The 57,671-nt window shown below is 43.1% G+C and carries 53 protein-coding genes (1 of these 53 only partly in view); 33 read left to right on the top strand and 20 right to left on the bottom strand.

The genetic code is table 11. The annotated features are described in order from the left end of the window. From JMY02_RS05750 to lpxC, 4 genes are all read left to right on the top strand, one after another. Positions 1–56, top strand: the final stretch of a protein-coding gene (locus tag JMY02_RS05750; protein ID WP_201596158.1) for a cell division protein FtsQ/DivIB. The gene continues 760 nt to the left of window position 1, outside the view; the window shows 56 of its 816 coding nt (coding positions 761–816); the start codon falls outside the window, past its left edge; its stop codon occupies positions 54–56. A gap of 143 nt (positions 57–199) precedes the next feature. Next, entirely contained in the window at positions 200–1,492 is a 1,293-nt protein-coding gene (gene ftsA / locus JMY02_RS05745) for a cell division protein FtsA (protein WP_201596151.1), read from the top strand. A 361-nt stretch (positions 1,493–1,853) separates the two neighbouring features. After that, entirely contained in the window at positions 1,854–3,053 is a 1,200-nt protein-coding gene (gene ftsZ / locus JMY02_RS05740; protein ID WP_201596149.1) for a cell division protein FtsZ, read from the top strand. Between the two features lie 241 nt (positions 3,054–3,294). Continuing rightward, positions 3,295–4,212, top strand: coding sequence for a UDP-3-O-acyl-N-acetylglucosamine deacetylase (gene lpxC, locus JMY02_RS05735; protein WP_201596147.1), 918 nt, complete (start codon positions 3,295–3,297; stop codon positions 4,210–4,212). A gap of 298 nt (positions 4,213–4,510) precedes the next feature. Here lpxC and JMY02_RS05730 read toward each other — a convergent pair whose 3' ends face one another. Beyond that, the gene (locus JMY02_RS05730) at positions 4,511–5,026 is read right to left on the bottom strand and encodes a hypothetical protein (protein WP_201596145.1); all 516 of its coding nucleotides are present in this window, start codon (positions 5,024–5,026) and stop codon (positions 4,511–4,513) included. A 213-nt stretch (positions 5,027–5,239) separates the two neighbouring features. Here JMY02_RS05730 and JMY02_RS05725 point away from each other — a divergent pair, with 213 nt between their 5' ends. Further along, entirely contained in the window at positions 5,240–5,968 is a 729-nt protein-coding gene (locus tag JMY02_RS05725; protein ID WP_201596143.1) for a CHAP domain-containing protein, read from the top strand. 177 nt (positions 5,969–6,145) lie between these two features. On the opposite strand, the gene JMY02_RS05720 is transcribed toward JMY02_RS05725, so the two are convergent. Beyond that, the gene (locus JMY02_RS05720) at positions 6,146–6,874 is read right to left on the bottom strand and encodes a DOMON domain-containing protein (RefSeq protein ID WP_201596141.1); all 729 of its coding nucleotides are present in this window, start codon (positions 6,872–6,874) and stop codon (positions 6,146–6,148) included. A 200-nt stretch (positions 6,875–7,074) separates the two neighbouring features. Beyond that, positions 7,075–7,386, bottom strand: a complete 312-nt coding sequence (locus JMY02_RS05715) for a YhbY family RNA-binding protein (protein ID WP_021813109.1) — start codon at positions 7,384–7,386, stop codon at positions 7,075–7,077. A 343-nt stretch (positions 7,387–7,729) separates the two neighbouring features. Between JMY02_RS05715 and JMY02_RS05710 the strand changes: the two genes are divergently transcribed. The 7 genes from JMY02_RS05710 (at position 7,730) to JMY02_RS05680 (ending at position 15,529) form a co-directional block, all read left to right on the top strand. Then, positions 7,730–8,362 carry an RlmE family RNA methyltransferase gene (locus JMY02_RS05710; protein WP_201596139.1) on the top strand — a complete coding sequence of 211 codons (633 nt, stop codon included), beginning with the start codon at positions 7,730–7,732 and terminating at the stop codon, positions 8,360–8,362. Positions 8,363–8,760: 398 nt separating this feature from the next. Beyond that, positions 8,761–10,656, top strand: a complete 1,896-nt coding sequence (gene ftsH / locus JMY02_RS05705) for an ATP-dependent zinc metalloprotease FtsH (RefSeq protein ID WP_040641647.1) — start codon at positions 8,761–8,763, stop codon at positions 10,654–10,656. Positions 10,657–10,819: 163 nt separating this feature from the next. Continuing rightward, positions 10,820–11,716, top strand: coding sequence for a dihydropteroate synthase (gene folP, locus JMY02_RS05700; protein ID WP_201596137.1), 897 nt, complete (start codon positions 10,820–10,822; stop codon positions 11,714–11,716). 311 nt (positions 11,717–12,027) lie between these two features. Further along, positions 12,028–12,309, top strand: coding sequence for an FAD assembly factor SdhE (locus tag JMY02_RS05695; protein WP_201596135.1), 282 nt, complete (start codon positions 12,028–12,030; stop codon positions 12,307–12,309). A 106-nt stretch (positions 12,310–12,415) separates the two neighbouring features. Continuing rightward, positions 12,416–12,874, top strand: coding sequence for a hypothetical protein (locus JMY02_RS05690; RefSeq protein WP_201596133.1), 459 nt, complete (start codon positions 12,416–12,418; stop codon positions 12,872–12,874). 251 nt (positions 12,875–13,125) lie between these two features. Next, on the top strand, positions 13,126–13,839 hold the full coding sequence (locus JMY02_RS05685) for a YidB family protein (RefSeq protein ID WP_201596131.1): 714 nt from the start codon (positions 13,126–13,128) through the stop codon (positions 13,837–13,839). Positions 13,840–14,071: 232 nt separating this feature from the next. Continuing rightward, positions 14,072–15,529: an anion permease gene (locus JMY02_RS05680; RefSeq protein WP_201596129.1), complete on the top strand. Its 1,458-nt coding sequence runs from the start codon at positions 14,072–14,074 to the stop codon at positions 15,527–15,529. A gap of 43 nt (positions 15,530–15,572) precedes the next feature. Here the strand turns inward: JMY02_RS05680 and JMY02_RS05675 are convergent, their stop codons facing one another. The 3 genes from JMY02_RS05675 to trmB form a co-directional block, all read right to left on the bottom strand. After that, positions 15,573–16,652, bottom strand: coding sequence for a regulatory protein RecX (locus JMY02_RS05675; RefSeq protein ID WP_201596127.1), 1,080 nt, complete (start codon positions 16,650–16,652; stop codon positions 15,573–15,575). Positions 16,653–16,692: 40 nt separating this feature from the next. After that, positions 16,693–17,751 carry a recombinase RecA gene (recA, locus tag JMY02_RS05670; protein WP_201596125.1) on the bottom strand — a complete coding sequence of 353 codons (1,059 nt, stop codon included), beginning with the start codon at positions 17,749–17,751 and terminating at the stop codon, positions 16,693–16,695. Between the two features lie 1,068 nt (positions 17,752–18,819). Further along, positions 18,820–19,671, bottom strand: coding sequence for a tRNA (guanosine(46)-N7)-methyltransferase TrmB (gene trmB, locus JMY02_RS05665; protein ID WP_201596123.1), 852 nt, complete (start codon positions 19,669–19,671; stop codon positions 18,820–18,822). A 272-nt stretch (positions 19,672–19,943) separates the two neighbouring features. On the opposite strand from trmB, the gene JMY02_RS05660 reads away from it, so the two are divergent. Continuing rightward, a complete protein-coding gene (locus JMY02_RS05660) occupies positions 19,944–20,870 on the top strand; it encodes a DUF2628 domain-containing protein (RefSeq protein WP_201596121.1) in 927 nt (308 codons plus the stop codon). Positions 20,871–20,873: 3 nt separating this feature from the next. Here JMY02_RS05660 and JMY02_RS05655 read toward each other — a convergent pair whose 3' ends face one another. The 8 genes from JMY02_RS05655 to gmk all read right to left on the bottom strand — a co-directional run bounded on the left by JMY02_RS05655 (position 20,874) and on the right by gmk (position 32,163). Continuing rightward, positions 20,874–22,766 carry a monovalent cation:proton antiporter-2 (CPA2) family protein gene (locus JMY02_RS05655; protein WP_201596119.1) on the bottom strand — a complete coding sequence of 631 codons (1,893 nt, stop codon included), beginning with the start codon at positions 22,764–22,766 and terminating at the stop codon, positions 20,874–20,876. Between the two features lie 91 nt (positions 22,767–22,857). Beyond that, positions 22,858–23,562 (bottom strand): hypothetical protein, encoded by a 705-nt coding sequence (locus tag JMY02_RS05650; protein ID WP_201596117.1) that lies wholly within the window; start codon positions 23,560–23,562, stop codon positions 22,858–22,860. Between the two features lie 402 nt (positions 23,563–23,964). Beyond that, the gene (locus JMY02_RS05645) at positions 23,965–25,137 is read right to left on the bottom strand and encodes a cation diffusion facilitator family transporter (RefSeq protein WP_201596115.1); all 1,173 of its coding nucleotides are present in this window, start codon (positions 25,135–25,137) and stop codon (positions 23,965–23,967) included. A gap of 228 nt (positions 25,138–25,365) precedes the next feature. Then, positions 25,366–27,663, bottom strand: a complete 2,298-nt coding sequence (locus JMY02_RS05640; protein ID WP_201596113.1) for a primosomal protein N' — start codon at positions 27,661–27,663, stop codon at positions 25,366–25,368. 270 nt (positions 27,664–27,933) lie between these two features. Then, positions 27,934–28,314, bottom strand: coding sequence for a RidA family protein (locus JMY02_RS05635; protein WP_021813093.1), 381 nt, complete (start codon positions 28,312–28,314; stop codon positions 27,934–27,936). A 225-nt stretch (positions 28,315–28,539) separates the two neighbouring features. Continuing rightward, positions 28,540–30,738, bottom strand: a complete 2,199-nt coding sequence (locus JMY02_RS05630; RefSeq protein WP_201596111.1) for a RelA/SpoT family protein — start codon at positions 30,736–30,738, stop codon at positions 28,540–28,542. 353 nt (positions 30,739–31,091) lie between these two features. Next, entirely contained in the window at positions 31,092–31,352 is a 261-nt protein-coding gene (gene rpoZ, locus JMY02_RS05625) for a DNA-directed RNA polymerase subunit omega (protein WP_021813091.1), read from the bottom strand. A gap of 184 nt (positions 31,353–31,536) precedes the next feature. Beyond that, a complete protein-coding gene (gene gmk, locus JMY02_RS05620) occupies positions 31,537–32,163 on the bottom strand; it encodes a guanylate kinase (RefSeq protein WP_201596109.1) in 627 nt (208 codons plus the stop codon). A 335-nt stretch (positions 32,164–32,498) separates the two neighbouring features. Between gmk and ispH the strand changes: the two genes are divergently transcribed. From ispH to JMY02_RS05565, 11 genes are all read left to right on the top strand, one after another. Then, the gene (ispH, locus tag JMY02_RS05615; RefSeq protein ID WP_201596107.1) at positions 32,499–33,455 is read left to right on the top strand and encodes a 4-hydroxy-3-methylbut-2-enyl diphosphate reductase; all 957 of its coding nucleotides are present in this window, start codon (positions 32,499–32,501) and stop codon (positions 33,453–33,455) included. A 46-nt stretch (positions 33,456–33,501) separates the two neighbouring features. Beyond that, entirely contained in the window at positions 33,502–33,750 is a 249-nt protein-coding gene (locus JMY02_RS05610) for a hypothetical protein (protein WP_201596105.1), read from the top strand. 22 nt (positions 33,751–33,772) lie between these two features. Further along, entirely contained in the window at positions 33,773–34,588 is an 816-nt protein-coding gene (locus JMY02_RS05605; protein WP_201596103.1) for a thioesterase family protein, read from the top strand. Positions 34,589–35,041: 453 nt separating this feature from the next. Next, a complete protein-coding gene (gene htpG / locus JMY02_RS05600; RefSeq protein ID WP_201596101.1) occupies positions 35,042–37,003 on the top strand; it encodes a molecular chaperone HtpG in 1,962 nt (653 codons plus the stop codon). A gap of 325 nt (positions 37,004–37,328) precedes the next feature. After that, positions 37,329–38,795, top strand: coding sequence for a C13 family peptidase (locus JMY02_RS05595; RefSeq protein ID WP_201596099.1), 1,467 nt, complete (start codon positions 37,329–37,331; stop codon positions 38,793–38,795). A 114-nt stretch (positions 38,796–38,909) separates the two neighbouring features. Then, on the top strand, positions 38,910–39,800 hold the full coding sequence (fghA, locus tag JMY02_RS05590; protein WP_201596097.1) for an S-formylglutathione hydrolase: 891 nt from the start codon (positions 38,910–38,912) through the stop codon (positions 39,798–39,800). 281 nt (positions 39,801–40,081) lie between these two features. Beyond that, on the top strand, positions 40,082–40,327 hold the full coding sequence (locus JMY02_RS13755; protein ID WP_320157791.1) for a TIGR03643 family protein: 246 nt from the start codon (positions 40,082–40,084) through the stop codon (positions 40,325–40,327). A 99-nt stretch (positions 40,328–40,426) separates the two neighbouring features. Then, a complete protein-coding gene (gene rpe, locus JMY02_RS05580; RefSeq protein WP_201596093.1) occupies positions 40,427–41,119 on the top strand; it encodes a ribulose-phosphate 3-epimerase in 693 nt (230 codons plus the stop codon). A 241-nt stretch (positions 41,120–41,360) separates the two neighbouring features. Further along, on the top strand, positions 41,361–41,669 hold the full coding sequence (locus JMY02_RS05575) for a hypothetical protein (RefSeq protein ID WP_201596230.1): 309 nt from the start codon (positions 41,361–41,363) through the stop codon (positions 41,667–41,669). A gap of 84 nt (positions 41,670–41,753) precedes the next feature. After that, positions 41,754–42,065 carry a hypothetical protein gene (locus JMY02_RS05570; protein ID WP_201596091.1) on the top strand — a complete coding sequence of 104 codons (312 nt, stop codon included), beginning with the start codon at positions 41,754–41,756 and terminating at the stop codon, positions 42,063–42,065. A 183-nt stretch (positions 42,066–42,248) separates the two neighbouring features. Then, entirely contained in the window at positions 42,249–42,560 is a 312-nt protein-coding gene (locus JMY02_RS05565; RefSeq protein ID WP_021813078.1) for a hypothetical protein, read from the top strand. A 130-nt stretch (positions 42,561–42,690) separates the two neighbouring features. Here the strand turns inward: JMY02_RS05565 and rpmG are convergent, their stop codons facing one another. After that, positions 42,691–42,846, bottom strand: coding sequence for a 50S ribosomal protein L33 (gene rpmG, locus JMY02_RS05560; RefSeq protein WP_010201403.1), 156 nt, complete (start codon positions 42,844–42,846; stop codon positions 42,691–42,693). Positions 42,847–42,980: 134 nt separating this feature from the next. Then, the gene (gene rpmB / locus JMY02_RS05555; RefSeq protein WP_057761372.1) at positions 42,981–43,217 is read right to left on the bottom strand and encodes a 50S ribosomal protein L28; all 237 of its coding nucleotides are present in this window, start codon (positions 43,215–43,217) and stop codon (positions 42,981–42,983) included. A 483-nt stretch (positions 43,218–43,700) separates the two neighbouring features. Between rpmB and JMY02_RS05550 the strand changes: the two genes are divergently transcribed. Together JMY02_RS05550 and purU are read left to right on the top strand one after the other, a co-directional pair. Next, complete coding sequence (locus JMY02_RS05550) at positions 43,701–45,737, top strand: hypothetical protein (RefSeq protein ID WP_201596089.1); 2,037 nt, start codon at positions 43,701–43,703, stop codon at positions 45,735–45,737. 208 nt (positions 45,738–45,945) lie between these two features. Beyond that, positions 45,946–46,878, top strand: coding sequence for a formyltetrahydrofolate deformylase (gene purU, locus JMY02_RS05545; RefSeq protein ID WP_227678426.1), 933 nt, complete (start codon positions 45,946–45,948; stop codon positions 46,876–46,878). Positions 46,879–46,910: 32 nt separating this feature from the next. Here the strand turns inward: purU and JMY02_RS05540 are convergent, their stop codons facing one another. Continuing rightward, on the bottom strand, positions 46,911–47,702 hold the full coding sequence (locus tag JMY02_RS05540) for a cytochrome C assembly family protein (RefSeq protein WP_201596087.1): 792 nt from the start codon (positions 47,700–47,702) through the stop codon (positions 46,911–46,913). Positions 47,703–48,072: 370 nt separating this feature from the next. Between JMY02_RS05540 and ffh the strand changes: the two genes are divergently transcribed. The 7 genes from ffh (at position 48,073) to JMY02_RS05505 (ending at position 54,371) form a co-directional block, all read left to right on the top strand. Then, entirely contained in the window at positions 48,073–49,623 is a 1,551-nt protein-coding gene (gene ffh / locus JMY02_RS05535; RefSeq protein WP_201596085.1) for a signal recognition particle protein, read from the top strand. A 241-nt stretch (positions 49,624–49,864) separates the two neighbouring features. Continuing rightward, the gene (gene tsaB, locus JMY02_RS05530; protein ID WP_201596083.1) at positions 49,865–50,566 is read left to right on the top strand and encodes a tRNA (adenosine(37)-N6)-threonylcarbamoyltransferase complex dimerization subunit type 1 TsaB; all 702 of its coding nucleotides are present in this window, start codon (positions 49,865–49,867) and stop codon (positions 50,564–50,566) included. Between the two features lie 105 nt (positions 50,567–50,671). Next, entirely contained in the window at positions 50,672–51,514 is an 843-nt protein-coding gene (locus tag JMY02_RS05525) for an undecaprenyl-diphosphate phosphatase (RefSeq protein ID WP_201596081.1), read from the top strand. Between the two features lie 59 nt (positions 51,515–51,573). Next, positions 51,574–52,470, top strand: coding sequence for a class I SAM-dependent methyltransferase (locus JMY02_RS05520; protein ID WP_201596078.1), 897 nt, complete (start codon positions 51,574–51,576; stop codon positions 52,468–52,470). Between the two features lie 57 nt (positions 52,471–52,527). Further along, the gene (locus JMY02_RS05515; RefSeq protein WP_021813068.1) at positions 52,528–52,767 is read left to right on the top strand and encodes a hypothetical protein; all 240 of its coding nucleotides are present in this window, start codon (positions 52,528–52,530) and stop codon (positions 52,765–52,767) included. 13 nt (positions 52,768–52,780) lie between these two features. Then, entirely contained in the window at positions 52,781–53,719 is a 939-nt protein-coding gene (gene ubiA / locus JMY02_RS05510) for a 4-hydroxybenzoate octaprenyltransferase (protein WP_201596076.1), read from the top strand. Further along, positions 53,712–54,371 (top strand): DUF4112 domain-containing protein, encoded by a 660-nt coding sequence (locus JMY02_RS05505; RefSeq protein ID WP_201596074.1) that lies wholly within the window; start codon positions 53,712–53,714, stop codon positions 54,369–54,371. The genes ubiA and JMY02_RS05505 overlap by 8 nt, the downstream gene beginning before the upstream one ends. A 108-nt stretch (positions 54,372–54,479) precedes the next feature. Here the strand turns inward: JMY02_RS05505 and JMY02_RS05500 are convergent, their stop codons facing one another. The 3 genes from JMY02_RS05500 to JMY02_RS05490 all read right to left on the bottom strand — a co-directional run bounded on the left by JMY02_RS05500 (position 54,480) and on the right by JMY02_RS05490 (position 57,647). Continuing rightward, entirely contained in the window at positions 54,480–55,109 is a 630-nt protein-coding gene (locus JMY02_RS05500) for a hypothetical protein (RefSeq protein WP_201596072.1), read from the bottom strand. An 82-nt stretch (positions 55,110–55,191) separates the two neighbouring features. Further along, entirely contained in the window at positions 55,192–57,267 is a 2,076-nt protein-coding gene (gene mnmD, locus JMY02_RS05495) for a tRNA (5-methylaminomethyl-2-thiouridine)(34)-methyltransferase MnmD (protein WP_201596070.1), read from the bottom strand. A 14-nt stretch (positions 57,268–57,281) separates the two neighbouring features. Continuing rightward, a complete protein-coding gene (locus JMY02_RS05490) occupies positions 57,282–57,647 on the bottom strand; it encodes a hypothetical protein (protein ID WP_227678425.1) in 366 nt (121 codons plus the stop codon). Positions 57,648–57,671: the final 24 nt, after the last annotated feature.

Here is a 57,671-nt window from a genome sequence, read left to right as displayed (position 1 = left end):
ATATGACCCAGTCAGAGAGTGATGAATCACAACAGATAGTAGCAAGCGAAAACTGATAACTTTTAACGGTTTAGCTTGAATGGTTTTAAGAGCATGTAACACTGAATATACAACATCATAGCGTATTGATAGCGCTTTTTTTAATGATCTAATGGGAACATCACTTGGTTTCCTGTTTAGTAATAATTTGTCTGGTACCATGAAAAATACTGAAAATCTGGTTGTTGTCCATCTAAGTGCCACGGCGGTTTATGCCGTTATTGGCAATGTTGTCTCTGCAAAAGACATTCGTATTTTGGGTGTGGGGCAAGTCAAAAACAGTGACTTTTATCAAGGTCGAATAAAACATCGTGAACGTCTACAAGGCGCAATCAAACAAGCCATTCAAGAAGCAGAAGATACTGCCAATTGCCGTGTTCATAGTGTGTGGCTTACGCTTGCCACGCCTGAGTTGTCTAGCAAAAACAGTGCAGGTGACGTACGGGTAGAAGACGAGGTTGTACGCGCCAAAGATATGGTAGAGGCTTTGACCAACGCCAAATCACGTGACCTATCATCAGAGTACTATTTGATGCATTGCTGCCAGCAAGGTATTTATGTTGATGAGCAAGATGTCATGGTAGATGATGCGATCGAGATGATGGCGCATAATATCACTGTGATGTATCACTTGATGATGATGCCCGTCTCTAGCCGTCAGAATATCCAAAAATTATTACAAAGTTGCGATGTGGGTATCGATCATATCGTGTTTGATGCAGTGACCAGTGCTGAATATAGTTTGATGAGTGATGAGCGCCAACAAGGTGTTTGTTTGGTAGATATCGGCGCTAGTACCACTAGTATCTGTGTTTATAAAGAGAACAAACTGATATTTACACATTGCATTGCGACAGGCAGCCATGAAGTAACGATGGATATCTCAGCTGACTTTGGTATCTCAATGATTGAAGCGGAAAAACTCAAAAAGACTCATGGTACGGTCGATGTCAATAGTGTCGACCCAAGCTCATTTTTCATTTTTAAGCCGCAAGGCTCAAATGATGAGATTAATGTTGGTGTCTATAATTTAGCTCGTATTATTGAAGCGCGTTACGTTCAGATATTCACTGAGGTTGCTCGTCAATTGCATGAAGCTGGCTTGATAGGCTATATCGATAAAGGTATCGTACTGACTGGTGGCGGGAGTGTGATAAAAGGAATGATACCTTTTGCTAAAAAACTGCTAAAAATGCCAGTGGTACTAACCAATACGCATCCGGCAATCAGCGCTTATAATCATTTCGATAATGACGAATCATTTAAGCAGCTGAATATTCAGGTGAATGACCGCGCGTATCAAACCGCTTTTGGTACCTTATTGTATAGTCAAAGCGAGCAGTTCCGCCGTAGTGAAAAAAGCGAACCGGAAGCGGTTCAAAAGAATCGAGTAACTGGCGTTTTCCAAAGTGCAGGGCAACGTTTTGCTAGCGTGCTAAAAAAGATATTGTAGCTTTGCTTGATAAGAGACTTAAATGTTATAAAATTAGCGCCTTGTAAGATGCACTTAAGTGATTTAAGCAAAAAGTGAAGTAGTACCACACCCAAAAAATACGATGAGCCGCGTCAAACTTGCTTAGACTACAATACGTAGTACATGCACTTGTTTTCCTTGCTACTTTGATTTTTGGGATTGGTATAATATGAAAAGTAATGCTCTGATCGGTAATGACATGTTTTGTCCAAACTGAACTATTTAAGCCATAGCCCTGTTTTATTTAAATACATTTATATATAGTGTGTCGATAGCGCGCCATATGAGTGCGTTACCACGTATCGATCATTACGCTATCTGCAACTGGAGAATCTTTTATATGTCAAAATACACCATGCCAGATGATAACCAGCCTCAAAACAACGGCCAAGCGAGCTTCACTGTATTCGGTGTGGGTGGCGGTGGCGGTAATGCGGTTGAACATATGGTGCAACAAGGAATTAGAGGTGTAACGTTTGTCTGTGCCAACACGGACAAACAAGCGCTTGATCGTTTGACAGCCCCTCATAAACTACAACTTGGGGCAAAAACAAACCGTGGTTTAGGCGCAGGTGCCAATCCAGAAGTTGGACGTGAAGCAGCAGAAAGCGAAGAAGAAGCAATTCGCGCTTTACTTGAGCATGCAGACATGGTGTTTATTACTGCTGGTATGGGTGGCGGTACTGGTACTGGTGCTGCGCCAGTGGTTGCTCGCATTGCTAAAGAAATGGAAGTGTTGACTGTGGCAGTCGTGACCACGCCATTTAAGTTCGAAGGCGGCAAACGTATCAAAGCTGCCAAGGCTGGTATTGAGCAGCTCACTAACTTCGTTGACTCTATTATTACTATTCCTAATGATAAGTTAATGAGTGTGTACGGCAACATCTCTATGCAAGATGCTTTCAAAAAAGCGGATGATGTATTGTTGCATGCTGTCCAAGGTATTGCTGAGACCATCGCTAGTGAAGGTATGATAAATATTGACTTTAATGACATTCGTACAGCTATGACGGCTAAAGGTCATGCGATGATGGGTATTGGCCGTGCAAGTGGTGATGATCGTGCGCGTCAAGCGACCGAAAAAGCCATCAGATCGCCATTACTTGATGATTTGCGTTTGGAAAATGCCAAAGGTTTATTGGTGAACGTTATTTCTTCTGAATCTTTATCATTGGATGAGATGAGTAAAATCAGCGTGATCGTTGAAGAAATCACGGACATTGATGAGGCTCATATTTTTTATGGTTCTGTGATTGATGAAAAAATGGGCGATGACTTGCATGTTACCGTTATCGCAACTGGTTTAACATTAGATGAAAATGCTGGTCAAGAGCCTGAAGTAATAGAGCAGCCTATTCCTTCTGTTAACAGCACCCAGCCTGTTGATCCCAATGTACATACCAGTGCATTAAACAGTCAAAAACAATTGCAAGCTCAACTGCACCAAGACAGCGCTGCACGTGCAAGTGCGCCTCAAGAGCAGTCTAAAACCAAGACCAACAGTATTCAAGACTATCTAAAGCGTCAACAAAATAAATAATAAACAGTTATTTTGGGTATGTCGAATGAAAAAAGCCAGCGCCGAGTCGCTGGCTTTTTTGTGTTTATGTGAATATATAGCGCCAATTGAGCGGTTAAAAGACAAATATAATGCGTGCAATAATGACGATAAGTGTTATCAATCAAGAAGATAAGTAAATTAGCCAGTTTTAACTGTGGCGAACTATGGGCAGGTAATGATACACTATGGCAATTGTAACAAAATATGTGAGAAAACAGCCATGAACCAAAGAACCATAAAAACTGCGATAGCTGTGACGGGTACTGGTCTTCATAGTGGTCAGCCTGTTGACTTAGAGTTTCATCCGCAGCCAGTTGATACTGGTATTGTTTTCGAGCGTTCTGATATAGAAGGCAGTCAACCGATTCCAGCCAGTGCTTTTTTAGTACAAGACACGATGATGTCATCGAATTTAGTATTTGGTGGTACACGAGTTGGCACCGTTGAGCACCTGCTAAGTGCGATCGCTGGGCTTGGGGTGGATAATCTACTCGTCCGTGTCTCTGCTTCAGAAATACCTATTATGGATGGCAGTGCAGCACCTTTTGTTAGATTGTTGCTTGATGCAGGGCTGTGTGAACAAGAGGCTTTGAAAAAGTTCATTAAAATTGTACGACCCATAAGAGTTAAAGTAGAAGACAAGTGGGCAGAGCTGCGTCCTTATGAAGGGTTTGAGTTAAACTTCGAAATTGACTTTAATCATCCTGCTATCGACAAAAACTTTCAGCATGCACAACTGCAATTCACGACGCAAAATTTCATTGAGCAATTGAGCTCAGCACGTACTTTTGGTTTTTTACGTGATATTGAAACGTTACGCCAGAATAATTTAGCGTTAGGTGGCAGTATGGACAATGCGATTGTCATTGATGAAGTCAATATTTTGAACGAAGAGGGTTTACGCTTTAATGATGAGTTTGTTCGTCATAAAATTTTAGATGCTTTGGGTGATTTATATTTGATTGGTTATCCAATTTTGGGTAGATTCAATGCGTATAAGTCGGGCCATGCATTAAATAATTTATTGGTGCGCGAGATATTATCTGATCCAGCCAATTTTGAAATTGTAACTTTTGATGACAATGTAACTTGTCCTATTGAGTATTTACCTTTAACTGGATTGGCTGTTGAAGGATAAATACAGGAATATACACGAAGTATCGAAACAATTACGCAATATTACATAATCTGGTTATAATTACATTCTTATAATATTCGTTATTTAGAATAAAATGTATAAATTATTTTGATGCCAAAGCTGTAGAGCAGAGTATGCAAAAGCTGTAGGTGGTTTTTAGATCATCTGTTGGCGCCATTCATAGTATGAATGGCGCCAACAGATGATTTTTTTTGTTTGTGATATTACAAAAACCCAGCGTTACCAATGCTATTTTGGGTTTTTATTTACATAACTTTACATAGCGGCGTTAGGTTTTTTAATGATTTGCCAAGCGCAAAAGTGCTTTTTTGAGATTTTCATCAGTGGTGACATGCTCTGCAGCCTGTGATATAGTCCGCTTTGTGTTTTGGCTAAGAGCTTGATTTTCATTAGCTTCACAAGGTTTTGATAAGGTTGCTAACAACGCTGAAGATTGTTTAGATGAATGATTATCAGCAGATGTTCTAGCTACTACGACGCGAATTTGCTTGAGTTGTTTAAATGTAATTGACTGCTCTGTTAGAACTTGCAAATAAGCACTCTGTAAATAGCGAATATGATTGGCAGCAGTGATTGAACCGACACTGAGTGTTAGTTGCTCATAATTAAAGCCTACGACCCAGCAGGTATTGAGGATTTCCTCAGGTAGACAATCTACCAATAACTCTTTTACCTCATTGGTCACTTTTATATATAGTCGCATGTTGTCAGCAAGGGTTTGAGGTAGCGCGCTACCAGCAAAAGCTTGATGATCGATAAGCTGGGCAAGCCGATTGGGCTGTTTTTTTGACATCGTGATGACTCATCTAACAGGTGACAGAATCGATATTCATAATAGACATGCTAAAAGCAGAATATAGCAATTGGTTTGTGAGACATTTAAAGAAAGAGCGGGCTGTTGTAACAAGGATTTTATCACGTTTGTTTAATGATTATATCCTCTCAATTAATTGATGCTTTGTCACGGATGACGAGCGGTCTTGTATTAACAATAGGTAGTAAATTTATGAAACAAGCTTTATTAATTTTGTCAGTATTGGGAATGGGTGTAGCACAGACGAGTGGTGCTGTCGAAACGACCTTTCAACCGAATAATACCTTGAGTCATACCATCACAAATATTTCTACTTCTGCGAACTATGGTTCTAGTCGCAACATTTATAGCACTAACAGTGGTGCTCATGTATACAGTAACGATGAGATCAGTCAAGCCATTGATAACCTAAGTGCACATGCCAAGCAAAAAGAATATCAGCTTGCATCTCTCACCAGCCGCTTGTCTTATGAGCAGCGTCAGCAGCAAGCCAGTCGCACTCCTGACAGAAGCTCAGCTCCTGCTATCGCAGCCGCAAATGCAGCACGAGTGGCACTATCTAGAAGTTCTGGCTATTGTGCCCGTTATGTACGTAAAGCCCTACAATCAGCTGGTTACGAATTTACCCCTAATCCTTCAGCTTATCAGTATGCTTCACGCGGTACTTTGGCTCAAGCAGGTTTCGCCAAAATTAGCAACAATACGCAACCTCAAGTTGGTGATGTCGTTGTTTTTAACCGCACCTCAAGTCGTCCGCATGGTCATATCCAAATCTTTGATGGTAATATCTGGGTATCTGACTTCCGTCAAAGCAGTATCAATCCTTATAGTGGCACTCATAGCTACACCACATGGCGTGATTCGCAATACGTTGATGATGCGTCAGACCGTGGTATCTACCTTGCGATGGCTGATAAATAATAACCAGTTAGCAAAAACAAAACTAAAAGCTTTCTCCAAACTCAGTGATGATCTTTATGACGTTGCTGGGTTTTTTTTTGCCTTACACGTTGACGTTTAATCAAAAATAGCTGGGTTTCGATGTCTTTAATATTTCATGGTGCATTGTACAGGCACAGGCAGAGGTACCGAATGAGATTACCCTTCAAATTTTGACCAGTAGTTGCGGTTGTGAAAATCAGGGGGAGTGGCATGGCTTGATGCAAAATATAAAGCAGTCTCACCAAACCATAAGATGACACAAGGATGTAAGTGCTTAATGGTCGTATGTCCAATGGCGTATTGCTGATTGGGTAGTTGGGTCAAAGGCAAGCCAACACTTCGCTCATAATGATAAGATTTGTGTGCGAGCGATGCTGTGTTAGACAATGGACTTTTCACGGACATTACTGGCGGCTTGATATTATCAGTCCAATTAACAGATATCCGTGTGTGCCCGTCTGGTTGATATAAAGGCATAGGCGGTAAGGTATTAGGATGACGATAACGCTCAAACTGATAAAGCGCATAACGTCCATCTGGACTGGCGTTCATTTCGATATAAGACTCGGTATTGTCAGCAGAGACTGTATCGTCGTCATTTACCAAACGACCAGTAATAAAGCATTCGAGACAAGTCTCTTCCCATAGGTAGTCAACAAAGCCTACGTGTGCTGATTGCCATGTCGGCCAGTTGAATTGAGTTGCCAAAGACTGGGTCGGTAGGGCGACTTGATAGCTTAGCTGCAACTGCAATATTGGGTGTCGCACAATTTTTACACTGACATGGATACCGATACGCTTTAACTCATCTACAGTCACGCCAAGCTGTTGCGCATCGTTTGTGATCGTGTCTGTGGCTACGCAAAGATCAAAAGTTTGGCTCATGATTTGATAATACTCAAAAATAATGATGAGGGAATATGCGACCTGCTTTATGATTGCTTATTAAAAAACAGGTAAATTCCTGACAAATACACAATATAAAAGCCGCGAGCAAGTTGCATCGCGGCTTTTATATTTTATCTTCACAGTTTGCTTGTAATATATGCAGTTACTGTGACTAAAATTACGCTGGTCATTATGAGTTACTGCGCGTGACGTGCTAGGTTAGATAGCTTTGGGTTAGCATGTGGGTTTTGGCGTAGTAATAATGCCATGCGGCCAATAGAATGGACCAAAGACGCATTCGCAGCAGCGGCAAGCTCAGCACCGATGACATCACGTTCCTCTTTTGTGCCAGCAGGCAGTTTTACTTTGATAAGTTCATGATCTGTTAAGGCGCGATCAATCTCCTCAGTGATGGTCGGCGTAACACCTTTGTTGCCAATCATGACAATCGGTTTAAGCTCGTGACCAATGCCTCTTAGGCGTTTAATTGTAGCGTTATCAAGTTCCATAGAATTCCTAAGTGTTGGTAAAAATAAAAGACAGTGCTATTGAGAGTAATTAATGACTATTATAGATAATCTGTGGTCATCTTGCATGAGATCAGCAGGATTTTGCACGATTTTACGTGATGAAAATGTTAAAATGAATGTTTGGTCACATTATAAACGCTACTGTCTTATAAAACAGCGTTTTCACCAATAGAATTTGGTTAGTTTCAGACCATAAAACAAATTAATCGTTTGATTGATCACATATCTAAAAAATTGCACTCACATGAAAAGCATCTCATAAATGTAGTAGCGATTTAACAGGTATGTATTCGTGTTTTGCAAAGTGAGAGGAGCAGGTATTTTGGCCACGCGTATTGAAAATAAAAAATTGTCAAAAAGTAGCAGTGCTTGGATGAAAGAGCATATTGACGATCATTATGTGCAAAAGGCTCAAAAAGACGGCTACCGTGCTCGTGCAGCTTATAAGTTGTTAGAGATTAATGAAAAAACCAATCTTATCAAAAAAGGCATGACGGTCGTAGATTTGGGTAGTGCTCCCGGTAGTTGGTCGCAAGTCGCCAGCCAACTGGTGGGTGAACAAGGTATTTTGATTGCTTCCGATATCTTGCCTATGGATGCGCTTGCTGACGTGACCTTTATTCAGGGTGACTTTCGCGAAGCAGAGGTGTTTGACACCATCATGGCAGAGGTTGGTGATAGACAAGTTGATGTAGTGTTGTCTGATATGGCACCCAACACCGCAGGCAATAGTGCTATCGATCAGCCGCGTATGATGTATTTGTGTGAACTGGCAGTGGAATTTGCTTTGGCAACCTTACCAAAAGGTGGCGCGCTCATTATGAAAGTGTTTCAGGGTGAAGGTACGCAAGAATTACGCAAGCAGATGCAGCATGATTTTAGTAAAATCCGTAGTATCAAACCCAATGCGTCACGAGCACGTTCAAAAGAGATGTTTTGGGTAGCCATCAAATAGTTTCAAATTCAATGAGTTGCTGGCCTTGCAAGCGAGATATTGAGACAGCATAAAGTATACTTCTTGTAGAATTAAAACCGCTACAATCGTTAACTGAATAAAAGCGAAACTTGCTTGAATTATGCAGGTTAGCACCACATATCATGGTATATTAACTTTGTTTCAAGCATATGTTTTAGGCAAAGTCGTCTGATAATAAGCGCTTGATATGCTCATCTAGGATAAATGTTTGCGTGATTCATATCCGCAATTTATTAAATCAGCTGTAATGCGATATTTGAGTCGCGTCAGTCTGAGTTAGAAATTTTAATGTTAATATATTCATTAAAATGAGCGATAGGTTTATAGACGTCACGTGTTTAGTAAACACACCAATAAGTAAGGGATGGGAATAACTAGTGAGCGACATGGTAAAAAATACCTTATTGTGGCTGGTGGTAATCGGCGTTTTAGTGCTGGTGTTTAGCGGCTTTGATCAATCCTCTGAGCCGGATAGCCTTAACTACTCTGAGTTTGTGACCGCTGTGTCAGAAAACCAAGTAGCCAGCGTTGAAATCGATGGCGAGCAAATCACCGGCGAAAAGAAAAATGGCTCATCTTTTGAGACTATTAGACCAGCTGTGTCAGATGATGAGCTGATGCCAATGCTGCGTGAGAACCAAGTCGAAGTTCAAGGGACTGCACCAAAACGCCAAAGCGTACTGATGCAATTACTGATAGCCAGTTTCCCAATTCTATTGATTATTGGTCTGTTTTTATTCTTCATGCGTAACATGCAAGGCGGTGCTGGTGGTAAAGGCGGCGGCCCCATGAGCTTTGGTAAATCGAAAGCGAAGATGCTGACTGAAGACCAAATTCACGTCAATTTTGAAGATGTGGCTGGTTGTGAAGAAGCTAAAGAAGAGGTGGTTGAAGTGGTCGAGTTCCTACGTGATCCCGATAAATTCACCAAACTTGGTGCGACGATTCCACGTGGTATCTTGATGGTAGGCCCACCGGGTACAGGTAAAACATTGCTAGCAAGAGCCATTGCTGGTGAAGCAAAAGTACCTTTCTTCTCAATTTCAGGTTCTGATTTTGTCGAAATGTTCGTTGGTGTCGGTGCATCACGTGTCCGTGATATGTTCGAACAAGCGAAGAAAAGCGCGCCTTGTATCATTTTCATCGATGAGATTGATGCAGTCGGTCGTCATCGTGGTTCTGGCATGGGCGGTGGCAACGATGAGCGCGAGCAAACGCTTAACCAATTATTGGTTGAAATGGACGGTTTTGAAGGCAACGAAGGTGTGATTGTCATTGCTGCAACCAACCGTGCAGATGTGCTTGATAAGGCGCTATTGCGTCCGGGTCGTTTTGACCGTCAGGTACAAGTAGGCTTACCAGATATTAAAGGTCGTGAGCAAATTCTTAAAGTGCATTTGAGAAAATTGCCAAACACAATTAGTGTAGACGCAAGCTCTCTGGCTCGTGGTACGCCTGGATTCAGTGGTGCACAGCTGGCTAACCTCGTCAACGAAGCGGCATTGTTTGCAGCCCGTCGTAACAAGACTAGCGTGGATATGAACGACTTTGAAGATGCAAAAGACAAGCTATATATGGGTCCTGAGCGTAAATCTATGGTGATACGCGAAGAAGAACGTCGCGCCACTGCTTATCATGAAGCGGGTCATGCCTTAGTTGCTGAACTGCTACCGGGTACCGATCCTGTGCATAAAGTCACTATCATGCCGCGTGGTTTTGCCCTTGGTGTTACTTGGCAGCTGCCAGAACACGACCAAACCAGTATGTATAAGTCGAAAATGTTGAGTGACATTGCTATCTTGTTTGGCGGTCGTATCGCTGAAGAAGTCTTTATCAATCAAATGTCAACGGGTGCTTCAAACGATTTTGAGCGAGCAACCAAAATGGCACGTGCCATGGTGACGAAATACGGTATGTCTGATGCACTTGGCATTATGGTGTACGAAGACGATGACAGCTCACAAGGATATTTCGGTGGCGGTGGTCGTACAATCTCAGAAGCGACGCAGCAAAAAGTCGATGACGAAGTACGCCGTATGTTAGAAGAGCAGTATGATATTGCGCGTGAATTGATCGAAGGCAATCAAGAAAAAATGCATGCGATGGTTGATGCTTTGATGAAATGGGAAACCATTGATCGCGATCAATTGCAAGATATCTTGGCTGGCGAAAGTCCGCGTCCACCACGCGTTTATCAGCATAATGAAGTAAACTTGTCAAAAAATGATATTAAAACGACCAATTCAACACCGCCACCATTACCAGCGATGTAATGAGTCGTGAATCAACCATAATAAAAAGCCCTTTTGAATAAAGGGCTTTTTTGTGGGCATCATTTTATGAAGGGTTTAGGACAGAATAGAGTTTACTGGTATTATAAGTAAAACAGCAACCATCAGAATTGCTTTTATAAAATTTATCTATAGTGGATCGATTATGTCCTTATTCCAGCCTTTACCCAGCCATGAGATAGTAAGCCGAGATAAAACCTTGGATTTATCGCGACCACACATTATGGGTATTCTTAATGTCACACCAGATTCGTTTTCAGATGGCGGGCAGTTCAACGCAGTAGACAAAGCGGTTGCACATTGTCAGAAAATGATAGCAGACGGCGCGACTATTATTGATATTGGTGGTGAATCTACTCGTCCAAATGCCGACGCTGTGGCGACTAGCGATGAGATACAGCGTGTCGTACCTGTCGTTCGAGCAATCAGGCGGCATTGTGGTGACGGTATTTGTTTGTCTATTGATACCAGTAACCCTATCGTTATGCAGGCGGCATTTGAGGCGGGAGCTGACATTTGGAATGATGTGCGTGCACTAAAACGTGAGGGCGCGATAGCAGTCGCGGCTGAGCTTGATATACCTGTGATGCTCATGCATATGCGCGGTGAGCCGACGACGATGAACAATCTTTCTCAGTATGATGATGTGGTTAGTGACGTAACTACAGAGCTGATGGTACGCATTGAGGAAGTAACAAGTTTGGGTGTCAAGCGTGAAAAAATAATTATTGATCCAGGTTTTGGTTTTGCTAAAAACTATGATCATCATTGCGCGTTGTTAACGCAACTTGAGACGTTAAAAGCACTGGAATTACCAATGATGTTTGGTATTTCGCGCAAGCGTTTTTTAGGGGAAGTATTGACCAAGAGTGGCGTCACATCAATGGTGACGACACAAGCGGTAGAGCGTGATGCGATAGGCGTTGCGGCAGCAATTTTTGCAATCCAGCAGGGCGCTAGTATTATTCGAACTCATAATGTGGCCATGACGCAGCAAGCAGTGGCATTATGGAGTCAGTTATCTGCGTATAATCGTCGCTAGTGTTGTTTTATAAAACCTGATGCATGACACGGTTGTCTGGCATTATGGTCAGGTTAACATAAAAAAGAGCCAGCGAGATTGAGATGAATATAGTGAGTTCAGTATAAAAATAATACAGCTGGACTGGAATGCTTATCTTTAAACGAGAAGTCTCGCAGCCTCTATCTGTACAGGCAAAGCAAGAAAAATTTATACCAGTCCCACGTTGAAATATAATGGTTCTGTTTTATTTAGAATCGCCTATAACACCTGTTATCAAAATCTTAGTAAACGTCTTATCAAAACCCCTCTAAATGAATGAGAGTAATTTTATGTCCACCCCGATTCAACCAGAACAAACCAATGAGCAGCGCCGCATTATTTATCAAGCCCGTCGCGGGTTAAAAGAATTGGATTTTTATCTTGGTCCATATGTCAAAGAGCTATACCTAACCGCAGATCCGGCTGAGCAAGACACATTTGCGCAAATGCTGACGCATGAAGACCCTGATTTATTAGATTATTTTACCAATCAAAATCGTCCAGAAGATGATGCCATATGGACATTGGTTAATAAAATTAAAACGTGGCGTCATACCAAAGATTTGACGTAATGGTTGATGCTTCATTTGGACACAAATAATAATTGGCTAAAGTTGAGATAGACAGTTTTGAGCTGCTGATTGCCTATTAGTCTCACGTTTTCTTTGGCGCTTACCTATGACCTCAGTAACCCCCTTGCGTATTGATACGGCTATCCAGCCGGCCAGCTATTTACGTTTAATGCTGTATATCGGTTTAACCAGCGTTATAGTGGTACTTGCATGGTTTGCTTCTTTAGCCTTGTGGCAGGCTGTGCTTGTATTAATAGTCGCAGCAGCAGTTACTATCTATCTGACACTATCACGACCGATACTATTGCATTTTAGCCAGCCACCGCTTAGTCAGCGTGTCGATAGACAGTGGCAACTCCTGATTCGTACGAGTCGCGGTGATGAGCTATGGCAGGCACGATTAATCGCCGTTCATGGCTATCAGTGGGCGATGAGCTTTGAGTTCATTGTCATAGAGCCTTATAGACGGCCTCTATCAGTGACAGTCTTTCGCGATCAAGTGAGCGCTGATCAATGGAGGGGGCTGAGTATTTTGGCCAATGTTAGTGGCAGCAAAGCGGGGTGAGCCATTAGCATTTTATTACCTTCAACTTTGTTTTCCTTTTACAATCTCACGAACTCTCCATAAACTTACGAACGCCTACATGTCATAACAAAACACCTATCTTTGTGCTAAAAGAGATTTGCTATATTGCAACATAAGAATAAAGCATATAAGCCAGCACTCTTTTCATCACATGCTGATGCACTGTCAGTGTTTTACAAGGGAATCGCGGCTTATAATAATAAATAGTATGAAAAAAAGAGGAGTAAACTATGAGCTTATTAGGGAATTTAGTAAGCCAAATTGCCCGTAGTGCTATGGATCCAGAAGATGCACAGCGTAACCCAGTTAACCAGCGTGCCAACCCACGTCGTACAGGTGGCCTTGGAGACATATTGGGCAGTGTGTTAGGCGGCGGCAGTCAAGCAGGTGGCTATAACCCAAGACAATATGATCGTCAACCAGATAATGGCTTCGGTTTGGACGATGTTATAGGGGGGCTCACTGGTGGCAATCAACGCGGCGGCGCAAGCTCGGGTACTGGTGGCCTAGGAGATATCTTAGGCGGAGTATTGGGTGGTCAACGTACGAGAGGCGGCTTCGGCGGCAAAGGTATGCTAATCGCGGCACTAATGCCAATGGTGTTAAGCTGGATTAAACGTAACGGCGGTTTGAGTGGCGCGTTGTCTAAGATTACTGGCATGGGTTATGAAAACCAAGCCCGCTCTTGGATGAGTAACCAAGAAGATAATGACAATCTTGATCCAAATGAAGTCAGTCGTTTGTTTGATGAAAATGAGATTCAGCAAGTGGCTGCTCATACGGGTGCTAATGAAGTCGAAGTGCGTCAGGGTCTTTCTGAATTGCTGCCTGAAGTTATGAATCAGCTAACACCAAATGGCAATTTGGACAATGAAACAGAGGCCAATACAGAAATCGATCAAATCATGAGTCAATTATCTAGCCGACTCAATACTTTAAAATAACTTTTTATTTTAAAAAGCGTCAATATCAATCAAAAATTCGATAAAAAAGAGCATATCTGATGATGTGCTCTTTTTTATTGTGGATATCGCACAAATCCTTTAAATATATCCTAGTCTTATCTATTTTCTAAAAAGATATGTTAAAAATGGTGAACAATAACGATACGGTTATATAAATCTTATAAGATGACTATAGAACTCATCTAGGGCCATCTTATAAGGATACCTTCTCATGCCATTTAAGCCTATCCAAGCGGCAATAGCCATCTTCGTTGGTTTGATAATTTGGTTTGTTATTCCCGTTCCTACTGGTGTCACGCCTGACGCTTGGCACATGTTGGCATTATTCATTGCTACTATCGTCGCCATCATAGGTAAAGGATTACCGATTGGGGCAATTGCTATCATTGCTGTTACGCTAGTGGCGCTTACTGGTGTCACGAGTGACAGCCCAAAACAAGCCATTAGTGACGCATTATCGAGCTACTCAAGTCCACTGATTTGGCTGATTGGTATCGCAGTGATGATATCTCGTGGTTTGATCAAAACTGGCTTGGGTCGACGTATTGCTTATTATTTTATTTCTATTTTCGGTAAAAAAACCATTGGTGTTGCTTATTCTCTAACTGCCGCTGAATTGATGATAGCACCTATTACGCCTTCTAATACGGCCCGTGGTGGTGGGATTATTCACCCTATTATGAACTCCATTGCGCACAGCTTTCATTCAATCCCAGAGGACGGCACTCAAAAAAAAATGGGTCGTTATTTGGCGATGGTCAATTACCATGCCAATCCCATTACCTCTGGCATGTTTATTACAGCTACTGCTCCCAACCCTTTGGTCGTAGAATTGGTCAATAAAGCCACAGGCGGTGATATTCAACTGTCATGGACGACGTGGGCGGTGGCAATGTTTATACCTGGCATGCTGTGTTTGATCGTCATGCCCTTGGTCATTTATATGATCTATCCACCTGAGGTCAAAGTCACGCCTGATGCCAAAGGTTTTGCAAAAGACAATTTGGCAGAAATGGGTCAGATAAGCCCTCAAGAAAAAATCATGCTTGGGGTGTTTGCGCTTATGCTGCTGCTATGGGCAAATATTCCTGCACTAATCTTGGGTGAGCAGTATAGCGTTGATGCGACTACGACCGCTTTTATTGGCTTGACGACATTGATACTGACGGGTGTATTGACTTGGGACGATATTCTAAAAGAAAAATCGGCATGGGATACCATCGTTTGGTTCGGAGCGCTCATTATGATGGCGGCCTATCTTAATGAGCTTGGTTTGATTGCTTGGTTCTCAGGTAATATTGAATCTCTGATTGGTACGACTGGGGTAGGTTGGATAGGCGCGGTCACTATTTTAACCTTAGTCTATTTATATATTCATTATTTTTTCGCTAGTACTACAGCCCATATCACCGCTTTATTTGCTGCTTTTTATGCAGTAGGACTGACATTAGGCGCACCGCCGATGTTATATGCGCTAATTTTGGCCGCAGCAGGAAATATTATGATGACGCTGACCCATTATGCGACTGGTACCGCGCCAGTTATTTTTAACTCGGGCTATGTGACATTAAAAGAATGGTGGAGTATTGGGGCGATTATGAGCGTGGTCAATTTAGTCATTTGGATAGGGGCTGGTTTAATTTGGTGGAAAGTGCTTGGTTATTATTGATTAATAAGTCAAAGTAATTAATTTTAAATGTAAAGATCGTCACCTAAAAACGCTCATCTAACGTCTCTAATGTATAGTTGAGCGCGGCAAAGCAGATATCGGTATTAAACCCTCTATACTGTAAAAACCGTAGCTGGCGTGCTTTATCTTTTTGCTCAGTAGGTATGTCGTCGCCGTACTTTTTGGTACGTGCTATGACTGCCAATTTTAGCCAATCGACACCGTCGACCAGATTGTCTGAGCTGTCATCTACAAACTCGCTAAATTCATCAGACTCGGCATTCGCCATATCAATCAGCTCATCGACATTACTTGGCATAGCAATTTTTTTGCGATAAAACTCTTGCTTGATGCGCCCGCGTCCACGACCTTTGCGAATATTTTCACGAATGAGCATGAGAGTGGTACGGTAATCACTTTGATAGCCTTTTTCTGCAAACTCGTCGAGAAGGGCGTCAATCTTTTCTGGGTCTTGTTCTTTATCGATCAGTTTTTGCTTAAGCTCCGCTTTACCGTATTCACGGCGCGACAAATAGTAAAAGGCCAACCAACGCAGGCGACTTTCAGCCTTAATCGCATCGACCTCGGCCTGTCGTTGTTCGGGTGTGCGCAAATATGCTTTGAGTGCGGCTGGTAGATTGTCGGTTTGGCTATCTGATTCACGGTCATCCGTCGCTGTTAACGCAGGTATTGGCGTTGAGCTTTCTTTATATGAATCGACATCAGTAATGGAGGCGCTATCGTCTTCATCACCATGAATGTTGCTTTTTACTTCTGCCAGCATTTCTTTGATACTTTGTGCTTCAGGTGGCTGATAAGCAGGCACATCGCTAGGTTCAGCGGTAAAGTTAGCAGCTGGATGAAAGCGTTTTTTACGTTTTTTGGATTTGACAGGGTTTTTTATATTAGAAGAAAATACGGAGGTCGATGGTATCTCGACTATAGAGTCATTGGTTATGAAGTCGTCTTTATCTGAATAAGTCGGACGTTTGCTAGGTTTTCTGGTCTTTTTTGGTTCGTCTTTATATAAGGGTTTAGCGGATTTTGTTTGTTTGGCATCAGCAATACTCGCTGAGTCGGCGTCCGATTCAGCGAGTATTTCAGCTAAGGTTTTAATTTTCATTGTAAATCATGGTTATTGACAAAAGTTAATGATGATACCGTTACTGTACAGGTTCAGAGACCAGTTCTTCGTTGGTTTTTTCGCTATCTTTGGCTTTGCTCTCTTTTTTCACCCCAAGCTTTTCGTCACGAATTTTATCTTCGATCTCTTTTGCGATAGCAGGGTTTTCTTTCAAGAACAATACAGAATTGGCTTTACCTTGACCAATTTTCTCATCGCCATAGCTATACCAAGAGCCGGCCTTGCCAACCGCGCCAATCTCAACGCCCAAATCAATGACTTCAGCCAAATGGTTGGTGCCTTCACCGTAGGTAATCTCAAACTCTGCTTGGCGAAATGGTGGTGCCATTTTGTTTTTGATGACTTTGACACGGGTTTGGTTACCGATGATTTCATCACCGTTTTTGACTGCACCAATACGGCGGATGTCCATACGTACTGAAGCGTAGAACTTAAGCGCATTACCACCTGTTGTGGTCTCAGGGCTACCGAACATAACACCGATTTTCATACGAATTTGGTTAATAAAGACAACCATACAGTTAGAGCGTTTGGCGTTACCGGTGATTTTACGTAGTGCTTGGCTCATAAGACGCGCTTGTAGACCCATATGCGAATCACCCATCTCACCTTCAATCTCTGCTCGCGGGGTCAAGGCGGCTACCGAATCGATAACGATCATATCGATCGCACCTGAACGTACCAACATGTCGGTAATCTCAAGCGCTTGCTCACCATTATCAGGTTGAGAAAGCAATAGCTCATCCGTATTTACGCCCAGCTTGCGTGCATAAACAGGGTCAAGTGCATGTTCTGCATCAATAAACGCACAGGTACCGCCTTGTTTTTGACATTCGGCAATCGCCTGTAGAGTCATAGTGGTCTTACCAGAGCTCTCAGGGCCGTAAATCTCAACGATACGGCCTTTCGGTAGGCCACCAATGCCAAGGGCAATGTCGAGACCCAAAGAACCTGTTGATACCACATCAACATCCATAATAGCTGAGTCGTCGCCTAAATGCATAATGGTGTTTTTACCAAACTGCTTTTCGATTTGACCGAGTGCGGCTTTCAGGGCTTTGGCTTTATTGTCGTCCATACTGGATTCCTTGTTTGCGATAATGAATGTGGAACTATTAATTGTGATGCTATAAATAAATGCTTTTATGACTAAAATGAGTTGCTCAACCCTGCTACTGAGAGGGCAAGAGACGATTGGCGTATGGCTATTATCACTACCATAGCTGTCTTAAAGTGAGTCGGCTATACAATAAATAGAGGGTAATATCGATGGTATCATCAGTAATATTGAAAAGCTCACTTTACTATACAGCAAAATCAAACCATGATAAAAGTAAAAATAAGTTCATAAAAATTAATGGTTATAGTGGTTCTTAACGCATACTATTCTCGTTACTTTTTAATGGATTCTCTGTAGCGCTTTTGATTAGATGAGGCAATTATAACAAAATCCAAGAGCCATATAGTGGCTCGAACGATGCTAAGCGACATTGGTTGTCGCATGGTATGAAGAAGACTATTTGCCTAAACGATTGAAAGAAAATGGTAGTTTTGGACAGGAAGTGAATGCGAGTTGTCAATAGGTTTATAAGTTGTCCACAACAAATAAAAGGTTGATATTTTTCTGCTGTGAAACATATTTAAGGAGAAAATTATTTTTAGAAAATATTAAAAATAATTTCATATGGTTGAATTTTCTAATCAAAGCATTGATTTTAAAAGATTTTTAAATTGTATAAAAAATGAACGATTTTACCTTGTCCTTTATGTTACCTAGGCAAATCTCTGTCAAGTAGTGACTTATACACAGGGTTATCCACAGCTTATGGGGAGAACTCACGAAGCCCTTATTACATCGATGTTTGCGTAGATACTGCATATCGAAAGATGTGGTCATAATGCATTTTTTGCGCTGCTGCAAATATGTGTTTATCAAAAAATTCTACATTGATAACTATGTTTCACATGTTACCGTTTTATGAATTTTTAATAATAAAAATATTTAAAACTTCTAGATAAAGCGATATAGCAGGGAAATGACCAAATAGCAGCATGCAACACAGTAAGTGGTCAGTTGGCAAGCACAAAAAAGCGGCCAAATGATTTAGCCGCTGTGTCAAAAACTATCGAGATTTAACTGTCAGAGCTAGTCTTTAATATAGATTAAATCCCATACACCATGTCCACGCTCGAGACCACGACGCTCAAATTTGGTCATTGGACGAAAGTCAGGACGGTCAGTAAAGTTACCCGCGCCAGCTTGATTGGTTAACCCTGCAAAGCCATCTAATACTTCAACCATCCAAAAAGCATAATGCTCCCAATCCGTTGCGGTATGAAACCAGCCGCCTTGTTTTAAGCTACGAGTCACGATGGTCATCCGCTCAGGGCTGACGAAACGGCGCTTATAGTGACGTTTTTTCTGCCACGGGTCAGGGAAATAAAGTTGAATACGATCGATGTGGTTTTCCGGTAACTGTTTAAGCAGTTGAATGGCGTCACCGTTGATAATTTTGACATTGGTTAGGTTTTGCGTACCTGCCATGTAAGCACATTTACCAATACCTGGCTCATGCACTTCGATACCCACAAAATTACGCGTCGGCTCGGCGGCTGCCATCTCAATAAATGAGTCACCCAGTCCAAAACCAATTTCTAAAGTCAGTGGGGCATCTGCGCCATTGGGGCTGTCAGTGAAGAGCGAGCGTAAATTGTCGATACCCTCTAGATTGCCATCACCGAAGCTATTATTGACTAGGTACTCAGCAAACTCTGGATCTGTCAGTGCCAGTTCAGCATTTTTGTTCATGTGCGTACGCCGTTTCATGAACGTATTGACGATGCGTAGGTGTTTGTCAGCGACAGGCTCTATTTCATGGCTGGTGCTGGTATCAATGTCGATAGATTCGTCGGTCTGATTGTCGTTGGTGTGAGTAAGGGGTTGCTCATCAGTAATAGTACTGTTGGCATTGTCATTGATATCAGAATGTTGACTCATAAGATTAATAAGGCTTAATTAAGTGGGTGAGGTTCGCTCATTATAAGTCAAATCTATACAAGTGTGAATGTTCAATCCTATTTTAGTGGTTTTCCTGCTGGGCTGGCTGTGCCTACGCCGGCAAAGGCGACAAAAAGTTTATCCCAGCCTCGCTGACGCTTTTTTATATTGACCTGACTATATTGTTTTCCTATGCGATACAGGGGATTTGGCGTTATGATGTAATCAGAATTGATAGAGTGTTTTTCTAACAACCAAGTGAGCGTACTGCCATGCTATTCATTGAGACGGACTCGCCACCACCGTTTTATCAAGAACAACTGACTCCTGCCAAACGCAAACAGCTGGATGAATGGTTTGTCGGTCATCGTAGCCAGCGCTATTATCTGAAACGCTTTGAGAAATTTGATCAGCAAGGCTATCTGTCGCCAAACTGGCATTGGGCCGCTTTTTTTATCACCTTTCCGTGGCTGATATATCGTAAGCGCTACATGGATGCGATTGTATATAGTGTGGCAGGGTGGTCATTTATTCAGTTAAATGTGGCTATCGTGTTGGTTGTATTTGAATTTTTAGCGATGTCTTATGTGCCTGATGCGTATCAGATGGCCACGCGGATAGGTATTGCCGCACTTATTTGGTTGTTTTGGTCATTTATGGTGGCACGCTGGACAGACGCTTATTATTATCGGATGGCACGGCGGGAAATTGCGGACGTTATCAATGACTATCCGCAAGATGAAAATGAGCAAAAGGCACACTTGCGTCGAGAGGGCGGGGTGAGCTTGTTTGGTTTGGCACTAGGGTTTGGTTTTTTTGCTTTTGCTCTCATGGTGATTAAGGTACAGTTTTTACCCATCATTGCCAAGCCAAAAGCCAATGAAGTGTTGTTTGATGCTTATGATATTGCCAAAACAACCCAAAATCGTGTCGCATTAATTTATCAGCAAACTGGTCAATGTCCGACCAACTTATCGTTTAATACTCAAACTGAGCAGGTGCGTATTGAGATTGACAATAAGGCTGCTGGAGTCGCAGAGACGGACTGTGCTGTCATTGCTACCATTCAGAACGTCAAGTTCCCCATTCGCTACCTAAACGATCAGACACTGGTTTTTTATCATTTAGGTAATAACAATTGGTCATGTACGAGTTCACTGAATGAAAAGCTCGCACCAGAGAGCTGTAATGAAGATTAGCCACTACGGTGAATTTTTAGGATCAGTGCTAACATTGTCTTTATCATCAACGGGTGTCGCATGGCTTTTTAGGGCATCATAAAAATCGCTCAAATCCATTTTGCGGGATTTACCGATATCCTCATCAAACAAACTCTCAAGCTCTGCCATCGCCGATTGCGCTGATTCAATCATACTGGCCTCGTCGTCATAGATAGCTTGTTGACGTTCAATCAAATCATCATCATAGTCACGGAACGTTTGTACGGTTTCGCGTGCCTTTTCTGGTGAAATACCGAGCAGTTGTAGCGATTCACGCGACATGTCCAACGACGATAAATACGTCTCACGCCAAATATGGCGTACGCCAACCTCACGTAGACGGTAATAATGTTGACGGTCACGAGCACGTGCTAATATGATCATTTCTGGATAATTCTTACGTAAATATTGAGCCGTCGTGATAGAGCGCTCTAAATCATCAATGGCAAGAATAAAGAGTTTGGCCTTACTGATGCCAGCGGCACGTAATATCTCGGGGTTCTTTGGATCGCCATAATAAACTTGGTTACCAAATTTACGAACGAAATCGACACGATTGGCAGAACGCTCAATGGCGGTAAATTCGATATTATGCATACGTAGCACGCGCCCGATAATCTGGCCGACGCGCCCAAAACCGGCAATAATCACCTGATGCTCGTGGTCTGGAATGGCATCGTACTCGCGGCTTGGTTTGCTTTTGGCAAATAAAGGTTCACCCACTTTTTCTAACAATAAAAACGCCAGTGGGGTGAGCGCCATAGAGATGGTTACGATAAGGTTGAGAGTATTTGCCAGCTCAGGGCGTAGAACATTCTGAGCGGTCGCAACACTGAACAGTACAAAAGCGAACTCACCACCTTGGGCTAACGTGACGCCCAGCCTGATACTGGTTGGCCAGCGATTGCCCAATATTTTTGCAATCGCTGCAATAACGCCAAACTTAATAAACATCAAGGCCAGCGCACAGCCAATAATAAAGACAGGCTCTGACAAAATGAGTTTGACGTCAGTGAGCATACCAACCGACATAAAGAATAGACCCAGTAACAATCCTTTGAAAGGCTCGATACTGGCTTCTAATTCATGGCGGTATTCAGAATCCGCAAGCAAGACGCCGGTCAAAAATGCGCCTAATGCCATTGATAAACCAATTTGCCCCATCAAGATGGACACACCCATGACGATAAATAAGGCAACTGCTGTCAGTAGTTCTGAGGCGCCACTTGAGGCCACAAATTTAAAAAATGGTCGAATAATATAGCGGCTGGCAAAAATAAGTCCGGCAAAAACGGCAAAAACTTTGCCAAAATAGATCAAGTCATAGGTTTGTTCACGCACGCCTGACAAGAAGGGAATGACGGCGAGTAAAGGAATGACAGCAATATCTTGAAACAGTAATATCGTGAAAGCTTCACGCCCATGAGTGCTCGAGAGCTGCTGCTTTTCAGTCATTATTTGTAGGACAAAAGCTGTGGAGGAGAGCGCAAGGCCAAAGCCTACGATAAAAGCAGTATCCAGTTGTAAGCCAAAAAACTGATGCAAAATTCCCATCAATAGCGTGCCAGTCAAACCGACTTGCAGACCACCCAGCACAAATATCGAACGGCGTAGCGCCCACAATCTCGAAGGCTGCAGCTCAAGCCCAATGATGAACAGCAGCATGACTACGCCAAACTCAGAAAAATGCAATAAGCTCTCAGCATCGCCCGCGACATCTAAAGCACTTGGGCCCAGTATCAGCCCTGTGATGAGGTAGCCCAATACGGTCGCAATACCAAAACGCTTGCCAAGGGGTACAAAGAGCAACGCTGCACCCAAGAAAATCGTAGCTTGTAACATTAAATTTGGTGAGCCGGCGGCGGCAGCGAACATCTTGTATCCTTAAAGGTGGCAATAAAATGAGCAATATAAAGCGACTATGACAAAAACGATTATGGCAAAAATAATATAGCGTCGACGTCAGTTATTTTTTGCGGTAAATTTTCCAGATGCCATTGTCTGCCAGTGGGTTGCTATAGGCATCATTACGGCGTTTGCGCGGCGTCTGCCGACTGTCTACGATTTTAAAGTCAGGCAGTGCATGAACAATGAGGCCAGTGCGATAAAAGCGTACCCGCTCAGGTTCCAACATCTCGCCTTTATTGTCACGGCAAAATACATAAGCCCGCAAATCGATAAACTCACGATGTGCCACCAAACGCGCTTCCTCATCACTATCAAACACGGCTGACATACGGGCAATTTCATCAGCTGTATAATCACCACACTTGTCAGTGAGCGCGCCTACTGAGCCAAAGCTTTTGGATTCCTTGGCTCGAGTTTTAGTCAGATGCAAGCGTTGCACATGATAAATAAACTGCGGTATCTCAAGGCTGGCAGGTAGTGGTAGATAGTCGGGTGGCAGATCAGCAGCGGGGTAAAAGTCCATTGCGCGCGCCAGAAAAGGTTGCCAGCGCTGTTGATACGCTTGTACCTCGGCTAAGTTGCCTTCATAAATAGGCATGTCGCGAATTTGACGCAAAACATCAGGTGGAAACTGCGTATCTCGAAAGCTGGCAATGTCCTCTTGCAGCGTCGATAGCAAAACCTTGGCGTGTTTTTTGCCATCTTTTGATGTGGGGTCTTCAATATGATCTGGGGCGACAAAGGGCGCTGAGCGTTTAGACATAATGGACAGTCATCAATTGGTAAATAAAAAATACTCATTAGTATGGAGCTTAAAGTCAAACGACGTTCGGATGGGTCACTTGTTATCATCAACCAGTTGTTATTATAACCACATAAACGCTTTTAAATTTCGTTTTTTGAAGGCTTAAGGCGATGATGAAAATGATAAATATCGTGCCAGCTCTAATATAGTTGATTCTAAATAAAACAAATCCATTATATTCGAGCGTTGAACAGGTATAAATTTTTCTGGCTTGCTGTGCCTGCGCAGTCTCGATGCTACGAAACTTCTCGTTTAAAGATAAGCATACCAGCCCCGCTGACTGGTTTTTATACTGAACTCACTATACTTTCTGTTAGCCCGTAGGCGTTTGATAATTCGATAAAAAGTTTGATTGATTTCTCAGTGGTTATGACCAATGTGGCCGTTATTATTGATTGGCTGCGTTGAAATATTACAAATCAAGGCATCACTATGTGTTTCGTGTTGTGGGTGTGATGCGCATTCAACTTGAATGGTGGCGTGATGGATGCCAAGGTCTGATAGACGGTGTTCAAGCTCAGAGATTAGGTTGCTCGATTCATGAATGCTCATGTCGCCATCGACAACGACGTGGCAAGAGAGCGCATTTAAGCCACTCGTAATGCTCCAGACATGCAGGTCATGGACGGCATTTACTTGCGGGTGAGCGAGTAGCTTTTGCTCAACATTGGGTAACGATATATTAGCAGGTGTGCCTTCCATTAAAATGTGTACCGAATCGCGGACGACGCGGTAACCACTCACTAATATAAGCATGGCCACAATCACTGAGGCTGCCGCATCCGCCCATACCCAACCAAATCCCATCATCAATAATGCAGCAATGATAGCAGCAACTGAACCTAGCAAATCGCTCAATACATGCAAGTAAGCACTTTGCATATTGAGATTAATTGGTTCTTTATTATCCGATGGCTTAGTAACAGATGATTTGGCGGAATTTGACCCATGATTGTGTCCATGTTCATCGTTACTATGGCTGCCTCGATGCATGAGCCAAGCGACCAAAATATTGACCAACATGCCGACAACGGCAATGATCAGCATCCCTTGGGTCGCAATTTCGGAGGGTGAATTGAAGCGTTTGATTGCTTCATAAAAAATCATCAGGGCGATGATAATCAAAGTGGCACCATTCACGCCAGCAACCAAAATCTCAAAGCGCTTATAGCCAAATGTTTTTTGATGAGTGGCGGCTTTTTCGCCAATTTTAAAGGCCATTAAGGTGGCGCCAAGTGCTATCGCGTCGCTTAGCATGTGACCGGCATCTGATAATAGCGCCAAGCTGCCTGTGAGCCACCCACCAATGGCTTCGATAAACATGTAGCTGGTAATAATGACAAAACTAATGAGCAATGTCCGCTGATAGCCTTTGGTATCTTGTGAAGACGTTGTCTGCTCTAAATGGCTGCCGTAATCCTGAGTATTCGACTCATTGTGCGTATAGGTATGATTTTCATCGTTTTGATGCGTGTCAGTAGTGTCTTGCCGCGCAGGAGCATTTTGTTTAGGTTGTGAACTTTTTGGAGTCATAACAATACTCGCGTTCGTGGACAATGAATGGAGCAATCCACATTTACTCTATAAAAAGTGACAGTAAACTTTCTACAAAAAAGTCAAATAGCTGTTATAAATGTAACATAGTCGAGTCTTAGCAGCTGTAACAGCGAAGTAAAAACAATGCATACAGACGATATGATTCATTAAAAATAAAAAAGTAGGTTATAACAGCAGGGTAGTTAGCAATTCATAAGGTTTACATTACCAACCCACAGGATCAATGTCTAAAGTGAGTTTTAGGTATTTCGCGCTTGGTAAAGCAAGTATGGGTTGCCACCATTGGCTCAATATATGATGCAATTGTCGGCGATCCTTGGCCAATAGCAATAACTGAACGTGATAGCGGCTGTTCTTTTTACTCATCGGCGCGTCTATAGGGCCCAGTACGGCAAGATGATGCGCAGTTGGAAGAATGGCAATGGCATCTTTCAGTGCTTGCGTGGTTGCCGCCAGCGTTTTGCCTTCACAGCGTATCAGTGCAGCATAGCTATGAGGTGGCAGACCCATCAGTTTGCGTTCTTGTAGCAATTCCCGCGCAAATGATAGGTAACCATCTTTGACCAGCTTTAATAACAATTCATTGTCCGGTTGCAGTGTTTGAATCAATACGCGTCCAGCCTTGTCACCGCGTCCAGCACGCCCTGCGACCTGAATCATCAGTTGGGCGGTGTGTTCTGGCGAGCGAAAGTCTGCGGACAAAAACCCACGATCGGCATTGGGCAGGCAGACGAGCGTGACATTGGGGAAATGATGACCTTTGGCCACCATTTGCGTGCCGACCAATATCGCAGGTTTGCCTTCATTGATACGCTGATAAATGTTTTCCCAGCTGTCTTTACGCCTTGTGGTGTCACGATCAATTTGGATAATGGGGTAAAGCTCTTTACTGGTTTGCGGATTGGCAAAAATCGCGTGCAGATTTTCACTCAGTCTGGTGGTACCCATACCTTTGGCATCTAAATTTTGACTGCCACAATCTGGGCACACGGTAGGGATGTAGGCTTGCCAGTCGCAATGATGGCACTTCAAATAAGCATTGCTTGCATAATGACTGTGCTGAGCTTGGCTATTATAATGAACGGTCAGATGAGCATCACAGCGTGGACAATCTGCTTGCCAACCGCAAGCCTCGCATAACAGGACAGGAGCATAGCCGCGACGGTTCAAAAATATCAGTACTTGATCGCCAGCCTCTAGTGTTTGCCGTATTGCCCCAATTAATTTGTCTGTCAGTCCCGTATCATAACGCGTGCCATCATCGGTGGTTTGTTGATGCGTGGTTTGCAGTCGCGCATCAATGAGCTGCATGGTCGCAGGCTCAGCATTGCCGGGTCGAGTCAGCAATTGGCACTCTATCAGCTTGCCATCATCGACTAATTTTAAGTGCTCAAGAGAAGGAGTCGCCGTACCAAGAACGACAGGGATATTGGCTTGTAATCCGCGATACAGTGCCACATCAGCAGCATGATAACGCAAGGTGTCTTGTTGTTTATAAGAGCCATCATGAGCCTCATCAACGACGATAAGTCCCAAATCTGCAAAAGGATATAGCACGGCTGATCGCGTACCAATGATGATTTGTGCATGTCCAGTACGGCAGTCTTGCCATCCTTGTAAGCGATGGGTGTTGTTCATTCCTGAATGCAACAACACGATATGCGCGGCAAAGCGGCTGGCAAAACGCGCGCGCGTCTGCGGTGTCAAACCAATCTCTGGTACTAAAATCAAGACCTGCTTTCCCGCTTCTAGTACGGCTTGCATCGCTTGTAGATAGACCTCAGTCTTGCCACTGCCCGTAATACCATTTAACAAAAACCCAGTATAACGCTGTGATTTATGAGCAGCAAGAATCATATCAACGGCAAGCTGCTGCTCTGTATTTAGATCCAGTGGCATTTTGGCCAATTTGACAGACGAGGGTGCTTGTTTTGGTTCAATATAGCGTTCGATAAGACCTTTGTCTTCGAGCGTCTTTAAGAATGACCGCTGCATGCCTTCTAGTAGTAGCACATCTTCGCTAGCACCGCGCGTACCATGTAGTTTGAGCATATCGAACTGCTGCTTTTGTTTTTTGGCATTGGCGCGAAAGTCATCATTGGTAATATGAGGTAAAATCCGCCAATGCGTAATCAGTAAATCCAACGGTTTGCCTTGACGAACCAAGCTTGGCAGCATGACCGCTAACACGTCACCGAGTGGATAGTGATAGTAACGTGCGAGCCAATTGGCCATTTTTAGCATGCTGGCATCCAAAATTGGCTCAGCATCTAGACATTGATTAATAGGTTTTAGCTTGTTGATAGGTACGCCACTGTCGGTCTTAGCAATATGGCTTACGACGATACCAATTAAGGTTTGACGACCAAAGGATACCTCGACGCGGCTACCAATTTGCGGTACCTGCGTTGAAGTGGCATTGGGCAAAGTGCTCATGTCTGCTGGTAGACTATAGTCAAACACCCGATAAAGAGGCACTGGCAGAGCAACTTGTACCAACATAAAATGCACCCATCGCTTTTAGACAGTTAAATAGTAATGAAAGGATATAGTGAGTTCAGTATAAAAACGAGTCAGCTGGACTGGAATGAATTTTCCGCAGCCTCTGTCTGCGTAGGCACAGCAAGCAAGGAAAATTTATACCAGTTCAGCGTTGGAATATAATGGTTCTGTTTTATTTAGAATCGACTATAACAGCAATAAGCCCAAATATGTCTATTTGGGCTTATTCTGTAGCGTGTTATTTTAATGCAACTGCTTGAGAGTTAAGGATTACTCAATATATAAGATGGACTCAATCTCGACCACACCGCCTTTAGGCAATGCAGCGACTTGAACCGCAGCACGGGCAGGATAAGGTTCGCTCAAATTGGCAACGAATACATCGTTCAACGTCGCAAAGTCATTCAAATCTGTTAACGATACATTGAATTTAACCACGTCATTTAAACTGCCACCAGCCGCTTCACAAATGGCTTTGATATTTTCAAAAACTTGCTTTGCTTGTGCCTCAAAGCCGTCTTTTAATTCCATCGTATCAGGATCAAAACCAAGTTGTCCTGAAATGTAGACAGTATTGCCAACTTTTACGGCTTGTGAATAAGTACCAACGGCGGCTGGCGCTTTATCAGTTTGGATAGTTTGACGAGTCATAGTGTGTCCTTTTTATATTTTTCTGGTTTGGTTAATGGGGGCGTGTCATCGTTTATGTTTCGAGAGGTATGTTTTAAACGTCATCATATAAACGCTGGCAAGCCCTAAGTTTGTTTGCTCAAAATTAAGGTATAGAGTTTATCATTGTTTTTAAGTTTTCTAAAAATTTCTGAACCAGCTACTCACTGTTCTGTTGAGTAGTGATTGGTGTTCATTCAGGTTTTACTATAACTGATACAGTCGCATGATATTGGGAAAACCGAGTAGTGAACGCAGCTCGCGAATGCCTTGTGCCAAGTGATTGCGACTGCGTACAATGATGTGAATGATGGTATCGGTGTTACGTACATCGACCGTTTCAACGCCCATGTTTAGCTGGCGCAAGTGATAAATAACCTCAGTGATTTGTTCGTCACTTAGCGCAATAGATAGTTTCAGATAAGCGGGAAACCGGATTTTACCATTGTTTTTTATATCATGCTCGCCCAGCTCACCTTGTTGCACTGCATTGTCATTACGCCAGCGCAATTGGATGACTTGGTAAGGATTGTCTTTGCGAATATCGTCAAGTGAGAAACATTTATGCCGATGTACAACCAAACCATGGCGCGATAAATGGCCAACGATCGGATCGCCATAAATAGGATGACAGCAATTGGCAAAATTCAGCTCAACCCCAGAGGCGTTAACGATCAACTGCTGTGGGTGAGTCATATCGGTGCTATTTTCTCTTGCCTGTAAGTCGTTGATTTCATCACTAAACAAACGGGTTACCACCAGTTGAGGCAGTAATGTACCAGAGCTTATTTGTTCAAACAGGGTATTTTTTTCTGTTAGTCCACGCCATTCAGTTAGGTTTTTCCAATCATTTTCTGTCAAGTCATCTAGACTTTTTTGGTACGTTTTGAGGGCGCGATCCAGTGCTTGCTGACCATGATGCTGTTTGTCCGCCGCAGACAAATCTTTAAACCACCGTAAAATTTCTTCACGCGCTTTATTGGTCACGACAAACCCCAGCCATTCTGCTTTTGGTTCTGAGTGGCTGTTTACTTCGATTTCGACCAATTGTCCATTTTTTACGACAGTACCAAGCTTTGCAGGTTTACCATCGATATTGGCACCGACGGCCACATTGCCGACCATGGGTCCAACAGCGTAAGCAAAATCTAGCGCGGTTGCCCCTTGTGGTAGCTCATAAGCGCGTCCTTTTGGACTATAACAAATGATTTTGCTGGAGTGTAGATAGTCCATCAGCTCATTGATGGTGGATACGGCTGCTGAAAAATCGGGACTGTTTTCATCCAAATCGTCTTCATCGACCAAATCTTTCATATTGCGCAGCGAGGCTTGAATAACCGATTGACTGACATCGGACGCATGCTCTGCACCAATGACGCCAAGCCTTGCGGCACTTTGCATTTGCTTGGTCAAAATCGTCACTTTTACCACATCATTATCGCGCTCATAAATCAAAGTAAGCGATTGATTGCCACCTGGTAGCGGTCTGCGAATATTGTCCGCAATATGACTGTCATCAATTTGATATTTTTTAATCAAATAATAAGCCAGTTTGTCACAGGATTCGATATTGTCTAGGACAATTTCAAAGGCATAATGACGTAGTAAGGCATTAATTTCTCCGCGATTGCGGAAAAACTGACGGTATATAACCACGCGGTTGTCTAGAACTTTGACCAGTCCGTTCAGCTCTAAATTATTAAGCACAATACTCAAATAGCGATGAATGGCTTCTCTCTGAAAATTGCGCCCAAGTCCATGCTGTAACAGCTTGTCGGACAGTTTGTTATACATATCAGAGTCAAGATTACGATAACAAAGCACTTCGATATAATCAGCGATGTCGTTAAGACCCATCAGACGCGCAAATGGTACATAAAAGTCTAAGGTTTCTTGGGCAGTGGTACGTTGTTTTTCGGGACGTACCGCATCAAGCGTCGACATATTATGTAAGCGGTCAGCAAGTTTGATAATCAACACACGGGGATCAGCCAGTGTGGCGGTCAGAATCTTATGGAAAGTGGCCGCTTTATTTTGCTGTTTATTGTGTGAAGAAGATTTTAGCTTGGTTACTCCATCGACCAGCCTTGATACCACTTTGCCATAACGCTGCTCAATTTGCTCGTCACTGACCTCGGTATCTTCGACCGTGTCGTGCAAAATCGCTGCGATAATGGTATCTCGATCTAAACGAAAACCTGCCAGTATCTCAGCGACCGCAATCGGGTGAGTAATATAAGGTTCCCCTGATTTACGCTTATCTTTAATGTGCGCAATATCACCGAACTCACAGGCGTCAATAATATCACGGCGTTCAGCGGCAGCAAGATATCCTACTGAACGTAGCAAATTGTATTGCGCGTCATCGACTAGATGATGACTGAGTTTGGGTAAGGTTTGACTCATAAAGTAACGATCCTATTTTTCATTACCTGTTTGGCTGACTGTCTATCAAGGTAAATGGTGACGGAATGAATGCTGGCCTACTATAATAAAGCTTCAACAAAAAAAAGCTGAAACACGGCCAGACTACCTGCTAATTAATCGCAAATTTCATTCAATGTCAACTGTTAAGCGAGTAGGTACTGTGAAAATTCAAAAATTTCGACTCAACGGCATGCATTAAGGTTTAAATGGTGACTAAAACAGTCAAAACAATATCAAACACGCCCTAACTACAACTAAAAAACCACAGTCTATGCTGTGGTCTCTATCGGCAATATGTATGATGGCTTTATAAAGCCGCTGTCATGTTTTGATTAAAAGCTATGATCGCCTGACAGCGCCAAATCTAGTGAGCTGGTTGCAAAGTGATGCTCTGGCTGGTTCAAAATGTCGCGAGTGATTTTACCAGCAGCAATTTCACGTAATGCCAATACAGTGGGCTTATCATTATCGACATCAACCAACGGCTCAGCGATACCTTTGGCCAATTGACGGGCGCGCTTGCTTGCCACTAAAATCAGTTCAAAGCGATTATCAACATTATCTAAACAATCTTCAATCGTCACTCGTGCCATAAATAGCTACCTCGGTTGTTTTTATCAGTCACAGACATGATCCGTGACGCAATAAAAATAATATCAAAAATAAAAATGGGAATAGCCGGACATTATAGCATTTTTTGTTTTGCCACGTCGTTGCTTTTTATACCTACTTATAGCGACTTGTTGAATGTGCCACAAGTCATGGTCAATGCTGGGTCTAGTCTTCGGCTTTATTATTTAATAAGTTGGTAATCGTACGATGATAACGCTGCTGTTGACGATTCAAAGTCTGTCTATCGGCCACAATAATCGCTTTTAATTCAGTCAAAGCGACCTCGAAATTGTCATTAATAATCACAAAATCAAAATGCACGTATTGTGCCATCTCCGTCACTGCACCAGCCAGACGTTGCTCTATCACTTCTATCGTATCTTGTGCCCGAGTCGATAAGCGTTGACGTAAGGTGGCGATACTGGGCGGTAAAATAAAAATCATCGTCGCTTGAGGAAATATCTTTTTGACTTGTAGTGCGCCCTGCCAGTCAATTTCTAAGATGACATCAACGCCGGCCTCCAACTGCGTTCGTACACTTTGCTCTGAGGTACCGTAGTAATTACCAAATACCTCAGCGTGTTCTAAAAACTTATTGTCACCGATAGCGCTTACAAAGCTGTCGACGTTAGTAAAATGATAATGGTGTCCGTCAATCTCGCCAGGACGCGGCATGCGGGTAGTATGCGAGACACTGACGGTCAAATCATTAGTGGTGGCAAGTAGCTGTTTTACCAATGAGGTTTTGCCTGTACCAGAGGCGGCGGTAATAATAAATAATGAACCTGTCATACAGTGTGTCCTAGTAAAGTGTGTCCTAATAAACAACTAAAAGATGTCTTAATGAACAGCTAAAGGCTGGTAAAAATAAAAATCGCCATCATGTATGGCGATAAGAAATGAAATCGATACGTCATTATAAACGGCTTTTATGTCTTTTATTTTAATTAAAGCCACTCTTACCAATGCGCGACTAGCATACTGCTATTTTCAGAAAGTACAGTGGTATTTTCAAGAGCAATAAAAGCAAATTATGCTAAAGTAGAGCATTGATTTCATCCAAACTTTTGAATGAACGCTTTTAAAGACAAGCTTTCACTATAAATTATCCAATGATAGGCCTTCTTATGCAAATTTATCTTGCCAATCCACGGGGATTTTGTGCTGGTGTGGATCGCGCAATTGCGATTGTGAACGAAGCATTAACCCGTTTTGAACCACCTATTTATGTCCGCCATGAGGTGGTACACAATAAATTTGTCGTCTCTGACTTGGCAAATCGCGGCGCCGTATTTGTCGAAGAGCTTCACGAAGTACCAGATGGTGCTATCGTTATTTTTTCGGCTCATGGCGTGTCAAAAGCCGTCGAAGATGAGGCTGCACTTCGTGATCTGACAGTATTTGATGCAACTTGCCCTTTAGTCACCAAGGTACATATCGAAGTCGCCAAGTTTGCGCAAGATGGTATGGATGCGGTGCTGATCGGTCATGCGGGACACCCAGAAGTAGAGGGCACCATGGGGCGCTTTAACCGTCGGCATGGTGGTCAGATTCATCTGGTTGAAGATGAAAGTGATGTCGAGGCATTGACGGTACAAGATGTTGAGCGCTTGGCATTTGTTACTCAAACCACCTTGTCAATGGATGACACGGCTCGCGTCATCGATGCGTTACGGGACAAATTTCCCAGTATTCAAGGTCCGCGTAAAGACGATATTTGTTATGCCACCCAAAATCGCCAAGATGCCGTAAAAGATCTGGCTGGTCGCTGTGAGGTGGTCTTGGTGGTCGGCTCACCAAACTCGTCGAACTCAAACCGTTTGCGTGAACTGGCAGAGCGTATGAACTGCCGTGCTTATCTGATTGATAATGCCAGTGAGATGGAGCGCAGTTGGTTTGATAATATACAAAGTGTCGGCGTGACTGCGGGGGCATCGGCGCCTGAAGTGCTGATTCAAGAGGTGCTACAGCAATTGCAAGATTGGGGTGGTGATTTGCCTAATGAGTTATCAGGTATCGAAGAAAACGTGACGTTTAGTTTGCCTAAAGCCTTGCGCATCCCTATCACTCAGGTTGGTAAATAACGCCGGACAATCAATAAAAATCACCTACTATTATGGGTAAGGTAGAATGAATAAGCAAAAAACCAGATTTGTATTGGCAGAAGCCACTCTCGCTGATGTCAATAAGCAACTAAAACTCAATATGCTGGTGACAGTGATAGTGGTATTTGTGCTGTTTATGAACATCATAAAGTTTATGGCAGAAAAAACCTTTTTTTACGCCGCACTCGCACTAATAATGATCTTATTATTGTTCTTTATCCAAAAGGCTCGCCGTATTCTCACGCTAAGAAAACAAGAGCTTATTCATAAATAAAAAGTACAAAGATAGGACCGTTATGACTGCTTACTACAGCTTTATAAAACGCGAACAGCAGGAGAATGGTGTCAGTGTTGCGTATTACCAGCCAACCAAGCATGCGCAAGGTGCGTGGAACGAGCATGAGCAACACATGGCACCAGCGACAGGATTGCTGACGGCTGAGTTGAACAGCTATGCGCCGCAAGCAAACCTGCGTATCGCCCGTATTAGCCTTGATATTTTAGGACTGATACCGCTTGATGACTTTACCATTACCACGCGTTGTATTCGACCCGGCAAGACGATTGAGCTTATTGAGGCCGTGATGAGCAGTCGAGGCCGCGACGCTATCATCGCGCGTGCATGGCGACTTATGACTCAAGACACCAGTGAGATTGCAGGGCTTGAAGACCAAAAGGCTGTACATAAACCGGATGATTTGCCAGTTTGGGAAGGAATGAAAGGCTGGCCCGGTGGTTTTATCGAAAGTGTGTGTTTGGTGACGGATGCGCAGCGTCGTCCCGGTCGCGGTATGGTATGGATAACCAATGACGTTGAGATGGTCGAGGGCAGACCAACTGATGACTTGGTACATTTATTGGGCATGGTGGATACGGCTAATGGTGTTGTGCCGAGGTTGGGTCTTGGCTTATCAAAATTAGAATGGATGTTCCCTAACACAGACTTACAGATTCACATGCATCGATCGCCCCAAGGCCGCTGGCTGGGTATTGACGCTGTGCAGCAATATGGCGATGATGGCATAGGATTGACCAGTGCTGTACTGCATGACGTGTATGGGCCATTTGGTCGTAGCGAGCAAATCCTTACTATTCGTCCGATGCCACGTTAAAATGCGAGGAATAATTCAGCTATTGATTTAAAGAACGAAACGATATGTTGTAATCAATTAATTATACAAATTATTGAAAACTGGTTTTAATAGTACCTAACAAGACGATATCGATCGACGTGGAGGTCACTATGGGAACGCATATTTATTTTTCAAAAAAACTGACGACTATTTTGGAGTTATTGATAGAGGCGTATTCAGAATAATTGTTAGCATTTGTGCTTTTGTTTTTAGGTTAGAAGATTACTGATATTAAAACACCGTCTTGACAAACAAGAGCGGTGTTTTTTATTGAATCAAGATATTGAGCTTGAAATTTTTTGCGGCGCCCCTATTAGTATAAACAGCTACGCGGTATTCAAAACAAAGCTTGTCGAACGTCGATTTGAGCAAATTTAGAGTGATTGCCGCTATCTTATAATAATTTTTTCACCACCATTAAAGGAGTTTTTTATGAGTGAGTCTGTTCAAGCTGATAGCCAAAACCCTGAACTAAAAAAGCATACCTTTGAAGCAGAAGTGGCGCAGTTGCTGCATTTAGTGACACATTCGCTATATTCTAATTCAGATATTTTTGTACGTGAGTTGGTCTCTAACGCCTCTGATGCATGCGACAAACTGCGCTTTGAAGCGACCAATGACGACAGTCTTTATGAAAATGATGGTGAACTGCGTATTCGTATCGCCGTTGACGAAAACGCCAAGACCATTACATTTACCGACAATGGCATCGGAATGAATGAAGCCGACGCGATTGAAAATTTGGGTACCATTGCCAAATCAGGCACCAAAGCTTTTTTGGACAAATTATCTGAATCACAAAAGCAAGACGGTCAATTAATTGGTCAGTTCGGTGTTGGTTTTTATTCAGGTTTTATCGTTGCTGATACCATCAGTGTGGAATCACGCAAAGCGGGCGAGCCTGCGGACACAGGCGTGCGCTGGGTATCAGACGGTACGGGTAGCTTTACCGTTGAGCCTATCCATAAAGCAGAGCGCGGTACAGCCATCACTTTGCATCTAAAAGAAGAATATAGTGAGGGCGAAGACAGCTATCTTGATCGCGGTAAAATCAAGCGTTTGGTCAATAAATACTCTGACCATATCAGTTTACCCATTCAGATGCGCAAAGAAGTGTGGCAAGAAGATGTCGCCGATGATGAGAACGACGACGCGCCAGCGGGCGGTGAAATGGTATTGACGGATGAGTGGGAAACTATTAACAAAGCCAGTGCGTTATGGACACGTTCAGCGTCTGAGATTGAAGATGACGAATATGTCGATTTCTACAAAAACATCACTTATGACATGGATGCGCCGCTGACTTGGACGCACAACCGTGTTGAAGGCCGTGTGCAATATACGCAGTTGTTGTATATCCCCACAAAAGCCCCTGTAGATTTGTACACGCGTGAACAGCAACACGGTCTCAAGCTTTATGTTAAACGCGTGTTTATCATGGACGAAGCTGAGCAACTGCTACCGATGTATCTGCGCTTTGTTAAAGGTGTTATCGATTCAGCGGATTTGCCATTGAATGTCAGTCGCGAGTTGTTGCAAGAGTCGCGTGATGTAAAATCCATTCGTGATGGTAACGCGCGTCGTATCTTGACTTTATTATCTAGCTTGGCCAATAGCGAAGACAGCGATAAACAAGAAAAATTTGCGCAGTTCTACGCAGAGTTCGGTGATGTCATCAAAGAAGGACTTGGCGAAGACATGGGCAATCAAGAACGTATTGCTAAATTGCTTCGTTACGCCACCAGCACGCAAGACGGTCTTGAGACCAGTTTTGCAGACTATAAAGGTCGTATGATTGAGGGTCAAAAAGCCATTTATTATCTCACGGCTGATAATTTAGCCGCTGCCAAAAATAGCCCACAACTTGAGCTATTTAAGAAAAAAGGCATCGAAGTTATCTTGATGACCAGCCGTGTTGATGAATGGGCGATGAACTTCTTGACTCAGTTTGATGAAACGCCGTTACAGAACATCGCTAAAGGCGCAGTAGACTTAGGCGACTTGCAAGACGAAGCAGAAAAAGCAGAAGCAGAGAAAGCTCAAGAAACATTAAAACCTATCGTCGATAAACTAAAAACAGCGTTAGGTGGTCGTGCTAAAGACGTGAAAGTATCGACGCGTCTAGTCGATAGCCCAGCTTGCTTGGTCGTTGGTGAAGGTGAGCTGTCACCCCAGATGATCCAGATGCTTAAGCAAATGGGACAGGATGTGCCAGAGAGCAAGCCCACGCTTGAGGTCAACCCTGACCATCCACTAATCAAAAAACTAGAAAATAGCGAGCAGTTCGATGATTTGGCTCAAGTAATTTTTGACCAAGCCTTACTAGCGGATGGCGGTCAATTAGACGATCCAGCCGCTTACCTAAAACGCGTCAATGAGTTATTGATGAGATAATACGCCGTATTAAATCAAAAAAGAGATCTTGCATGCAAGGTCTCTTTTTTTGTTTGATTTTCAGCCAAATTTAGGCAAATTTTACAAATCAGCCTTATCCTCTTGACCGACAATCCGTTACAATCGCGATAGATTAGCGAGCTAAACTATTCATTCGTATTTTTGGTCTGTGCTACTCGTCTCTCATAATCATCTCATTGTGAATTGAATATAAAATTGGTGTCTATATGCTATATAAAAATGTCAATTAACGACATTTGGTAGCTACCACATTAAAATCATCATCAACTCACTTTTTTTCTCGACTGGCTAGAGGTTTAAGTCTTTGTCACTTGCGTCGTTAAAAACCGTATCGCTTCAGCGCTTTTCGCTCAATTTCGCTGCCAATATTATCGCAACCTTGTGGATGTTAGTTGGGTCAACACGGGCGTTTTCTTGGGTAAAACCCACCTTTATTCAGTTTGCATTATTTGCGCTATTAGCGCTGGGCAGCAACGTGCTCTTTTCGTGGCTGGCTGCTGAAAGCGGCAGTATCTTTAATGAGCAAGGATTGGTCAGCTATTTAATTTGGCCAATGATTATTCTATTGAGTGGCATTATCTTGGCACGGCGCGCGGGCAACCAGTCGCTGCTTTTTGTGCCTGTGGTATTGTGGTTGGTCGCCGATACCTTATCAGCGTTATTACAGAGCTTGGTACAACTTTTGGGCAGCTATGGTTGGTTGCCCAATTGGAGTTATTCCTTTTTACCGATTCTTTTTTTGGTGCTGTTTTTGTGGCAGACATTAGCCTTGTTATGGATTTTTTCTCGCCGCCTACGGATACCATGGTGGGAGCGGGTGATTGTGTTGGTGGGCGCTGTCGCACTATTGACGATGTGGCAACGTAATGTCGCTGATCAGCCTATATTTAAACAAATTCCTGTAGAGCCTGTCTTAGCAGAAGCGGCACTATATGAGCAGCCACGTTTGTTGCAAGAAGCGTTGAATCGCATTGATCCCAGTATCTTAGGCAAAACTGACTGGTACTTTATGGGTGTGGCAGGATTTTCTGAACAAGATGTTTTTCGTTCTGAAATCAACAAAGTCCGTGAGTTGTTTGATGTGCGCTTTGGTACTAGCGGGCATTCTCTATCACTGATTAACAATACTTATAGCTGGTTGGATGAGCCAATTGCTACCAAGACCAGCATACTTCGCGGCTTAAAAAAAATTGGTCAGCAGATGAATGCCGATGAAGATGTGTTGATGCTGACGCTATCTTCACATGGTAATGAAGATATCATCCAATTGGCAAACCCGCCGCTTGCCATGGAAAATCTAGACGCGGCATGGCTGCGTGAGGCGTTAGATGCGTCAGGCATTCGCTGGCGAGTGATTGTGGTATCTGCCTGTTACTCAGGCTCATTTATCGATGATTTGGCGTCTCCGACCACGGTGGTGATTACCGCATCGGCCGCTGACAGAGCATCATTTGGCTGTACCAATACGGCTGAGATGACGTATTTTGGACAAGCGTTTTTTGCTGAAGGCATGCGTGGCAATACCAGTTTTGAATCCGCTTTTAAGGATGCCAGAGTGCGTGTTAACGAGCGCGAAAGCTTGATGGGATTTGAGCCATCAGAGCCACAAATGGTCATTGGTAGTTTGATGGAGACGGCATTGCCTGCTTTTGAGCAAGTGTTATTTGATAAAACGCGCCCACCAGTCGCCAGCATTATGAATTCTAATGATACAACTGCTATTAATATCGTACCTGACGATGCTTCGAGCCAGCCAGTGGATGGGCAGTAGCCACAGCTGATTAAGTCTGCATCATCATGTCATGTACGCCCTAGTATCGACTATATTCTCTTATAAGTGCTTTTTATAAGTCATTGTTTGTTTTAGATAAAAGGAATGTCACTCATGAATAATTCTTATAATCACAGTTTGTCCGCCAATAGCCAGCTTGCGCAAAAAAGCGTGAATCGCTGCTTTGATGGTGAACAGCATTATTATAGCCATCAATCAACGTCTACCAAAACGTCGATGACATTTAGTATTTATCTGCCTGATGAAGCACTTGCTGGTCGCCGCTGTCCTGCGGTTCTCTATTTATCAGGTCTTACTTGTAATGCTGATAATGTTACTCATAAAGCGCATTTTCAACAAAAATGTAGCGAGCTTGGTATGATATTTATCGCGCCAGATACCTCTCCAAGAAGTAGCGAAGATGTTGAAGTACCAAACGATGAGCGTTATTTTGTCGGTCAAGGTGCCAGCTATTATGTCGATGCGCTACAAGCACCTTGGGCCGAGCATTTTAATATGCAAAGTTATATCGTCGATGAGCTATACGATTTGCTGCGCTCAGAGTTTCCCATCGATAGTATAGGCATCACAGGGCATTCGATGGGCGGGCATGGGGCATTACTACTGGGCTTTAAGTTTCCAGGGAAATTCGTCAGTGTTTCAGCGTTATCGCCTGTGTGCGCAGCCAGTGAATCAGCATGGGGACAAGCCGCTTATGAAGCGTATTTCGGTGACGACAAGTCTTTATGGGCGCAAGCAGATGCCGCACAGATGATTGAAAAGGTGGGTCAGCAGTATTCAAGCATTTTGGTGGACCAAGGCGCTGCTGATGATTTCTTGGCAGAAGGCCAGCTTCAAACCTCTAAACTGCAACACGCTTGTGAAAAAACCAAACAGCCTTTAACATTACGTTATCAAGCGGGCCATGACCACAGTTATTATTTTATTCAAACCGTGATTAACGACCATATCGAGCATCATTGGCGTATGGCGCAACTTAGCTAAATGACAATGCTATGATGTGACACTATTTTTTCGCTGTAGCGTTTTATTTTTAAAAGGTAAGTTTTATGGCAAGTGATCAGGATGTGGCAGCGACTGATTTAGACGTTCAGATGGTGGATGCTACCGCCACCAAATCAACGCTGGCGACCATGCAAGCCGATATGGACGCGGCTTTAAAAGATAAGCAGCACGCCGATACTGATGTGAACAATGAGCAAAAAAATCCCGTTCAATCAAATGCGTTTATCGCCCAAGTAACCAATGACGCGGGTGATAGAGTACTGGATGATGCGCAAGTCTCACGCGTGATAGAGATGGCGTGGGAAGATAGAACCCCATTTGGGGCGATAGAGCATAGCTACGGTCTCACAGAATCTGACGTCATTAAGCTGATGCGTCAAACGCTAAAGCCGTCGTCTTTCAAGTTATGGCGCGAACGAGTGAGCAATCGTGCCACTAAGCACGAAGCAAAAAGAGGTTTTGAGGTAGGTCGTGCTTATTGTAAAACCCAATATAGGCAGCGCTAATAGAGTGAATATGAACTGTCAGTAATTTTATATTGACTTAACTACAATTCCTTTTATTTTAGCTGTATTTTATTTGAACTTAAATTAGGTCACTTTATTATGATTAGTCCTTCTAAACCCTATCTTATTGCCCCATCGATACTCTCAGCTGACTTTGCGCGTTTAGGCGAAGAAGTTGAAAAAGTGTTGGAGGCAGGCGCTGATGTGATTCATTTTGATGTCATGGACAATCATTACGTGCCCAACTTGACGTTTGGCAGTATGATTTGTAAGGCGCTGCGTGATTATGGTGTTGATGCGCCTATCGATGTACATCTTATGGTGTCTCCTGTCGATAGTATGATTGAGCAGTTCTTAGAGGCCGGAGCCAGCGTTATCACCTTTCATCCAGAAGCCAGCGCGCATATCGATCGTTCGCTGCAACTGATTAAGGATGGCGGTGCAGAGTGTGGTTTGGTATTGAACCCAGCGACGCCTTTGCATCATTTAGATTATGTTATGGATAAAGTGGATCAAATTTTGCTGATGAGTGTCAACCCAGGTTTTGGTGGTCAGTCATTTATTGAAAGTACATTGAACAAGGTACGCCAAGTTCGTGAGCGTATTACGGCCAGTGGTCGAGACATCAGATTGGAAGTTGATGGCGGCATCAAAGCCAGTAATATCCGTGCGATCGCTGAAGCAGGCGCTGATATGTTTGTCGCGGGTTCTGCGATATTTAACCAACAAGATTATAAGGCTGCGATTGATGCCATGCGTGCAGAGCTGGCATTGGCTGATGATAGTAAGTAGCTTATCGTTCGTTCAAAACAAAAGAGTGACATAAAACAGATATTTTGCTGGGTTAAATTTCTCGCTTATGGCAAGCTTTTCGACATAGGCTTTGAAATCTATCTCAGCAATACTGTGTTTTTTTGATTTGAATCGCCTGTATAATGTCAAGATACGACTATAACTTTATGCCATACAAAGGTGACACATGGACACGCAAAAAATAGATAGTTCAGTGCCCACTGAGCGGGTACCAGACAACATGCCTCGACCTCAGCAGCGCAGCTTGGTGCCAAAAGGCATTACTATTGGCTTGGCAGTGTTTGCGCTGGTGTTAAGTCTAGCAGGTTATGGTTTTCGTTTGATGATTGGCGATGATGTCGGAACCGTCCTGCGTCACGCTGCGGTAATCGTACCTGCATTTGTGATTGGCATTCCGTTGTTTTTTTGGCTTGGTTCACGATTGCTTAACAAAGTGAAAGGCCTGCACATCGAGACGAGAAATGCCTTGACGCTTGGTTGGTTGACCGCTTGTGTGGCCATGTTGTGGCTGATGGGTACTTATAGTTAAATGATCCGGCAGTCTGTTATAAGCTGTTTTTTATACAATTTTTAATCATGAAGCCATGCGCTGTAAGCATGGCTGGGATTTTACATGCGAATCATACCGACCCGTATTGCCAACATTATTTATCCGAAAGACTTACCAAATGGTTTATTTACTAGTTTAATCATAGCTTGCCTACTGATGGGCTTGGCCTCGTTGCGTCACGGTACTGGTTTACAAGGTTGGCTCAATGTTATCGAGAACTGGCTAATCATGCTGTTGATATTTCCGACTGCTACTGCTGTAGTGGCGCTGCCATTTAAATACCGAGATCCCACGTTAGAGCTAAAGCTGATGTATTACCTCGGTATGTTTGTGGCCTTCTTATTTACGTTGGCAAAACTGCGCTACTGGCGCTAATGTTACAAGCACCGCACACCCAAGTAGTATTTATATAGAACACTTATGTGACAGCCCTTGAATTTCAAGGCGAAAGCGTCCATTGTATGAATAATGCTGTTTTATCCGTGTTATTTTAAGACGATAGTTTGCTATATGAGAGTGTCTTTGCAAGTATAAGACGGGACAATAAGGAATAAATGAATGCCATATGATATCGATAATGATATAGAAGTAGATACCGATAGTACTGACCAGTTTGCAGGATTTGCCAAAGAGACCACACTTGAGCTGGTAGAGGCGGCGGATGGTAAGTTATTATTGCGTGATGCTGACCAAGATGAAGCGCCACTTATGACCATTGATTTTTCTGAAAAACTCAAAGAGTTGCTCGGTAGTGATACCCAAGCGATTGGTCAGCATATGATTCATGCTGCGATTCAGGTCATTATGCAAAAACAGATGAGCCAATGGCATGCGCATGTCTATGACAAAGAGCCAACGCACTACAGCTGATTTTAGCCAGTTTCACCTCTCTAAATGGTGTTTTGGGTCAACAGAAAATTAAAGTCAGAACAAAAAAAAGGGTTTATCACTGGATAAACCCTTTTTTTTGTTCAAACAAAGCCATTTGTGAAAATGGCAATTATTTGATTTTAGCTTCTTTAAAGATCACATGCTGGCGTACTTTTGGATCAAACTTTTTGATTTCCATTTTGCCCGGCATAGTGCGCTTGTTTTTAGTAGTGGTGTAGTAATACCCAGTACCAGCTGTTGATACTAATTTAATTTTATCTCTCATGATAGCTTTCCTGTAAATGAGGGGTCTTCAAACGATAGGTACGGATTCAAAGCGTATAAGTTGCCACATATAGGTAGCAGAAAAGCAGCTTAAATGACGAAAATTATCGAAACCATTAAGCTGCCAGTCTTTACTTAAACTTTTTGACCTTGTGCGCGTAGATCGGCTAACACTTTATCGATACCTAGTTTGTCAATGATGCGCATACCTTTGGTAGACACACGTAGACGTACAAAACGATTTTCAGACTCTACCCAAAAACGATGGTTGTGTAGGTTTGGTAGAAAGCGACGACGGGTTTTGTTGTTTGCGTGCGAAACATTATTACCCACCATAGGGCGCTTTCCAGTCACTTGGCAAACTCGAGACATGGCGAACTCCTAATCTATGAGGTATGAGTTTTTCTCATACCAGTCTGGGCAAGTTGCACGTTTTTGCGGCATGGACACAGCAAGCGGCAGCTTTGCACCAAACAAAACTATATGAAGGTTGAGCTGGTAAAACTGCTATCTAAAGGCAAATAACAGGCTAACCAATTCAGAAAATTTTAAAGCCGACATTTATACCATAAAAGAGATGAATACTCAAATATTTTTATGATTATTGTTGGTCTAAAGGCTGACTATTATACCTGAAATATGCAGGCTATGTCGTTGATTATTTAATGGTAACGATTAACTTTTAGTTGTAACTTATAACAAAAGTCAGTAAAGTTACCGTTATAAATTTAATACAATCTGTTAATACAACTGGTATTAGTGTAAACCTATGTATCATTACCAATCGCTCTTGATTCTGCGTAATGGTTTTTGCTTATCTTCTCAAATAAATCACTGCCCACGTGGAGTCCAAACATGTCATATAATTCATTGCCACTTACTTCTAAGTTGTTTCAGCTCACAGCACTTACATTATCATTAGCGTTAGCTGGATGTGGTGGCGGTGACGGTACTGATACGATTGCACCAGAGCCTGATACAGGTGTGACGCAGCCTGGTACGGGTGGGGATGGAGATCCAAGCGCTTCTCCTACTAATGCGAGTGAAATATACATATCAGCTGAAAAAAACCAACTCTTGACAGGTAGTGATAAGACTACTGTAAACATTAGAGTAACGGATAAAAATGGTGGTATTGTCAGAAATGTCCCCGTAAGTATAAATATTGCAAATGCTTCTTTATACGGTTTATCTTTAAGCAGTACTTCTAATCAAGTAACTGATGATCAAGGCCTAATTGCTGTTGAGTTACTACAAAGCACAGTAGGTATTGACTCGCAATTAAACCATGAAAGTTTACTAACTGTCGTTGCCAATGGAAATAATAAAATTATTCAACAAACACTTCCTATTTTAGTTTCAGGCACTAGCACAAGTAATGTTGTTTCTTCCAAGAATTTGGTAGAGGCAGGTGAAAACTTTAATGTATCTGGTCAAATTCTAGACGGTTCAACTAAACCTGTTGCTAATGCTGATGTTGTTTTATATAGCAATGATAAAGAAGCGGGGAAAGGTACAACAGATAATAATGGTAAATTTATTTTTAATTTAAATGCCTCTAACTTAGAAGTATTAGATGTTGGTTATTTATTCAGCGTCGAAGTTAAAGGTACTGAGATCAGTCAACGTATTCCTGATATTTTAACAGTAGTATCAGCAAGTAGTTCTAGTATGAGCTTTTCAGAAACTCCTGATATTGTTGTTGGTAATAAACAAAAAATAACTTTGAATGTCCCAAATGCCGTAAATGGCGATATTGTATATTTATCAACTAATAAAGGTGAGCTATTTGCGTCTATTAATGAAACTCAAGGTAGCTCTCGTCGTGGATTCAATGTTTCAAATGGGAAAGTTGACTTCTATATCGATTCTAACGTACCTGGTACAGCAACTATAAGAGCAGAGTATAATAATGAAATTAAAGAAACTCCGCTAAGCTTTGTATCGGTGGAGCCTACCAAACTGCTTCTACAGATAGAACGAGCTGTAGTAAGTGTTGGTGGCTCTACTTCAGTGATAGCAAGAGTATTAGATAAAAATGATGCTCCCGTAAAAAACGCTATCGTGCAGTTTACTACTGTCAGAGATGCATCGGGTGGCAGTTTGGGTCAAGGAGTTGCTTATACTGATGATAGTGGTATAGCTACAGTGGTTTATAATGCAGGACAAAACCCGACTAGCACAAATGGCGTTACTATTAAGGCCCAAGTACAGTCAATCAAATTGCCAAATGGTCAAGAAAAGGCGGTTAATACCATTTTGGATACTTCTGAAGTTACAGTTCAAACCAAATCTACATACATCAGTTTTGCTTTTGCTGATAAAGTATCTTCCGACAATAGTGAAATATATTACTTCCGTAATGGATCTGTTAGTGTTCTTAATAGCACTGGTAAGCCTGCTATAAATCAAAAAGTATCTATAAATTTAATGCCACACAATTACTTGAAAGGTTATTTTGAGATTATCAGAAATAATTTTCTAGAAACAGACTTTTGGCAGCAAAATGCGGTAACTTGTGAAAACGAAGATAAAAACAGTAATGGAATCTTGGATCCTAATGAAGATTTCAACGGTAATGGTCAATTAGACCCTGTTAACGTAGCCGCAGTACTTAATAGTATGGGCCAAACAGTTGATTCTAATCAAAGTTTTAACTTCGTGACAGATGGGGCTGGAAGAGTTGATTTTTCTATACGTTATCCAAAACAATATGCTAATTGGTACAGAGCTAAAGTTACTGTAAATACAAGAGTAGACGGTAGTGAGTCACAGCAATCTAGAGTAATAGATTTTCCAGCACTAGTAGATGATATTGATATTGGTATACCGCTGCGTCCAAATACTAATAGTCCGTTTGGTACTGATCAGAATTGTTCTAGCTCAATATAGTTCTCAATATAATTAACAGTTACAAAACCCCCAACCCTATGTTGGGGGTTTTCGTATTACCCCTTCAAATAATCAAAGCAACCTCAATAACCAAAAACAACCAACTCTGTCAGCAAAACATAGCAAAAAAGATTAAAATAGTCGGTTTCCTATGATGTTGATAGCATTTCAATATAGTGATCATTTTAATTTTTTAATTGGGCGTACTATGTCAGATAATACAAAAGCTGCTTTATCATCGAATATAAACTCAAACACAATCTCTCTGAACGCACCAGCTACGGACGCTATTGAGACCGCAACGCTTTTGATTAAATGCAAAGATCAGGCGGGCATCGTTCAGGCGGTTTCCGAGTTTATTCATCGCTATGGCGCGAATATCATTACACTTGATCAATACTCAACTGCCCATGAAGGTGGCCAGTATTTTATGCGTTTAGAGTTCGCCTTGGCAGGATTGAGTGAGATTATTGATAATTTTGAAGTCAGTTTTGGGCATACCGTTGCCAAGCGCCATAATATGGATTGGCGACTCCATAACAATGCGATTAAGACCAAAGTGGGTATTTTGGTATCCAAGTTCGATCATGCATTGTTAGATTTGTTATGGCGACATCAGCGCGGTTTGCTTGATTGCGAGATTACCTGTGTTGTCAGTAATCATCCTGACTTGCGTCAAGCCGTGAAAAACTTTGGGATTAAATTTCATCATATATCAGTGACCAAAGGCAATAAAGAGCAAGCAGAAGAGCAGATTCATAAATTGATGGAAGGTAATGATTTGCTCGTACTAGCGCGTTATATGCAGATACTATCGTCTGATTTTGTGAAACGTTGGCCGATGCAAGTGATTAATATTCATCATTCGTTTTTGCCCGCTTTTGTGGGAGCAGACCCTTATCGCCAAGCTTACGAAAAAGGCGTCAAACTGATCGGAGCGACCGCACATTATGTCACCGCTGAGCTCGATCAAGGGCCTATCATTGAGCAAGACGTCCACCGTGTGACGCATCGTCAAGGTGTGACAGAATTACGAGCTATTGGCCGTGATATTGAGCGCAATGTATTGGCACGCGCCGTCAATTGGCATGTACAAAATCGGGTGATTGTGGCAGGCAATAAAACAGTAGTGTTTAATTAAACCAGTAACTGGTTAGAGATGTTGAACGTTATTTATATCAGCATCTCTAACACAAACTTGCTGCCGACAAAGCCAATGGCCAGTAATATAAAGGCATAAATAGTGATGTTGGCAGCACGTTTGCCACGCCAGCCTGCGCGCCAATTACCAAACAGTAGCGTGCCAAACAACAACCATGACAGCAGACTAAAGACCGTTTTGTGTACGATATGCTGAGCCATCAAATCCTCTACATAGACAAAACCAATGCCCAGCGCGATACTGAGCAATACAAAGCCTACCAATAGCATATCGAATAGTAAGCTTTCCATACTTTGCAGTGACGGCAGCTTAGTGACCCAAAATCGATGAATCGTATGATGCTTAAGCTCACGGATTTGCAGTCGTAAAAAGAGCGCTTGCACCGTCGCCATCAGCAGCACACAATAAGCGGCAAGAGAGAGTAATATATGGGACTCAAGCCCGATACTGATATCGGTAATTGGTTGATAAGGGGCGCGGCCCACATAACCAATGGTAATACCGAATAGCGCGGTTGGCGCGGCTAAAATACCAAGGCTAAGGATAGGACGATATAGACAAAATAAGACATAAAAGAATAAGAAAAACAAACTGATTAGGCTAATCACGTTAAACAGGTTGAAATTCAGACCATAAAGAGTCACTACATAAGGGTATAGCAGCAATGCATGCGCGAGCATACCGACCACTAATAACCCTAAACTGACGCCTTTATGGATGGGTTTGTCTCGAATCAGCGCCCAACCAATATAAACGCTGACTAAGATATAAGCTAGGCTAGCAAGTAAGAATGCAAAGTGCACAGATATAAAGCCTCATCTCATATTGAGCGCATCATGACCGCTCAATGCAATGCCAAAGTGGTATTATCGGAATGATTAGAATAATTGTCCAATTTATCATAAAATGGTCACCAATTGAGCACCATCTTGCTTATTCCTTACAAATGCTTGGCTCAGTCAACCTGAACCAAGCCGAATAGGTATCAATGATAGCGCTCATAGCCAAACCTTTGCAAAACGATTATTATTTTTGCATCATCTTAATGCTATAGTATTGATAATTTGCTGGTTTTTTATAGCAGCGTGACCCCATATTTTATAACGTACTCTACTATTATTTATAAGCCATTTAGATGGTTTAACCAAGAATTATTTTAACTGAGAGCTATTTATGTTTGATACCTTAACAGAACGCTTATCGTCGAGCCTACGCAATATCGTGGGTACTGGACAATTGACCGAAGACAATATCAAAGACACTTTGCGTGAAGTGCGCATGGCGCTACTAGAAGCAGACGTGGCGCTGCCAGTCACTCGTGACTTTGTCAAGCGTGTTAAAGAGCAAGCACTAGGCGCTGAAGTGCTTAAAGAGCTGGCGCCCGGACAAGCATTTGTCAAAATCGTCCATGATGAGTTGACCGAAATGATGGGCAGTGCCAATCAACAGCTTGAAATGACGGGCAAACCGCCTGTTGTATATTTGCTGGCAGGTCTGCAAGGTGCTGGTAAAACGACCACTGCTGGTAAATTGGCCAAATACTTACAAGAGCGCCAAAAGAAAAAGGTCATGCTAGTATCAGCTGACGTCTACCGCCCAGCTGCTATCAAACAGCTTGAGCAAGTCGCTGGTCAAGTAAATGCCAAGTTTGTTCAGTCCAGTGCGGATGAAAATCCGATTGATATCGCTCTACGTGCTATCGAAGAGGCCAAAATTCAGTATCAAGATATTTTGATTATTGATACAGCTGGTCGTTTGGCTATCGACGACGCCATGATGGAGGAGATCAAAGCGCTTACTGCTGCGGTCAATCCGTCAGAGACTTTGTTTGTTGTCGATGCTATGACGGGTCAAGATGCGGCCAATACTGCCAAAGCCTTTAATGATGCATTGCCATTAACGGGTGTAATTTTGACCAAAACCGATGGTGATGCACGAGGCGGTGCGGCGCTCTCGGTACGCGCCATCACAGGCAAGCCGATTAAGTTCTTGGGTCGCGGTGAGAAGTTAGACGCGCTGGAGCTGTTCCATCCGGAGCGTATCGCTCAGCGTATCCTTGGTATGGGTGACGTACTGAGTTTAGTTGAAGAAGTTGAACAAAAAATCGACCGTGATAAAGCCGAAAAAATGGCGAAAAAGATGCAGAAGGGCGGCGAGTTCGACCTTGAAGATCTATTGACTCAGTTTCAGCAAATGAAGAGCATGGGAGGTATGGCAGGGTTTTTAGACAAAATGCCAGGGATGGGTGGCTCTGATATGCAAAAAGCCGTCGAAGATGCTAAACCAGAAGAAAAAGTACGCGAGATGGAAGCACTGATTAATTCAATGACACCGTTTGAGCGTAAAAACCCCGATAAAATCAATCCAAGCCGTAAACGCCGTATCGCCGCAGGTTCTGGCCGTGAGATTCAAGATGTCAATCGTTTGCTCAAGCAGCACAAGCAAATGGCAAAAATGATGAAAATGATCTCAAAGCCTGAAGGTATCAGTAAAATGATGAAGTCTATGCAAGGGCTTATGGGCGGTGGCAGTGCTGGTGGCGGCGGTGGTGGTCCTTTATTCGGCGGTGGCGGTCAGCAAGGCGGTACCAAAGACGTGAATCCAGAGCAAATGGCCAAGCAAATGGGACTTGATCCAAACAACATGCCAAGCACCGAAGAGATGCAACGACAAATGCAAGACATGCAAAATCAAGCACCAAAAAAGTTTAAAACGCGCTTTTAAATAATAGCGAGTTCTATTAGTCATCATTTATCAATGAAAATCTCAAGGCTCATATAGCTTTGAGATTTTTTTATGTCTGATTCATTTGGAAGAATCCTCATGGATAAAGTATGAAAAATGTAGAAAGTAATAAAAAGAAACTGCCCTAAATGCTATGATAGGCGCTGATTTATTTATTAAGCCAGTGCTTTTTTATAATGCTGTGCTTTTTTTTATACCGATAGTATAAGCCGAGAGTATAATGTTTTTAGCGATGGATACCGTGTTTGATCAGTGCTCGATTGCGATCTTAGATAGCAGCGGCAACGTCATCTCAAGCCAGACTGAGACGGGCAAACGTCAGCAAACCCAGCAGATTTTACCAATGATAGACGCAGCTTTAAAAGAGAGCCAGCTGAAGCTTGCTGATATACAAGCGCTGATATTTAATCGAGGCCCTGGTGCCTTTAGCGGAATACGGATTAACACAGCCGTGGTACAAGCATTATCTGTGGCACATGATATTCCTTGTGTGGGTGTCTCAAGCCTGCAAGCGATTGCTCAGCGTGCGTATCAGCAATATGGTTTGACGCAGGTATATAGCGCCCTTGATGCGCGGATGCAGCAGGTTTATTTTGGTCAATATGCAATAGCAGATGACAGTCAAACAGACTATGTTGTCATGCATCCAGTATTGGTTGGTGATGGCGATAGTACGGAGCAGTTGCTAGACTATGACAGCCAAACTGCGCTCAATCTACCTATCGTTGGTAATGGCTCTGTATTATTAACGAGACAAAATGAGCAAGACTGTCATGAGGATGTCTGGCCGGATGCGGTAGTGATAGGGCAGCTTGGTATTGCCCAATTTACAGCATTTGGCGGCACCGATGCGGCGAATGCGTTACCAAAATATCTACGCAATCAGGCATGGAAAACGCTCAAAGAGCAAGGTAAAGCATAATCAATGTCAGTGTGCGCTAAAAACATAAAAACGCTCTTTAAAAATATAAAAACATACTAAAAATCATGTTACGCAACCAGTAGGTCTGTGTCTAGGAAAGTCATTGTGGATATTATTTTATTAATTCAAGCTGTCATCATGGGTATCGTTGAAGGTATCACTGAGTTTTTACCCATATCCAGTACCGGCTATTTGATTCTATCAGCCGATTTGATGGGCTTTTGGACTAAAGAAAAAGTGGATTTGTTTGTCGTAGTGGTGCAGCTTGGCGCTATTTTGGCAGTGATTTATGACTATTGGGACAGACTGTGGCAAGCATTAATGGGCTTACTGACTGGCAAGTCAGACAGTATGGCGAATCCAAGACAGCTTGGGCTTAGCTTAATTGTCGCCACCATTCCGGTGATGATCGTTGGATTCACCTTCGCTGATGAGATCAAGACCTATTTGTTTAATCCCATCGTCGTTGCCATCATGCTGATTATTGGTGGTTTGCTGATATTTTATGTTGAGAGTCGTCCTAAGGCCATTATTGCGCAAGAAGCAGAAGATGTGACCCTAAAAACGGCACTGATGATTGGTTTGTTGCAGTGTCTGGCATTGATACCAGGTACTTCGCGTTCAGGTGCTACTATTATTGGCGCACTATGGCTTGGAGTTTCGCGTAAGGCTTCAGCGGAGTTTTCTTTCTTTTTAGGTATTCCTGTTATTGTAGGAGCGGCACTGTTAGATTTGCTCAAACATGGTGATGTATTGACCACTAGTGAGGATTGGTTGGTACTAGGTATCGGTACCATAGTCTCGTTTGTGGTGGCGCTACTTTGTATTCGCTTGCTTGTCGCATGGGTGAGTCGCCGTGATTTCACTATTTTTGCTTGGTTGCGCATTATTACTGGTATCATCGTGTTGGTCGCGGCTTGGGGCTTTGGTTATCAAATGGCGGGCTAAACACTCACAGTACTTTATAAGTGTGTCTACAGTTGATCCTAAATAAAAGAATTATGTCTATGAACAGCTTACAACAAGCATCAAGCGCTTTTATGCACTGTCAGTTGTTTTATGTTAGAGACTCTCAGCAAATGCAGATTGCGCGTTTGCAGTCACTGATCGTTGCACACAAATTGCCTATCGTTTTGCATATTGAGCTATTCAGCGATAAACTCACGCAAAAACGTCGTCAACAACTGAGTCAGCAATTAGATCAGAAAGCCACTCAACCTATATTGTTGTTGGACGATAAAGACACGCTGTCATGGCTCAGTGATGGGCTGAGCGTTGCGCCCGAGTGGGACAAACTACAACGGCGGGTGGTGAGTGCTGGTCGCAAATCTGAGTTATTATTACAAGCGGCAAAAATGACATCAGAGAGTAAAGCCATTGATGCAACGGCAGGGTTTGGGCATGACAGTTTGATATTGGCCAGTACGGGTGCGCAAGTAGTGATGCTAGAGCAGCAGCCATTGATGGCATTGCTATTGCTAGCAGAGCAGCAGCGTATGACGGCGTTGCCTAATTGGCAAAAACTGATGGCACGTTTACAAATTATCAATACCGATGCCATCAGTTATTTTAAAAGTATGAGCAGCCACTCGTTAGCTAATGCTGATAAATCTGTCGATGTGGTGTATCTGGATCCTATGTTCCCAGAAGACAGCTATCAAGACCAAAAAACGGGTAAAGGTGCGAAAGTCGGCAAGCACATGCAAGCATTGCACCAGTTGGCACGCCCACCAACATCAGACGAGGAGCGGCAGTTGCTGCAAAGCGCACTGTCTGCCGTCAGTCAATATTCTGGTCGAGTCATCGTCAAGCGTCCACAACTTGCGCCCTTACTTGCCAATCAAGCAGCAAGTGAATGCTGGCATAACGAAGCAGTACGTTTTGATGGTTATTTTACTAGATAGTAAAACCAGAATGTGCTTAATGGATAAGCTTAAAATGGACGAATTTAGGAGCAAGGAATGTCAGCGCTAATCATTTGGGTCATGGGTGCTATTTTATTATTGATAAATATTATGCTGCGTACGCGCATTCTTCGGCTAGAATCGCGTCTAAAAGAGCTGAGCAATCCGCAAGAGCAATTGGCATTTTTGCGTCAGCAAGCATCAAAAAAAGAGAAAGTTGCCGCCATTAAAGCGTTGCGCAAACAATATCCTGAGATATCGCTGATTGAAGCAAATCGATTATGGCAGCAAATATAGAGACCATCGCCTTATGATACAAACCCGTGCACCCTTAACGCTTAAAGAAAAACTCTACGCCTATATGCAGCTGACCCGTTTTGATAAGCCTGTCGGTATTGAGTTGCTACTTTGGCCGACTCTCTGGGGCGTGATGCTGGCGGCAATGGGTCAGGTGCAGCAACAAGGAATGACGGCAGGTCTGCCAAGTCTTAAAATATTTGTCTTATTTGCGCTAGGTGCGGTGTTTATGCGGGCAGCAGGCTGTGCGATTAATGATTTTGCCGATCGTAAAGTAGATGGTCATGTGACTCGTACCAAAGGTCGACCATTGGCTGATGGGCGCTTATCTGCTCAAGAAGCCATCGCCGCTTTTTTGGTGCTGGTATTATGCAGCGTGAGTCTGTTGTTTTTTTTGCCTATTGAAGTGTTTTATTGGTCGTTTGGTGCGGTGATATTGGCCTTTATTTATCCCTTTATGAAACGCTACACCCATTTGCCACAAGTGTTTTTAGCAGCAGCGTTTGGTTGGGCGATACCGATGGCTTATGTGGCTGTACAAGGTGCTCCTGATATTTGGTGTTGGTTGTTATTCCTCGCTTATATGTGCTGGACAGTGGCTTATGATACCCAGTATGCTATGGCTGATCGTGAGGATGATTTAAAAATTGGCGTCAAATCAACGGCGATATTATTTGGTCGTTATGACGTGATTATTATTGCTGTCCTACAGATGGTATTTTTATTAATGATGGGTGCGGTATTGTGGCATTATTTTGCCCCAACCAGCTTGGGTATTACGCCCATATTTGGCTTGGCTTTGGTCGCAATGATGTTTGCCAAACAAAACAGTGCTTGTGCCAGTCGTAATGCCTTCGCATGTTTCCAAGCGTTTTTAGCCAATATCTGGGTAGGGCGTTATGTGTTCGCAATCATAGCCATCGCTTGTATATGGACAACTATCAATGGATAGACTTTCAAAATTAAAAGGCAAAAAATCGCCTAATGCTCCTATGTCCGTCATGGATTATGAGGCAAAGCTGGCTGAGCATGGGCTAACACGTGAGCAAGTCGTCGCCACCGAGCGTAAGCTGGCAAAGTTTGCTAATGCTATGGACTCTTTAGTGCGTGTGCCTTTTACCAAGCAAGGAATGGGTGCCGATGCAGCGCTATCAACCATTCCCTTGGCAGGAGATTTGGCAGGATTGGCGTTAACCAGTTATGCCTTTGTCTTGGGTCGTCAATTGGGCGTGCCTGCGCATAAAATGACGCCCGCTGTCAGGTTGGCGCTCATCGATATGGTCGTCGGTATCGTGCCTGGTATTGGTACGCTGTTAGATATCTTTATTCGTCCCAGTCGCAAGACATTGGGTATCGTGCATGAGCATCTGCAGCAGGAGTATGGCATCACTGAAACCATGCATATAGATCGACCGTTTCTGCATCAATCACTAGAAAACAAGCAGCAGCAAAGCCGTTTTTGGCGCAATCCAGTGATTGCTTGGTTGTATTTGCACATCCCAGACATGCTTGGATTGCTCGTCATTGTGGTAATCGGTTGGGGGTTGTGGGCAATAACCAGTTGGTTAGTTAGTCTGTTTGGAAAAATGACAGGATTCGGTTAAATGACTGGACTTTATTAAATGGCAATAAAAAAGGTGGCAACGATGATAGCGTTTGCCGCCTTTTTTGTGGTCTAAAATATGCTGTTCATAGCAGCGTACGCTTAGGGCCTATTCTGTAATGACTTCAGCGTCAGCACTGACCGCATCAAAGCTTGTTACTTTGTCATTTTGAATGAGATCAATAGTACCGCCACCGGCATGACTTACCAGTTGGATGCTGCCATCGCTTGAGCGATAAGTGGGGTTATTGCCTTGACCTTCTGGCGCGGTTAGGGTCATTTTTGGTTTGTTGGGAAGAGTGACGATCGCATTAAGCAAACCTGCAGCTGACGTCTCAAAGACGACGGATAATGACTCTCCTGTTGCGCTTTTATAACGCACATCGGTGATTTGTGCGCCTTTGATGGCTTGCTCAGGATTGGGTACAGCACTAGCATTTGGGGTTGAGCCAGTGGTCTCAAGGTTATCTTCTAATTGCGTTAAGCTGATATCGCGCTCGGTATCTGCTGACTGGGATGAGTCATTATCTGTGCTGTCTTTATTATCGGCAATATCAGTCGTATTGATATTGGTTGTCACTGGCGTCGTTTGTAATTCTGTCTCTGTTTGTGCTGTATTCGCGGTGTCAGTTTCTGGTGTTTCTTGGCAAGCAGTCAGCAATAGCATGCTGAAAAAAGCAGCAGGTAATATTTGATAGTAGGATTTAGGCATTGAGCGTTTTGATATATGAGTCTTCATGGTGAGGGTTTTGTCCGTTAAAAGCGCTTCATTGAAGCACGGTAAATGGTGAGAGAGCAAATGAGTTCGACTGTACAATCATTTAAACCAAAGGTGTCTGCAAACGCGTGCGATGTGGTGAAAGACGCGCCAGCATTGCTGTTGAGAATGGTGAAAACGATCCTAGCATCATGTCTGTTAATGCCTCAGCACATAATGGCGCAAGGGCATAACCTTTAGCGCCCATCGCACTCATGACCCACATGCGGCTGCTGTCTATTAATTGTCCCACTATCGGATGATAATCAGGCGTTTGGGTACGAACGCCAGCGCGTCCTTGCCATAAGCTGGTATCTGCTGGGATAACAGCGCTCATCTCAGGAATGGCAGTGATGAGCTTGTCGCGGCTAATCTGGTGCTCTTCACTACGGATATCAGTAGCGATGTCATTGCGTATAAAACTGGCACCTAGTAAGAACTGAGGCTGACACTCTACAACATCGTTTGACTGCGCATCGCCCGTTTGGGCGTTAAATAGTGCACAGTAACCGCTATATTTAAGCGGTATTTTGGGTAAATGTGCAAGTTGCTCCGTCGTGGGTGTAAACCAAGAAAGCTGACCGCGAATTTTACGGCAATCAAAAATGCGCTTGTCTATTTGATGACTCTCAAAAGCGGCGCAAACCACTACATTATCAGCGTCAATAGTTATCACAGACTTGTCCTTGCCGCATCCTTGAATACAGATCTGACTTTGTGTTTCACTAATGCAATCGACAGCCAGTTGTTGAAAATGGATCAACGGATGGGTCAGTATAATCTGCTTTAAGGCCTGCGGATTGACCAAGCCAGATTGCGGTAAATATAAGTTCTCCGATACCTCTTGCTTTTTTAGACCACTAACCTCTTGCGCCTGCTCAGAGGATAATGTGGTTGCCATATCATTGGGATAATCCTTAATTTGCTCTGTACCGATATTGGCTTTTATCAGCAGATCGAGCGCACCCGTTGATTCAAGCACAAATGGTATTTTTTCTTTTTCAGCTTCTTGGTTGAGCTGTCGATATAGTCTGCTGCTATAGAGATACCCTATCGTATGCAAATGCTCATCGACATGATGAATCGGTGTCATCTTAGGTGCGAGCAGGGCGCGAGGATTGCCCGACGCGCCTGCTAGTGGCGCAGATTTGTCTAATAACGTAACTCGAATACCACGATTGGCCAGCGTCCACGCCATGAGTAAGCCTGACACACCCGCACCAATGACGACAGTATGATCAAACGCGCTATAAGCCAATTCAGTATTGGTATCGCGATTTTCATCAACACTAATATTGTTACTAGTGCGGTCACTAATATGGTCATTCTCATCTGATTCATTCATGATGGCCGTTAACATCTGACGCTTGGGACCAAAGCCTTTGACTTTATGGATCTGAAAACCGTATTTTTTTAACGCACGTTTGACAATACCAGCGGAGCTGTAAGTGGCGGCAGTTGTATTTGGACACGATAAACGCTGGATTTGGGCAAAGATATTTTCAGCCCACAAGGTGCTGTTGCAAGAAGGTGCAAACCCGTCCAAAAACCAAGCATCGACATAGGGCGTGGGTTGAGTGGACTTATCTGATGTCAATTTGGCTAAGCTCTCAGCGGCATCACCAAACCACATGTCTACACTTAGGTTGTCAGCGAAAAAATTTAAACGATGACAGCCCGCGATCAGAGGCGGATAAGCGGCCAACAGTGGCTCAATGAGTTCTGCTAGCTCAGGGGCGCGCTGTCCCCACAAGGTGAGTATTTGCGTTAAGTCGGTAAGCGGTATAGGATATTTTTCAGTAGTGATAAAGTGCAAACGCGCGGACGCCAGCTGTGGATATTGGTCGCGCAGTTGTCGCCACAATTGCCACGTTGCCAAAAGATTGAGTCCCGTACCAAGACCCAATTCAGCAATCGTAAAGCATTGCTTTGGCGCAAGATTGGCCAGTCGCTCCGGCAACTGGTTGTGCCTCAGAAACACATGACGTGATTCTGCTAGACCATTCGCGTGCGAAAAGTACACATCCCCAAACTCACCCGATACGGGCACCATATTGCCCGTATCATCTATTTGCCAATCAATTTTGGCAGGGGTAATGATGTTTAATGAGTCATTATTGTGAGTTGGCGGAGTAGACATGGGGCGTTTCTTAATTACCACCGTTCACGGCGTACAAATACCAACCAAGAGACAAAAATACCGACCAATAAACTGATTAAAACCGTAAAGGCACCATACAAAAACAGCTGACCTTTACTCTCGTATACCAAAACATTCGCTTGAGTTTGTAAATCGTTCACTTGGCGCTGGAGCTGTGCATTACGGCTTAGTAGCTCTTGATTGGCATCGGATAGCGCTTTATTAGAGGGCTGTAGTTGTGCCGCCAATAAAGTGTTGTTCGGAGCGGTGTTGGCAGTCGCCGTTGCTTCTGCTGCTGCCGCTGGTGACGTCGCTGAAGGAGCCGTATCATCAGTAGCATTCACTGTTGAGGCAGCTTGCACTGATACAGCTGTAAGCATTATGACGCTTGCCAAGGCAGTTTT

It is taken from the genome of Psychrobacter vallis, assembly GCF_904846715.1.
Lineage (GTDB): Bacteria > Pseudomonadota > Gammaproteobacteria > Pseudomonadales > Moraxellaceae > Psychrobacter > Psychrobacter vallis.
This window is presented reverse-complemented; position numbering and strand designations above follow the sequence as displayed.

Excerpts from the sequence above, each read along its gene's own strand:
- ftsA (WP_201596151.1), top strand. The coding sequence starts at position 200 with ATGAAAAATACTGAAAATCTGGTTGTTGTCCATCTAAGTGCCACGGCG.
- ftsZ (WP_201596149.1), top strand. The coding sequence starts at position 1,854 with ATGTCAAAATACACCATGCCAGATGATAACCAGCCTCAAAACAACGGC.
- lpxC (WP_201596147.1), top strand. The coding sequence starts at position 3,295 with ATGAACCAAAGAACCATAAAAACTGCGATAGCTGTGACGGGTACTGGT.
- JMY02_RS05730 (WP_201596145.1), bottom strand. The coding sequence starts at position 5,026 with ATGTCAAAAAAACAGCCCAATCGGCTTGCCCAGCTTATCGATCATCAA.
- JMY02_RS05725 (WP_201596143.1), top strand. The coding sequence starts at position 5,240 with ATGAAACAAGCTTTATTAATTTTGTCAGTATTGGGAATGGGTGTAGCA.
- JMY02_RS05720 (WP_201596141.1), bottom strand. The coding sequence starts at position 6,874 with ATGAGCCAAACTTTTGATCTTTGCGTAGCCACAGACACGATCACAAAC.
- JMY02_RS05715 (WP_021813109.1), bottom strand. The coding sequence starts at position 7,386 with ATGGAACTTGATAACGCTACAATTAAACGCCTAAGAGGCATTGGTCAC.
- folP (WP_201596137.1), top strand. The coding sequence starts at position 10,820 with ATGTCCTTATTCCAGCCTTTACCCAGCCATGAGATAGTAAGCCGAGAT.
- JMY02_RS05695 (WP_201596135.1), top strand. The coding sequence starts at position 12,028 with ATGTCCACCCCGATTCAACCAGAACAAACCAATGAGCAGCGCCGCATT.
- JMY02_RS05690 (WP_201596133.1), top strand. The coding sequence starts at position 12,416 with ATGACCTCAGTAACCCCCTTGCGTATTGATACGGCTATCCAGCCGGCC.
- JMY02_RS05685 (WP_201596131.1), top strand. The coding sequence starts at position 13,126 with ATGAGCTTATTAGGGAATTTAGTAAGCCAAATTGCCCGTAGTGCTATG.
- JMY02_RS05680 (WP_201596129.1), top strand. The coding sequence starts at position 14,072 with ATGCCATTTAAGCCTATCCAAGCGGCAATAGCCATCTTCGTTGGTTTG.
- JMY02_RS05675 (WP_201596127.1), bottom strand. The coding sequence starts at position 16,652 with ATGAAAATTAAAACCTTAGCTGAAATACTCGCTGAATCGGACGCCGAC.
- recA (WP_201596125.1), bottom strand. The coding sequence starts at position 17,751 with ATGGACGACAATAAAGCCAAAGCCCTGAAAGCCGCACTCGGTCAAATC.
- trmB (WP_201596123.1), bottom strand. The coding sequence starts at position 19,671 with ATGAGTCAACATTCTGATATCAATGACAATGCCAACAGTACTATTACT.
- JMY02_RS05660 (WP_201596121.1), top strand. The coding sequence starts at position 19,944 with ATGCTATTCATTGAGACGGACTCGCCACCACCGTTTTATCAAGAACAA.
- JMY02_RS05655 (WP_201596119.1), bottom strand. The coding sequence starts at position 22,766 with ATGTTCGCTGCCGCCGCCGGCTCACCAAATTTAATGTTACAAGCTACG.
- JMY02_RS05650 (WP_201596117.1), bottom strand. The coding sequence starts at position 23,562 with ATGTCTAAACGCTCAGCGCCCTTTGTCGCCCCAGATCATATTGAAGAC.
- JMY02_RS05645 (WP_201596115.1), bottom strand. The coding sequence starts at position 25,137 with ATGACTCCAAAAAGTTCACAACCTAAACAAAATGCTCCTGCGCGGCAA.
- JMY02_RS05640 (WP_201596113.1), bottom strand. The coding sequence starts at position 27,663 with ATGTTGGTACAAGTTGCTCTGCCAGTGCCTCTTTATCGGGTGTTTGAC.
- JMY02_RS05635 (WP_021813093.1), bottom strand. The coding sequence starts at position 28,314 with ATGACTCGTCAAACTATCCAAACTGATAAAGCGCCAGCCGCCGTTGGT.
- JMY02_RS05630 (WP_201596111.1), bottom strand. The coding sequence starts at position 30,738 with ATGAGTCAAACCTTACCCAAACTCAGTCATCATCTAGTCGATGACGCG.
- rpoZ (WP_021813091.1), bottom strand. The coding sequence starts at position 31,352 with ATGGCACGAGTGACGATTGAAGATTGTTTAGATAATGTTGATAATCGC.
- gmk (WP_201596109.1), bottom strand. The coding sequence starts at position 32,163 with ATGACAGGTTCATTATTTATTATTACCGCCGCCTCTGGTACAGGCAAA.
- ispH (WP_201596107.1), top strand. The coding sequence starts at position 32,499 with ATGCAAATTTATCTTGCCAATCCACGGGGATTTTGTGCTGGTGTGGAT.
- JMY02_RS05610 (WP_201596105.1), top strand. The coding sequence starts at position 33,502 with ATGAATAAGCAAAAAACCAGATTTGTATTGGCAGAAGCCACTCTCGCT.
- JMY02_RS05605 (WP_201596103.1), top strand. The coding sequence starts at position 33,773 with ATGACTGCTTACTACAGCTTTATAAAACGCGAACAGCAGGAGAATGGT.
- htpG (WP_201596101.1), top strand. The coding sequence starts at position 35,042 with ATGAGTGAGTCTGTTCAAGCTGATAGCCAAAACCCTGAACTAAAAAAG.
- fghA (WP_201596097.1), top strand. The coding sequence starts at position 38,910 with ATGAATAATTCTTATAATCACAGTTTGTCCGCCAATAGCCAGCTTGCG.
- rpe (WP_201596093.1), top strand. The coding sequence starts at position 40,427 with ATGATTAGTCCTTCTAAACCCTATCTTATTGCCCCATCGATACTCTCA.
- JMY02_RS05575 (WP_201596230.1), top strand. The coding sequence starts at position 41,361 with ATGCCTCGACCTCAGCAGCGCAGCTTGGTGCCAAAAGGCATTACTATT.
- JMY02_RS05570 (WP_201596091.1), top strand. The coding sequence starts at position 41,754 with ATGCGAATCATACCGACCCGTATTGCCAACATTATTTATCCGAAAGAC.
- JMY02_RS05565 (WP_021813078.1), top strand. The coding sequence starts at position 42,249 with ATGCCATATGATATCGATAATGATATAGAAGTAGATACCGATAGTACT.
- rpmG (WP_010201403.1), bottom strand. The coding sequence starts at position 42,846 with ATGAGAGATAAAATTAAATTAGTATCAACAGCTGGTACTGGGTATTAC.
- rpmB (WP_057761372.1), bottom strand. The coding sequence starts at position 43,217 with ATGTCTCGAGTTTGCCAAGTGACTGGAAAGCGCCCTATGGTGGGTAAT.
- JMY02_RS05550 (WP_201596089.1), top strand. The coding sequence starts at position 43,701 with ATGTCATATAATTCATTGCCACTTACTTCTAAGTTGTTTCAGCTCACA.
- purU (WP_227678426.1), top strand. The coding sequence starts at position 45,946 with ATGTCAGATAATACAAAAGCTGCTTTATCATCGAATATAAACTCAAAC.
- ffh (WP_201596085.1), top strand. The coding sequence starts at position 48,073 with ATGTTTGATACCTTAACAGAACGCTTATCGTCGAGCCTACGCAATATC.
- tsaB (WP_201596083.1), top strand. The coding sequence starts at position 49,865 with ATGTTTTTAGCGATGGATACCGTGTTTGATCAGTGCTCGATTGCGATC.
- JMY02_RS05520 (WP_201596078.1), top strand. The coding sequence starts at position 51,574 with ATGAACAGCTTACAACAAGCATCAAGCGCTTTTATGCACTGTCAGTTG.
- JMY02_RS05515 (WP_021813068.1), top strand. The coding sequence starts at position 52,528 with ATGTCAGCGCTAATCATTTGGGTCATGGGTGCTATTTTATTATTGATA.
- ubiA (WP_201596076.1), top strand. The coding sequence starts at position 52,781 with ATGATACAAACCCGTGCACCCTTAACGCTTAAAGAAAAACTCTACGCC.
- JMY02_RS05505 (WP_201596074.1), top strand. The coding sequence starts at position 53,712 with ATGGATAGACTTTCAAAATTAAAAGGCAAAAAATCGCCTAATGCTCCT.
- JMY02_RS05500 (WP_201596072.1), bottom strand. The coding sequence starts at position 55,109 with ATGAAGACTCATATATCAAAACGCTCAATGCCTAAATCCTACTATCAA.
- mnmD (WP_201596070.1), bottom strand. The coding sequence starts at position 57,267 with ATGTCTACTCCGCCAACTCACAATAATGACTCATTAAACATCATTACC.
- JMY02_RS05490 (WP_227678425.1), bottom strand. The coding sequence starts at position 57,647 with ATGCTTACAGCTGTATCAGTGCAAGCTGCCTCAACAGTGAATGCTACT.